Annotated in this window: 27 protein-coding genes and 1 pseudogene; 7 read left to right on the plus strand and 21 right to left on the minus strand. The window is 42.2% G+C overall.

Annotation, left to right across the window (positions count from 1 at the left end; translation table 11 throughout):
* Window positions 1–316: 316 nt before the first annotated feature.
* The 5 genes from V7K45_RS04290 to V7K45_RS04310 all read right to left on the minus strand — a co-directional run bounded on the left by V7K45_RS04290 (window position 317) and on the right by V7K45_RS04310 (window position 10,967).
* Window positions 317–6,673 carry an ATP-binding sensor histidine kinase gene (locus tag V7K45_RS04290; RefSeq protein WP_335000721.1) on the minus strand — a complete coding sequence of 2,119 codons (6,357 nt, stop codon included), beginning with the start codon at window positions 6,671–6,673 and terminating at the stop codon, window positions 317–319.
* Window positions 6,674–7,366: 693 nt separating this feature from the next.
* Window positions 7,367–8,248 carry a ribosome biogenesis GTPase YlqF gene (ylqF, locus tag V7K45_RS04295; protein WP_194042602.1) on the minus strand — a complete coding sequence of 294 codons (882 nt, stop codon included), beginning with the start codon at window positions 8,246–8,248 and terminating at the stop codon, window positions 7,367–7,369.
* A gap of 66 nt (window positions 8,249–8,314) precedes the next feature.
* Window positions 8,315–8,698, minus strand: a complete 384-nt coding sequence (locus tag V7K45_RS04300) for a VOC family protein (protein ID WP_335000724.1) — start codon at window positions 8,696–8,698, stop codon at window positions 8,315–8,317.
* Window positions 8,699–8,760: 62 nt separating this feature from the next.
* The gene (locus V7K45_RS04305; RefSeq protein ID WP_335000726.1) at window positions 8,761–10,179 is read right to left on the minus strand and encodes a DUF3370 domain-containing protein; all 1,419 of its coding nucleotides are present in this window, start codon (window positions 10,177–10,179) and stop codon (window positions 8,761–8,763) included.
* 209 nt (window positions 10,180–10,388) lie between these two features.
* On the minus strand, window positions 10,389–10,967 hold the full coding sequence (locus V7K45_RS04310; protein WP_335000728.1) for a Uma2 family endonuclease: 579 nt from the start codon (window positions 10,965–10,967) through the stop codon (window positions 10,389–10,391).
* A 407-nt stretch (window positions 10,968–11,374) separates the two neighbouring features.
* On the opposite strand from V7K45_RS04310, the gene V7K45_RS04315 reads away from it, so the two are divergent.
* Window positions 11,375–11,716 carry a winged helix-turn-helix transcriptional regulator gene (locus V7K45_RS04315; RefSeq protein ID WP_335000730.1) on the plus strand — a complete coding sequence of 114 codons (342 nt, stop codon included), beginning with the start codon at window positions 11,375–11,377 and terminating at the stop codon, window positions 11,714–11,716.
* Between the two features lie 304 nt (window positions 11,717–12,020).
* Here the strand turns inward: V7K45_RS04315 and V7K45_RS04320 are convergent, their stop codons facing one another.
* The 4 genes and pseudogenes from V7K45_RS04320 to V7K45_RS04335 form a co-directional block, all read right to left on the minus strand.
* A complete protein-coding gene (locus V7K45_RS04320; protein ID WP_335000732.1) occupies window positions 12,021–12,413 on the minus strand; it encodes a salt stress protein, Slr1339 family in 393 nt (130 codons plus the stop codon).
* A gap of 27 nt (window positions 12,414–12,440) precedes the next feature.
* Window positions 12,441–13,046, minus strand: a complete 606-nt coding sequence (locus tag V7K45_RS04325; protein ID WP_292869171.1) for a vWA domain-containing protein — start codon at window positions 13,044–13,046, stop codon at window positions 12,441–12,443.
* Window positions 13,047–13,195: 149 nt separating this feature from the next.
* Window positions 13,196–13,801, minus strand: a complete 606-nt coding sequence (locus V7K45_RS04330; protein ID WP_104910068.1) for a vWA domain-containing protein — start codon at window positions 13,799–13,801, stop codon at window positions 13,196–13,198.
* A gap of 237 nt (window positions 13,802–14,038) precedes the next feature.
* Window positions 14,039–14,350 (minus strand): annotated as a pseudogene (locus V7K45_RS04335) (tryptophan-rich sensory protein); the annotation flags it as partial.
* A 136-nt stretch (window positions 14,351–14,486) separates the two neighbouring features.
* Here V7K45_RS04335 and hisD point away from each other — a divergent pair.
* Entirely contained in the window at window positions 14,487–15,767 is a 1,281-nt protein-coding gene (hisD, locus tag V7K45_RS04340) for a histidinol dehydrogenase (RefSeq protein WP_335000734.1), read from the plus strand.
* 93 nt (window positions 15,768–15,860) lie between these two features.
* On the opposite strand, the gene V7K45_RS04345 is transcribed toward hisD, so the two are convergent.
* Entirely contained in the window at window positions 15,861–17,234 is a 1,374-nt protein-coding gene (locus V7K45_RS04345; protein ID WP_335000736.1) for an alpha-amylase family glycosyl hydrolase, read from the minus strand.
* 288 nt (window positions 17,235–17,522) lie between these two features.
* On the opposite strand from V7K45_RS04345, the gene V7K45_RS04350 reads away from it, so the two are divergent.
* Window positions 17,523–18,116, plus strand: coding sequence for a glutathione S-transferase family protein (locus V7K45_RS04350; RefSeq protein WP_335000766.1), 594 nt, complete (start codon window positions 17,523–17,525; stop codon window positions 18,114–18,116).
* A gap of 20 nt (window positions 18,117–18,136) precedes the next feature.
* Here the strand turns inward: V7K45_RS04350 and V7K45_RS04355 are convergent, their stop codons facing one another.
* The 11 genes from V7K45_RS04355 to V7K45_RS04405 form a co-directional block, all read right to left on the minus strand.
* Window positions 18,137–19,039, minus strand: a complete 903-nt coding sequence (locus tag V7K45_RS04355) for an FkbM family methyltransferase (protein WP_335000738.1) — start codon at window positions 19,037–19,039, stop codon at window positions 18,137–18,139.
* Between the two features lie 85 nt (window positions 19,040–19,124).
* A complete protein-coding gene (locus V7K45_RS04360; protein WP_335000768.1) occupies window positions 19,125–21,686 on the minus strand; it encodes a CHAT domain-containing protein in 2,562 nt (853 codons plus the stop codon).
* 649 nt (window positions 21,687–22,335) lie between these two features.
* Entirely contained in the window at window positions 22,336–23,436 is a 1,101-nt protein-coding gene (locus V7K45_RS04365; RefSeq protein WP_335000740.1) for a calcium-binding protein, read from the minus strand.
* 581 nt (window positions 23,437–24,017) lie between these two features.
* Window positions 24,018–27,359, minus strand: coding sequence for an S-layer family protein (locus V7K45_RS04370; RefSeq protein WP_335000742.1), 3,342 nt, complete (start codon window positions 27,357–27,359; stop codon window positions 24,018–24,020).
* A 124-nt stretch (window positions 27,360–27,483) separates the two neighbouring features.
* Window positions 27,484–31,230, minus strand: coding sequence for a two-partner secretion domain-containing protein (locus V7K45_RS04375; RefSeq protein ID WP_335000744.1), 3,747 nt, complete (start codon window positions 31,228–31,230; stop codon window positions 27,484–27,486).
* 249 nt (window positions 31,231–31,479) lie between these two features.
* Window positions 31,480–35,772, minus strand: coding sequence for a two-partner secretion domain-containing protein (locus tag V7K45_RS04380; protein WP_335000746.1), 4,293 nt, complete (start codon window positions 35,770–35,772; stop codon window positions 31,480–31,482).
* Window positions 35,773–36,250: 478 nt separating this feature from the next.
* On the minus strand, window positions 36,251–36,403 hold the full coding sequence (locus V7K45_RS04385; RefSeq protein WP_335000748.1) for a hypothetical protein: 153 nt from the start codon (window positions 36,401–36,403) through the stop codon (window positions 36,251–36,253).
* Window positions 36,404–36,431: 28 nt separating this feature from the next.
* On the minus strand, window positions 36,432–37,934 hold the full coding sequence (locus V7K45_RS04390; protein WP_335000750.1) for an HlyD family efflux transporter periplasmic adaptor subunit: 1,503 nt from the start codon (window positions 37,932–37,934) through the stop codon (window positions 36,432–36,434).
* A 55-nt stretch (window positions 37,935–37,989) separates the two neighbouring features.
* A complete protein-coding gene (locus V7K45_RS04395; protein ID WP_335000752.1) occupies window positions 37,990–40,209 on the minus strand; it encodes a peptidase domain-containing ABC transporter in 2,220 nt (739 codons plus the stop codon).
* Between the two features lie 166 nt (window positions 40,210–40,375).
* A complete protein-coding gene (locus V7K45_RS04400; RefSeq protein ID WP_335000754.1) occupies window positions 40,376–40,930 on the minus strand; it encodes a hypothetical protein in 555 nt (184 codons plus the stop codon).
* Between the two features lie 339 nt (window positions 40,931–41,269).
* Window positions 41,270–41,617, minus strand: a complete 348-nt coding sequence (locus V7K45_RS04405) for a hypothetical protein (RefSeq protein ID WP_335000756.1) — start codon at window positions 41,615–41,617, stop codon at window positions 41,270–41,272.
* Window positions 41,618–41,950: 333 nt separating this feature from the next.
* On the opposite strand from V7K45_RS04405, the gene V7K45_RS04410 reads away from it, so the two are divergent.
* From V7K45_RS04410 to V7K45_RS04425, 4 genes are all read left to right on the plus strand, one after another.
* A complete protein-coding gene (locus tag V7K45_RS04410; protein WP_335000758.1) occupies window positions 41,951–43,135 on the plus strand; it encodes a sigma-70 family RNA polymerase sigma factor in 1,185 nt (394 codons plus the stop codon).
* A 251-nt stretch (window positions 43,136–43,386) separates the two neighbouring features.
* On the plus strand, window positions 43,387–44,538 hold the full coding sequence (locus V7K45_RS04415; protein ID WP_335000760.1) for a DUF1822 family protein: 1,152 nt from the start codon (window positions 43,387–43,389) through the stop codon (window positions 44,536–44,538).
* Window positions 44,539–45,050: 512 nt separating this feature from the next.
* The gene (locus V7K45_RS04420; protein ID WP_335000762.1) at window positions 45,051–47,408 is read left to right on the plus strand and encodes a CHASE2 domain-containing protein; all 2,358 of its coding nucleotides are present in this window, start codon (window positions 45,051–45,053) and stop codon (window positions 47,406–47,408) included.
* A 60-nt stretch (window positions 47,409–47,468) separates the two neighbouring features.
* Window positions 47,469–48,281 (plus strand): DUF928 domain-containing protein, encoded by an 813-nt coding sequence (locus V7K45_RS04425; RefSeq protein ID WP_335000764.1) that lies wholly within the window; start codon window positions 47,469–47,471, stop codon window positions 48,279–48,281.
* Window positions 48,282–48,566 lie beyond the last annotated feature (285 nt).

Raw genomic sequence — 48,566 nt, forward strand, 5'->3', positions numbered from 1 at the left:
TCTGCTTAATATTAAAGATTTCCATGTTTAAAGCTTGTATTTTATCAACTCAGTGCTGCTGGGTCATTTTTTCCTACTTAGTCTAAACTCCAGTTTTAACACATCACTAGACCTCTTGCAAAAAGCACTTTTGCAAGAGGGGGAAAAGGTTTTGGTTAAAGGGGAAAGGGACAATACAGAACCTTTTCCCCTTTTCCCGACTTATGCAAGAAGTCTAATGATGTGATATCCGGGAATCTTGACAAGAGTGCTAACCATATTCCTAATTCTTAGTATTCCCAGATATCTGAAGTTGTTTACCAACAAAATCCCAAAATTACACTGGAATTTCAATATTAAATTCTGTACCATTACCCACTATTGAGTTAAAACTCAATTTTCCGCCGTGGGTTTCTTCGACAATTTGACGAGCGATCGCCAATCCTAATCCTGTGCCTTTACCGACAGCTTTTGTCGTAAATAAATGGTCAAATATTTTTTGTTTTACTTCTTCCTCGATACCCTTACCATTATCAGCGATTGTAATTTTAACTAAATTATTTTCTACTGTAGTGGTAATTGTAATGCAGTTTGGATTGGCTTTAATTTCGTCAAAAGTTCGACCACTATTCGATTCCTCCAAGGCATCAATAGCATTTGCTAGTAGATTCATAAATACTTGATTTAATTGTCCAGGAAAACACTCAACTTGAGGTAAATTGCTGTAGTCAGTTATCACTTCAATTGCTGGACGTTGCTCGTTAGCCTTGAGACGATGTTTCAAAATTAAAATCGTGCTGTCGATGCCTTGGTGAATATTAAACGGTACTTTATAATCTTTATCGGCACGCGAGAAAGTTCGTAAACTGGTGCTGATGTTTTTCAGGCGATCGCAGGCCATCGACATGGAATCAATCATCTTAGGCAAGTCTTCTAAGCTATAATCCAAGTCAATTTCTTCGGCATGGTCTTTGATTAGATCGTTTTTGTCGGGTAAACTTTCTTGATAGAGTTTTAAGTGTTCAACAAGATCAGTGATAGTAGGTTTAGCTTGTTTGAGACTGGCAGCAATAAAACCGAGAGGATTATTCATTTCATGAGCGACACCAGCAACTAAGTTGCCTAGTGCAGACATTTTCTCACTTTGCACCATTTGTAATTGGGTGTTTTGCAAATCGGTTAGCGCTTGTTCTAAATCTTGTGATTTTTGCTGCAAGGCAAGTTCTGATTGTTTGCGATCGCTAATATCTCGCATCACAACTACTGCACCGAGTTTGTTACCCGAAGCATCGAAGATTGCTTGTCCACTAGCTAACAAAATTCTCCTAGAACCATGCTTCGGCGCAATTACCATTTCGGCATTTTCGACGATTTCTCCTTGCAAGGCGCGAAATAAAGGAATTTCCGTGGTTGATAGAGGTGTTTGGCCATCAGGTTGATAGAGATCGAAGTGTTCTGCCCATTTTTCTGCTGGTAATGATTCTACTGGTAGACCATGAAATTCACGAGTTGCTTTATTAAATAGAGTTAATTTGCCAGTGCTATCACAAACAACAATCCCATCGGTAATATTGTGAATAATGGCATTCAAAAACTCTCGTTCTTTGGCTAGAGATAGTTCAGCCTCTTTGCCATTGCTAATATCAATCACCACCCCATCCCAGATGATTGCCCCATCGGCTTGTAGCTCTGGGCGAGCCGCAGATTGAATCCATTTCACGGTTCCTGAAGGCAGGATAATCCGCCATTCTTCCTCAAATGGTGTGAGATTTTCAGCTGAGTAGGCGATCGCTTGGGCAATAGCCGGGCGATCGTCAGGATGATTCATGGTATAAAGGCTATGCGTCCCTGCCATCACCAATTCTGGCTCTAACTCATACAAGTCAAGACAGCCAGAACTAACGTAGGGTGTTGAAGTTGAACCATCCACCTCCAGACGGAATTGGTACACCATCCCAGGAATATTATTTGCCAAATTTTGGAAGCGGGTTTCACTAGCCTGCAATTTTGCTAGAGATTGTGCCAACTGTTGCGCATAGTTCTGAGAATTTTGGTAAATTCGGGCATTTTCCAGAGAAATTGCGGCTTGGGCACAAAGTAAGTTCAGCAGTTCGACGCGATCGCTTGTAAAGGCTCCGGTTGCTAAGTTATTTTCCAGGTACAATATGCCCAACAACTTACCCTGATGCAAAATCGGGCTGCACAAGATACTCTTGGGTTGCTGTTGCTGAATATACGGGTCATTGATTAACTGTGGATGCCCTGTAGCATCAGTAATTACTGCTGGTTGTAAGTTGCGTTTGACGTTATTAATTAAGCCAACTGGTACATCAACTGAGTCTTCAACAGGCTGTGGGTTGAATAACATCGAGTAAAAATCAACTTTGGCAGCCTGGTTCTGTACACTGCTCAGGGAAAGTTGTGCTAAAGCCTGAACTAGCAACCGATCTGACTCCAAAAGCATGAATACACATTTATCGGCTCCAGCATTTTCAATGACGATATGCAGCAAAGTTGAAAGCAGTTTTTCGAGTTCGATTTCCCCAGAAAGGGTTTGGGAAGCTTTGAGAATGGTGGCTAAATCTAAAGCAACAGAGACGCTGCTACTATTGGAAGTGGCGGAACTGGTGGAGGTAACACTCTCCAATGTGAAGATAGTTTCGTTAGTTGAGAGGGGAAAACGGGTTTGCTCTAAGATAGGGGCGAGGAGTTGGGGGTAGCGTCGTTCCAAGTCGGCGACTTTGGCTTTAGCGCCCCAACGAGCATAGCCATAGTAGGCTTGGGTCATATATGACTGAGCAATGCGCTCTTTGTGCCAATTGAGGTAGAATTTAGCGGCCAGTTCATTGGCAAGGCTCTCTTCTTGGGTATAACCGTGTTCTTTAGCTAGAGTTATGGCGCGATCGTACAAATCTATTGCCTCTGATTTCTGCCCTAAGACTCGATATCGGTCGGCTTCAACTAGATAAAATTTGTGCAGGTAATTTTCTGGAGCATAGTCAGCCCACTTTTTCATTTTTTCCTGATTTTTAGCCACCCGTTGCAGAATGTTTTGCTGTTGTGCCTCACCAACCTGAGAATAGATTGCCAGATGGGCTAAAGAATCATAAGTGTAGCAGAGCGGAACTATGAATAAGCCTGTAGCACCACCCGTATAGTTTTCAGCGGCGATCGCCGCTGACACCGCCAACTCAAACTTGCCAAACATGTAACACAGACCAAGTTGGTTGGCATAGAAATAATACAGCGCAGTCTGATCGCCCGATCGCTGGAGGGCTGGCACAATTTCCTCGCGATTAAAGGCATTTCCAGTCAGCTGCCAAGGTTCAGCAGAATCGCCAAGCATATTCAAAATTGGTTGCTGAAAAACGGTCAGATGGCTGGTAAGACCTTCTTGGTTGAGCTGCCCAAGCTGATCTCGGAAGGCAGCGCTCTCTCGGTTGAGATCGCTTAATTCTTTGCCCATAAACCAACAGTATGAGATGTAAATGAATCCGCAAATAGCAGCCGATTCTAAATCTCCCGTTTCCAATCCAACTTCGTAGCCTTCCCGGAGAAACGGTAAGGAGTTCCTGAGTGGCTCTTTCCAATGCCACACGCAACAGTAAATTCCGACATAGACTCTGGATTTCAATTCTTTGGCATTGAAATGTTCCAGCAACAAGTGTGCTAGTTGTGCAAACTCATACCCAAAGTCAATCTCTCCTGTCATCCCACAAAGTATCATTCCATAGTAGCCATAGCCAATTGCCGAAAATGAGCTATTGCCATATTGAACGGATAAATTGACCTGTTCGACGACAATAAACGGTAACAGCGCTGGACTGACAACAAAAGCAGCAGAAGTGACAGCGGCGAGAATCCGTACAACTGCTAACTTGTTAGGATCTGTCATTTGGGGCAAATTGATTAAATCCAGCGGTTGCCTTCCAGCCAAAATGGATTTAGTCGTCTCGAATGCTTTAGCAATATCTGATTGACTGGGTTGCTTTGGAAGTCTGTTTCCTAAACGCTCCACACTCTTGAGGGCAATCTCTACTGCTTCTATAAATTGATGTTGGGCTTGAGCTGCTTGAATTTGAACTTCATAGACCTTAATCGTATCCAACAAGTTTCTAGAGTGTTCTATTATGACTGCGGCCAATTGTGTCATCTGTTCAAAGTTGCCGCTCAGGTAAGCGGCTTCAGTGGCAGCTTCATAGAGGGCTAAGGTTAACTCATACTGCGTTTGCCACATATCTTCAGCTAACAAGGCGATGCCTGTAGTGCAATACTCAGATGCGGCCGTATAGGCAGTTGTGGCTCTGGCTTTTTGTCCAGCTTTCAGATTGAGTTGGGCGAGTTCTATTTGCTTAGATAGATCGACAATTAGGGATTTGCCGATATTAAGTTGGTTAACGATTTCAAATAATTTTTCGTCTTGTTTGGCAACAGGCGTATGAGTCAGTAATAGTTGCCCAATTTTTAGGTGAGCTATCTGTTTTTGTTCGTCTGGAATCAGGAAGTAAGCCGCTTGCTGGACGCGATCGTGCAAGAATTTGTAAACCGTCATTTGTCCTCTCTTACAAAGTTCTGAGCGGAGGTTTTCTCCGCTCAGACTTTGCGCTTTGTCACTTGTCATTTGCAAATGACCGATCGCCAATGAGGAATCCTGATAAAACTTGTAAATTTCATTGGTAGGAATGATAAATCCTTCTTGCAATGCTTTCCACAAGTCTGAAGCGGTTTCTGCCTGCGACTTTTCATAAACGATCGCTAACGTCGCCAAATCGAACTGATTGCCGATACAGGCTGCTAGTTTCAGAACATCTTGAGTGATGTCGGGCAATTTTTGAAGTTGTTGTGCCATAAATTCCACGACATCATCAGTCAGAGCAAGCGATCGCACTTGTGCTACATCACACTGCCAAAAACCTGCCTCCCAATTAAAGCTAATCAGCCCATCCTCATGTAGCGCTTTCAAAAACTGAGTTGTGAAAAAGGGATTGCCTTTGGCTTTTTGATAAACCAACTCTGTCAACGGCAGTGCCTGTTTTGTTGCACAACTGAGCGAGTCGGCGATTAAATGGTTCACATCTGCTTGACTCAAGGGAGCTAGGTTCAAGGTTTTGATGGCAGAAGAAGTTTTTTCAATTTCATCTAGCGTCAACATCAGTGGATGAGCCGCAAACACTTCGTTATTGCGGTATGCGCCAATAATGAATAGATGGCTGCAATCGCTCTGAGCCATCAACAACTTCAGCAAATTCAGCGATGCCGAATCTGCCCACTGCAAATCATCGAGAAACATCACCAACGGATGCTCTCTTGTCGCGAATACCTGAATGAACTTTTGGAATAGCAGATTGAAACGGTGTTGTGCTGCACCGCCCGATAGTTCAGCGATCGCAGGCTGTTTGCCGATCAGCTGCTCCAGTTCAGGAATCACCTCGATCAGGACTTGCCCATTCTCTCCAACTGCCGCTAAAATCTTGCTCTGCCATTGCTCCAGTTGAGTATCGCTTTCCCTAAGCAACTGTCCCATCAAATCGCGAAAGGCTTGTACAAAAGCAGACAGAGGAATGTTGCGGTTGAACTGGTCGTATTTTCCTTTGATGAAGTAGCCGTTCCACCGCACAATCGGTTTATGTACTTCATTGACGACTGCGGTTTTGCCAATACCAGAAAAACCTGCCACTAGCATCAGTTGAGAGCCACCATTGGCCACATAACCAAATGCTTCTAATAAGGTCTTTACTTCCGATTCCCGTCCGTAGAGTTTTTCGGGTATAAGAAAGCGATCGCTAATATCTCGCTGTCCTAAATCAAACCAGGTGTGTTTGCCTGTTTCTCGCCACTGTTCTAAGCAGGTAACAAGGTCATGTTTAAGTCCTAGCGCACTTTGATAGCGGTCTTCGGCGTTCTTCGCCATCAGTTTGCGGACAATTTCGCCCAGCATCAAGGGCAATTTGGGGTTGAAATCGCAGAGGGAGGGTGGAAGTTTCGCAATATGGTAATGCACCAACTCCATTGGCTCACGGGACTCAAAGGGCAATTTTCCACTCAGTAGCTCAAAGAAAGTTACACCTAAAGAATAGAAATCACTGCGATAGTCAATGCCTCTGTTCATCCGTCCGGTTTGCTCTGGCGACAGATAGGCTAGCGTTCCCTCCAATCCATTGAGGCTCTGGATTTCTTGGGTTTCTCGTGGTAAGAGTGAGGCAATACTAAAGTCAATCAGCTTGATTTGTTTTGTGTCAGGGTGAATCAAGATGTTGGCTGGCTTGATGTCTTTGTGAATGACGCGCTGTTGATGTAACTGGTGTAAAGTGTCAAACAGTTGCAGAGCAATGGGTAGAAATTGCTCTAATGTCAGTGTTTTTCCTTGAGTAAATTGCCGCAGGGAAACACCACCAAAGTCTTCCATGACTAGGGCATAGCCATTATGATGGGCTTCCAGGCTGTAGGGTTTGATAATGCCGGGAATATCTAGGTTTTTAGCGATCGCATATTGGTTGCGAAACTGGACTAATTCGGTAAAAGTTGGGTATTCTCGTTTTAAGAGCTTGATGACAACTGGTAGGCGTTGGCGAAGCCCACCGAAGGTATCGCATTCTCGAATTGCCCGATACACTTGAGTACGAGAACCTGAATAAAGTTGCTCAATAATTTGGTAGCCAGCAATCCTTAAAGTTCCATCAACTTTTGCGCTCATAAATTTTTACGAAAATCTCTTTATACTAGTGTTATAATTCCCACTACCATAAATTGGGTAACAACCATTAGAAAAGTTACATTGGGTATGGGGCACTGGAGGCAAAGCGTAGGAATGCAAAGCACCTTCATGTAGATATGGCCATCGCTTTTTGATTATTTACCCAAGTAGCATTAGAACTCCTTCAAAGAGTTCGTTAGTTGCTGTTGCTTTTGTAGTAATACGTCGTTCCAAGTGGCTCTGGGATCTAGCGCGATCGCATTTTCCAGTAACTATGTGCTACTCCAATAAATCATATTGACTGCGCTTTTTTAGTCTGGTTCAAGCTCAAATATTTAGCTTATAAACTGGTCAACCAATTTTAGATTTTGGATTTTAGATTTGAGATTAACTGCACCCATGAAGGGATGCAGCTTGGGGATTTTAGATTTTAGATTGATTTCACCCACCCACGAGGGGATGGGACATGAACCCAAAATTTTTTAATCCAAAATCCAAAATTTAAAATCTAAAATTCGGAGGGTCAAACATTTTATCTAATCAAGCATAGATTGTTGTCAAATTATTTATCTCCGTAATTAAAAGTCAAGACGTTACCATGTTTATCGCCTAGTTGTTTGGCGCGCAGGACGGTATAGTAAGTCCTGTTAAAAATCAAATAGGTTTCCTAATTTTTACTATTTGAATTTAGATTTAATTGGGTGGTAATTCTAAACTCATTTCACCCAACAACCCCTTACGAAAATCTGTTAAAAGTTGCCTTGCTGCTCGCTCTACATCACCTTTGTAACGATGCTCTGCCAAGGCGTGTAAATAGGTATCTCCGGTGTCTGATGTGGAATCGAGTTGGTAGCGAGACTGTAATGGTTTTTTTGGTAATAAATCTCCTGCTACAGCTTCTAAATAGTTGAGTAAATCCACTAAGGCTGCTGCTACTAGCTGGTTATCGTAAGATGCTTCACCAATATCATCACAAATAGCTAATTTCAAGGCTGCGTCTTGGTCTTCTAATCTTAAAGGGATGACACCAGGAGCATCTAGCAATTCTAAATGTTCGGAAATTCGCACCCAGCGTAGTTGGCGAGTTACCCCAGGACGAGCTGCACTTTCCACAACTCGCTTTCCCAACAGGCGGTTAATTAAAGCTGATTTACCGACATTGGGAAAACCAATCACCACAGCCCGCACTGGACGGGGTAACATCCCGCGATCGCTTCTTCTTTGATTGAGTTCTACCCCAGCGGCTTGCGCTGCCCGCGCTACTTCTGCTATACCTTTACCATGTTGAGCGTTGGTAAAATAAGGGACTTCTCCTTGACGTTTAAACCAATCGATCCACAGCGATCGCATTTGTGGTGTAATCATATCTACTCGGTTAAGTATCAACACCCGTTTTTTACCTTCTACCCACTCACCTATTTGGGGATGGTGAGTTGCTAAGGGAATCCGAGCATCTCGTACCTCAAACACCACATCTACGCGCTTTAGCTGTTCTTTGAGCTTCTTTTCAGCTTTCGCAATGTGACCTGGATACCATTGAATCAGGTTTAATCTATAGTTTTGAGTTATAGCCATTTGTCCTTTGTCCTTTATTATTTGTCTTTTGTTATTTGTCTTTTGTCCTTTGCAAATGACAAATGACTAATGACTCCCTCTAGCAGCTTGATGTAAAATCAGACGATTGCCATCAGGGTCGTAGGCATAAATTTCTCTGCCGTGGGAAGCAATGGAAATGTCTCCTGGTGGAGGATAGCCCAAAGCAGCTAGGTGAGCGATCGCATCTTCTAAGTTACTTACTTCTAAACACAAACTTATCTTACTTTTGGCGTTCGCTTCAAATTCCGATTCGTTTGTGTTCTTTGGTTTAAAAATACCTAATCGCATACTAACTAAATTAAACTCAGCATAGAGATTCGGAATCAAAGGAACTGGCTTTTGCTCCAGCAATTTGGTATAGAAATTCACTAACTTCTCAAAATTAATCGATGCTATGGTGACAAATGCGTTAGTGTACTGAAAAACCATATTGGCTTTAAGTTAGTTGATTTTTTTGCTGAAGAAGTGCGATCGCCAATCAAGAAAGACTCTCACTTTTCTAAAGTTCTTACACTCAGCACTTGCGGCGGTGTCGAATCTGGTGGATAAATCACATCTACCTGTACTATTCGCTGAGTCGAAGGTGGAAGCACAAGCTGCACTAATGGTTCTAACACCTGACCAGTTCTGTGCCATAGATGTATGTAGCGCGTCTTTTGTTGATCTTGGTCATCAAAGTAGCGTAGCCGCACTGTACCACGAAAAAAAGGAAAATCTAGGGATGGTTTGCGAAAACGCAGGCCACCTTGGGATAATTTATCTTCCTTCAAAGGTGTTTCTAAAGTAACAGTCACGGTCTGGTTTTGATTGGTATTGTTGCTTAAAGGTAAGGTGAGTTTATATTCCACCCCATAATTGCCATGTGCTTCATAAGCTGTATCTGGATAACGTACCAGCATTTTGGCCGTTTGGATTTGTTGAGTGCCCAATCGACCACTAAGCAATGTATCTAAAGCATAAGAAATAGCTTTGCCACGTTGGGGAATAGTGAGATATTTAGTTTGGGGATTATCTACCAACTTTGCTTGCCATTGGGAACCACTAGACACACCAGCTACGCGCCCATAAATCAGTGCGCCACTGGTAGCATTTGGAGGAGTAGGGGTTTTATCTCGCGGCCCAGCGAAGTTGCCGATATTTAATAAAGATTGCCATTCTGCAAGAGTCGGTGGGCGTTCTGTATTATCAGAATTTTTCTTGGCAAACATTGCTAAACTTGCCGCATAAATTCGCTCGCTACTACGCAAGCGCATAAAGCTAGAGCGACCATTCACCGGTTTTTCTAGATTTCGTACAGGAATCGGATGATTTAACAACATCCGGCTTTGTCCTGGCGGAATTATCAGCTTTGCGGGAAAATCTGCTTGTCGAACACCTCGGAGTACATCACCAACAGCGCGATCGCCTGGGCCTGAGTAAGCTTTACCATCGTTATTTTCTATGTAGGGAGATAAGGTGACAAAGGGCGCATCCTGCATCAAATAACTCGCGGCTTGCAACACATCTACTGTTACAGGTTTTTTACCAGGGTTCTGCACAATTACGCCTAAATATAGCGTTTGTAAATCCTTGGGAGTGTGGCTGTAGTGGTGGGCGAATAAGTCAAAGCGTCCCTGAAAGGGAAAATTGAGGTGCGCTGCTGGAACTTTTTTACCGTTTGGAGGAAAGGTAGAAAGTAAAATACCCTCAGTTTTTATCCATTCTGGGCTATTGCTGTTAAAAACGGGTATTTTATCCAAATTGCCTGGTAAGGCTCGAACTTCTCCTGATTGCACAATTTCTTGAGGCGCTGGCTTCGGTGAAGTTTGAGCGATCGCAGAGTTATCTTTTTGAGTTGTGCATCCTAAGGTTTGAGTTATGGCAAGTCCTAATAGTATTGTAAATACAGGTGATGGAAATTTAGCCAGCATAAATTTGAGCGTCAAGAAAGCTGTGGTATCAAAGATCGGAAGTTATTACTACAAGTTCCTTGAAAGGTATTTCTGAGAATGCGCAGGCATCGCTATTAAATATTAAGTATATTTCCAGTAGCCCACATCAACAGGGCTTTTGATGTTTAAAGGGAGTGTCAATGGTTTAAGCGAATTTAAGTTGAAATAAAATCAAGATAATCAGTCATCTATGCAAAAATCTGCTGTAAATTTAAAACAAAACCAGGGAGAACATCTTCACCCGATAAACTTGTGGGAGATTGTAAAACTTCCGGCACAATATTTAGGCGATAAATTATTACTTGTTTATCTTTAGGATTAATTAACCAACCCAGTTGTAAGCCATTTGCTAAGTATTCCTCCATTTTGGCTTTAGTATCTTCCACATCATCAGTTTCAGAGACTAATTCCACCGCAAAATCAGGACACAAAGGGAGAAATTTCTTTCTTTGTTCTGGAGTTAGAGCATTCCATCTTTCTATCCTTATCCAAGAAGCATCAGGTGAACGAGTTGCCCCATTTGGCAATTTAAACCCAGTAGAAGAATCAAAAGCTTTTCCCAAGTTATTTTGATTGCTCCAAAACCATATCTGACCTAATAAATCAAAATTACGGTTTCCCGTTTCTCCCCCAGTAGGTGACATGATAATTAATTCCCCTTCAGCAGTTAACTCTAGTCGTAATTCTTTATTCACAGCGACAATCTGTGCAAATTCCTCATCAGTAAATTGCAGATTAGGAGGTAATTGTAAGGTTAAAGCAGTCATAATTAATTGCGCTCCACAAAAATCCTAGTTGCATCAAACCCTTTTGCTGCTGTCGATTGCCAAATTAAACGATCGCTTGAAAAATTAATGTCCTTAAAAATATTTAACTTAAAACCCTTATTTAGCAAGGGTTTTACTATTTTAGCTTCAAAATAGCTGACTAGAGACTTATTGTTAAAATACCTGTCCTCTTTTGAAATTTTGACAAAACATCTGTCCTATATTTAAAAATGCTCTGAGCCAAAATTTTTACTCAAATTGACAAAATAAGTGTTCCCTAATTTAGTACAATACAAACATAGTTGTATTGCACATTTGTGTAAATATGCTGAACAATTATCCTAATAGCAAGATAACTAGCGGTACTACCGAGCAAACCTGAGTCAGGTTATTCCTACAAAAAAACTATGAAAGCTGAAGCAGAAAACCATTTCAGGCTGACTTGTGAAGTAGAAACTACCCTAAAAGTGATTGGCGGACGCTGGAAAGTTTTAATTATTAGAGAATTAATGACTGGCGTCAAACGCTTTGGTGAGTTGCAACGAGCTTTACCTGGAGTTACGCAAAAGATGCTAACCCAGCAACTCAGAGAAATGGAGGAAGACGGCATTATTCATCGGGAAGTTTATCCTCAAATTCCACCCAAGGTAGAATATTCATTGACGCCTTTAGGAGAAACTTTGCAACCAATTCTCTATGCTATGCACGAATGGGCTGTTCAACATTTAGATCGAACAAATCACCATTAATATTGATTATAGTGAATAAATAATAATTCGTAACTCACCATTTGAGGTTTTTGGTGCGTTACGCTAATGCGGTAATACACTCAGCACATTTTCTAATACCAATTCAATTAATGATTGCAACATATTGTTGGTTAAAGACGCGATTCATCGCGTCTCTACAAATGGTCTACAAATGGTCTATTTGTCGCATTCGTTTTTCAAATTGGTAGAATTATTCGCGCTGATTTCAATTAAATAATAATTGCTAATTTTCAATTTTAGCGAGCAGATTTATCTATGGGGTCTTAAATTTTGAATTTTAAGTTTATTCATTGCTTTTTAAATATTCAATCGCTGCCTCTAATTTTGAAGGGTAACTTTCAGCAAACCTTTCAAACCAAAGTCCTTCGGATGAAAGTGGATCTACTTTGGCTAACCATTCTTTTGCTTGCACTTTCAAAGCCTCTAGTTGTTTGGCTTTGAGTTGTTCTTGTCGAATCCTTTCTTGTTCTAGTTGTTGCTGTCTTTTTAATTCAATAGCAGCATCCTCTTCGGCAAAATCAGCCTGAACTTCTGCTAAAAGCTTATCCATAAAAGATGCCGACTTGGGCAATGGTGGAATAAACGATTTGGCTGTGGCTGATTTTGATTGCTGTTGTGGTTGTACTTCTTTGTATTCAGTTTCGAGTTGGGCTAACAGCTTATCAAGGGAATCCATTTTTGTAATTCCTAAAAAATAGTATAGCTAGTCATTAATAGCATTGAGTAGTACTTCCGATAGACTCAAATCTTCCATGTCTTCCATAGTAATGGTGTCACAGATATCAAACTTAGCACCAGCACTTTGGAGTTCATCATCTAAGACTTTGAGAAAGCGGGTAGCTTGTTGATCTGTGCCAACTTGAATAAAAGAAATGGCTAATTCTTCGTCTCGATCGATGCGACGAGAAGCTTCAATAATTACCCTCATGACTGCTTTGCGATCGTCCGGCTCACCATCAGTAACTACTAAAATTGTTTCACCATTTGGTTTGGTTTGACCGGCTGCTTTGCGTTGAAGGTAATCATCAGTTGCATGTTTTAACACACTTGCCAAGTCAGTTGTACCAGAGGGATCGTTCTCTCGAAAAATTTGCGATACCTTGCTGGATGTGACATTTTCGTATCGCTTGAATTTGCCAGAAAATACATAGATAGTGATGCCATCTGGATCGAATTGCTCGCACTTACTAGCTAAAGCTAAAGTTGATTCTTGGGCTGCAACCCACCTAGTTCTACCACCCTTTTGATCTTGGGTTGCCATGCTACCACTTTTGTCAATAATCAAGGTATAATCACGATTTTCTAGCATTATTCAATTCTCCAATTAAGAATTAACAGTTACTGAACTATGGGCGATCGCCAAACATACAGCAGAGTTTAAGTTGGCAAGGTACACAAGCGAAGTCTGTTACCCAAGTATAAAGCGTGTTTTACTTCTAAATTCTGAATTCTGCTATATTAGTCAGTTATGGCGTTCGTTAATACATCTACAAGACTCATTTCTTCTAAGTCGTCTAAAGTGACGGTATCGCAAATATCAAATTTAGCGCCAACACTTTGTAACTGGTCATCCAAGGCTTTAAGGAATTTAGTTGCTTGGGCATCTGAACCTACTTGAATAATCGAAATTCCTAATTCTTCATCACGTTCCATTTGGCGAGTAGCATGAATGATGACTTCAAACACAGCCTTGCGATCGTCTGGTTCACCATCGGTGATAACTAAAATTGTCTCTCCGTTTGGCTTGGTTTTACCGGCTGCTTTGCGTTGAAAGTAGTTATTGAGGGCATCCTGAAGTACACCTGCTAAGTTTGTTGTGCCAGAAGGGTCATTTTCGAGAAATATCTGGGCGACTTTAGCTGAGGTGACATCATCGTAGCGTTTAAATCTACCAGAAAACACGTAAACGGTGATGCCATCGGGGTCAAACTGTTCGGCCTTTCTGGCCAAAGCAAGAGTAGACTCTTGAGCGATTTCCCATCTACTTCTACCACCCACTTGGTCGGGTGTAGACATACTACCGCTTTTATCAATGATTAAGGTATAGTCGCGATCGCTCATCATAATCTTCCTTTGATTGTTACCCTGTGGTTCTAGTCTAGTCCAGGATTCTAACGACACCGCAAGCATTTTAAGGTTTCGTATCAATTATGCTACTTAAATGCTACTCAAAATAGGTATGCTTACCCTGGTTTTTCGCGATCGCGCTACTCAAATGCTACTCAATTAGTAAAACTTTGGGCGAACAGTAGTAAAGCTTTTGACCAACTTCTAACTAATGATTAATACCTATTTAGACATTTGAGCAACACAGGCGATCGCCAACAGATAACCTGTTTTACGTAAATCAGGCTCATATCGTTGATTAGGTAGAGCTTGGTATACCCCAAAAGCAAACAACCCAAGGTAAATCAGCCCCCAGATGGCAAAGGCGTAATTGGCGGGGATAATCAAGACATTTTTAAACAAAGTATTGGAAATTTCGCCGATGCTAAGTCCATTCAGCGGAAAAATGTTCGATACTACGTTGATAACAAAAGCGCCAAAGATTGCAGCCAATGTAACAAGCTGCCGCCAAAGATCCTGGTAATTGCCTCTTGTAGACTGCTGCATAGGATGTTAACTCATAATCTTTTGTGCTTTTAGCTTACATCTGAAAAAGAGTGATGGATATAAACCACAGTCATATCTAGCAAGTTAATCAGGGGTTAAACTAATTATTGACCTCACTGCTTTTAAGGTACTGTCCATGCAGCTGCTTCAAACTACCGACAAGGATTTTTCTGTCAAATTCAAAACTCTTGTAAGCGATCGCCGGGAAGTTACAGTTGATGTTAGTGGGACAGTACGCGAGATTCTAGCTGATGTCAAAGTGCGTGGTGATGCCGCAGTCAAGGACTATACTAGCCGCTTTGATCGCAACAATCTCCAGTCTTTGCATCTTAGCGAAACCTTTATTGCCGAACACGCAGCACAATGTCCTGTTGATGTCTTGGCGGCGCTGGAATTTGCTGCTGAAAGGATTGTGGCTTTCCATCAAAAACAACTACCGCAAGATATTGGTTACACCGATGCAGTGGGGGTGAAACTGGGGTTGAATTGGGTAGCGCTGTCGCAAGTGGGAATTTATGTACCAGGGGGACGGGCTAGCTATCCGAGTTCTTTGTTGATGAATGCCTTACCAGCTAAAATTGCTGGTGTTGAAAGAATTGTCATGACAGTACCGATGCCTGGTGGTGAGATTAATCCTGTCGTATTGGCTGCTGCTCAAGTTGCTGGTGTGACAGAAATATATGGCATTGGTGGGGCGCAAGCGATCGCAGCATTAGCTTATGGTACAGAAAGCATTGCCCCGGTGGATAAAATTGTTGGCCCTGGTAATGCTTATGTTGCTGAAGCCAAGCGTCAAGTCTTTGGCACTGTTGGCATTGATAGCATTGCTGGGCCTTCAGAAATTTTAGTAGTAGCCGACAGCCAGAACAACCCAGATTGGATTGCCTGGGATTTACTATCGCAAGCAGAACACGATCCTAATGCCCAATCAATCTTAATTACTGATTCCGAAGTCTTCGCGCAACAAGTAATCAAGGCTGTTGAGAAAATTCTCACCGATTTACCTACTAAAGAAGTCGCCAGTGCAAGTTGGCAAAATTATGCAGCCGTAATTCTGGTTAGCGATTTAGCCGAGAGTATACCACTGCTCAATCAACTAGCTCCAGAACATGTGGAATTGTGCGTGGATAACCCGCAACTCCTTGCCGATCAAATTAAGTGTGCTGGCAGCGTGTTTTTAGGACGCTATACTCCAGAAGCGATTGGCGATTATTTAGGAGGCCCCAACCATGTACTGCCAACTGCCCGTTCTGCTCGCTTTGCCTCTGGTTTGAGTGTCTACGACTTTCTCAAACGAATTACTTTTTTAGAATGTGACAAACAATCATTACAGACAATAGGCAAAGCGGCTGTCACCTTAGCAGAGGCAGAAGGTTTGCCAGCCCATGCAGGTAGTGTATCTGTACGCTTGCAATAAGCATAAATCATCACCAAGACGCAATAAATTGCCAGACTAATTATTGTAGAGACGGCGATTCATCGCGTCTTGCCTAAGAGCAGGAGGGAGCGTCTACACTTGACATTGATTAAAAGGTTCTCGAATAAAATAGAGTGCATCGCGTTTTTGAACTTCCATGCCGCCTCTATTCCAGTTTCCCCAACGAGTTATAAATTTTTTCTGGCGATCGCGACGTTCAATTGCAACAGTAAAATTATTACGGAGTTCCCGATAACATCCATCTAAATTCGTTAAGGTCAAATCCAGTGCTGGGATATTAAATTTATTCTCCCCTTTATTGACAACAAAAAATCCTTCACTACCTCGCTCCACTAGCAATACAGTCGGACTATCAATTGCTGCTAAAACATTTTCTTTGGTATTTTTTCCCTGAGTTTCTCGTTGATGCATAATTTGGCGGAATTTAACACCATATTTGATAAAAGCAGCATCTCTATTATCCCAGTTGAGTATTAGAGGAGTGCTACTTTCTCTCGCCAGGATATATGCTGTTGCGAGGAAAGAGTCAGAAGGATCGCTGTAAGGGTTAATGGCATTGGAATTAATCTCGCGGATATTATCGTGGTTTCTGCCAAAAGTGACACTACGCGGATCGTTTATGGCTGTGGGAACTCGCAGAGAACGCAAATCTCCACCAAAGCTGAAGGCATTTTTCACTGAATTGTAGAGAACAAAATCTGTGACAGCAGCAATCCAGTTATAATTTTCTGCACTGGTGTCGCTATCTGTGATTACCTCAAGATAATTCCATGCTTTTCCTTGACTTTGTTGATCCACATAGCTGATATACTCTTTAAGAACATCTGCTGGGATATGCTTGGCAGCATCAAACCGAAATCCATCAATTCCTAAATCTAGCAATTTTTTTAAATGAGCTTTTTGAATTGTTTTAACATTATTAGTAAATCTCAATTCAGGAAGTCCACCTAACCAACAATTAATTTCTGAATCTCTATTGCCATCATTATAATTAATGTTACAAGATTTTTTCCCTGGACGGTTTGAGTCCGAATTAAAGTCATTGATAGAAAGACCTGGAAATTTAGTTAAATCTTCAAAATCATCATTGCCATCTAAATTAGCCATGTGATTGAAAACAACATCAGCAATCACTTTGACATTACAACTGTGGGCTTTACTAATAAGGTTTTTTAAATTGAAGAGTGAACCTCTACCTTCGATAATACTGTAGTCTACAGGTTGATAGCGTGCCCACCATTCTGGAGCAGGATTAGATTTTTGGGCTGGAGAAATTTGAATGTGAGAATATCCTTGCTTCCCTATTTCACAGACAAACTTTTCGATATCAGTGTACTGCTGGTCAAATGCATGAAAAATCGCAGAAGGTTTTTCTCCTGCTAATGTCTTAATCGGGTAAATACAAGTTGTGCAGATTACAACTGCACAGATGAAGATATTTTTCATCAAAGTATATTACTCCTAAACCGTATCGTGTTTTACTATGCCATAAAGTCTCCTGGGAAAACCTCAAATTCTTCTTTATCGATTTCTAATGAAAGATTTTTTGTTTGCCATATTTCTTCACTTTTTAAGTCAAATATTTCTGTAATCATAGTTATTATGCATTTAATCTGGCTTAATCTCCCAATTCAATGACATCAGGTTGTATAATTTATATTTCAACATTATCTACTTATTACAAAGCTGAATTCAGGCAGATTATATTCTCAAACAGGAGTGAATTTTTTAACAATGCAGTTATATGCTCATGAGCTATCAGGAAATTGTTACAAGGTTGTACTCTTGTTATCCTTACTGGGGCTAGAATATGAAATAATCCCGGTTAATCTTATATTAGGGGAACAGAAGTCAACAGAGTTTTTGAAACTTAACCCTTTTGGGCAAGTTCCAGTTTTGATTGATGGTGATGTAGTTTTACGTGACTCACAAGCTATTTTAGTATATTTGGCTCGTCAGTATGGTGGAGAATCTTGGTTGCCCTTAGAACCGGAAGCAATGGGTAAAGTCTTGCAGTGGTTATCTACTGCTGCTAATGAGATTCAGAATAGTCTATCTACGGCTCGACGGTTTTTTCTATTAGGTACACCTGTCGATTTAGAAGGCGCACAGCAAAAGGCAAGGTATACGCTTGAGGTAATAGACAAGCATCTTCTCAATCGAGACTGGCTAGAAACAAATCACCCAACGATCGCGGATGTTGCTTGTTATCCCTATATTGAACTTGCCAGTGATGCCAAAATTGCTCTTAATGCGTATCCGCAAGTGAGCGCTTGGATTACTCGCATCAAGCAGCTTCCTCTTTACGTCGCAATGCCTGGATACTAAAAAAAGCAATTGTTGTTTTTTCAATTCGGGATACCGAACTCTCGCAAAGCATACATATTGCAGATATCAGTACCTTTCAGATATTTTTCTTGCTCTACTATAACTTTATTAAATCCCTTGTCTCTCAATAATACTGAAATTTTCTCTACTCTATTTTCTAGATCGTGTACTTCAAGAACAATCTGTTTAATCTTTGACCAATCCTGCTCTTCGATTCCCAAAAGTACATCTAATTCACTTTTTTCTACATCTATTTTTAGCAAGTCAATTTGCTGAACTTTGTACTCATATATAACTTCCGATAAAGTTCTTAACTGACAGGTAACTTGTTCTACAATGAAAGCTTTCTTGAATTTATAGTCAAGTATCAACGAAAGTAAAAGTCGAGGTATTTTAGTATACCAATATAAAGACGAAGATAAATCATTGCGATCGCGAATAGTATCGATTTTTTGAAAAGCAGCTTTTTTAAATTTATCTATTTCCTCTTTTGAACCATCTGGGTATGCAGTGGATATAGATGTAGTATTAGGATAGTAACCAAATGTCTCAACCTTGGATGTTTGTGAAATACCGCAAGCTATTGTCTTTATTTTTTCTGGATCGAGGGTTTTAACATTCTGTTCCAACACCTGATATGTTTGAGGAACAGGCTCAAAGGCATAAATGTTTATATTTTTATTACATAATTTGTATACCCATAAAGAGAACATACCAATATTAGCTCCTACATCAAATACTGTATCGCCTTCATTTAGTTCAATTCCATGTCTAAAATACTCTTGTACTTGCTCGTACATTAAAAATATTTCTTCATTTTTTTGCAGACAAAAAATCTCACTGTTGTTAGGAAGCGTTACCTTTGGTAAGCTAACTTTTTGATTGAATGACATAACTTTTAATTCTAAATTAAAAATACTCAAAATTCGTTTAGTTCATTACATAGCCCTCTTGTACCACACTCCAAAAGGGCAATCTGTAGAAACTTCAATAAGTGGATAGAATTTGTCAAAGCCAGTTACCAACTAAAACATAAGGTGCCCAGTAACCAGGACGACTGTAATTGGGATAATCTTTTAACAACTTTACTTGGGCACGACGCAAGGCTTCAGCCTTTGTCACCTTAGTTTTAACTAACTCACGATAAAATTCACCAATTAAGATAGCAGTAGATTTATCGCTGATATGCCATAGTGAAGCCAAGGTACTACGAGCGCCGGCTTTTACGGATGCTCCTGCTAGCCCTAGCGTGGCGCGATTGTCACCAGTAGCGGTTTGGCAAGCACTTAACACCAGCATTTCCAAGGCTTCTGAGCGAGTTTGATCCCGACGGCGCAACAGGCTATCAAATTGCGTGACGTTGATTGGCCCATCATCTGCAAGTATAAAAGTATTCTCAACATTGGAGCTAAATTGACCGTGGGTTGCCAGATGCAACACATTAAATGGCACAGTATTTACTTTACTCTCTAGGTTCTTGCTGTTGAAGTCTCGATCTAGTAACTCGGTGGTAGAGGCGATCGCTTGGGAAATAGAGTCGAATTCTGATTTAATTTCTGGTAGCGGTGGAAATTGCTGTTGAAAGCCTTGTGGTGGTTGCACTAACCCGGCAGCTAGCACATTGAGTTTTGTTTGTGTCAAGGGTTTGAGTGCGAGTAACTGGAGTCCTAAGCTAAGGGCTACAGCGTATTTTTCTACCAGATATTGCTGACCGTCATACAATATTGCCATTGGCACATTTCGCAATATACCATCCAGTACAAATACAAGGGTTTTGACTCCACTATCTTTTAAATCTGACTCAATTTCTTTGATTAACCACCCATAGACTTCTTGTGATAGCGCCTGCACTTCCTCATTCCGATCGGGTTCTAATAGATACTCTCTGAGTTGTTTTATAGTACCTTCTACCTCATGCTGGGACTTATTAACTGTATAATTACGTAGTGGTTGTTTAGGGATTTTGACTATCACTTGCAGTTGATCGGGCAGAATAATTGGATAAATAATTGCGGCTGTGGGATTATCTTTATCTACCACTGTGTCAAGCAAAACAGTTTTGGCATTAATGCAAGCTTCCCGGAAAAAGTCGTCTAATTCTGCTAGTTGCAGTGCTTCAATTCTCTGTCTAGCTTTGTCTAAGATTGGTTCGCTCGGATGAGTTTGCTGAAACTGCAACAATAATTCTACGGACTCTCGATATACAGGTTCTACACTTTCTTTAAAGGAAAACTGGACATCTCGATTCACAACTACTAAGTCACTACGGAGAGTCTGCAACTCACCGATCGCAGTATCATAGCTAGCAATAGCACCCTCAATTTCTTTCTGCTGTTTTAACAAGCGTCCCAACTGCCAATGCCAACGATAAGCGATATCTGGGGCGTTGATTGTTTGGGCTATATTCAGTGCCTGTTGGGTGAGGTTCTGGGCTATTGACCATTGTTTAGTTTGTTCGTATACACTACCCAGAGTCCCAAGGGCAAAGCTCTCGGCTCGTTTATCTGCCAAATTTTGAGCTTGTTGCAAAGCTCTTGCGCAGATTTGAGCGATCGCTTTGGGTGTAGTCCCAAATTTCATCAAGCTTTGAGCTAGATTAATCTGCGCATAAATAGTTGTCACAGAAGCAGGTAGTTGTGTCAGTTGAGTTTGGATTTGCGGCAATAGTGTCTGTACGGCGGCTGTTTGTCCCGCGTTCACTAGTAAGTTCAACTGATTAACTTGAGCCTGAACTTTGCTAATCGGGTTAGGAGCGATCGCAGCAGCTTGCTGATAGAACTCTATTGCCCCTTTAAAATCTCGCTGTACTTGTGCCGTGTTGCCTAAACTGAATAAAGCCGCGCTCACATCCTGGGGAGAATCCAGTTTTTGGGCAATTGACAAACTTTGCTGTAATACCTGACGAGATTGATTCAAATCTCCGGCTAATTGCAGAGCATTCCCGAAAGACCGTAATTCTACTGCTTTACTGACTGAATTAGGTTTTGATTGTAACTCCTGCTGCAATTGAGTCAAGATTGTCAAACCCCGACGGTAAAATCCCAAAACTTGCCATGCTTGAGCTTGATTGATGCGATCGCGGATAATGCCATTGCGATCGCCTAATTGCTTATGGCTGGCTTCCGCACGTTGCCAGGTGTTAAGTGCCTGTTCAGCTTGTCCTAAGTCTAGTTGAATGCTACCTTGAATATCTAGAACTGGAGCCAAAACCTGAAGATTTTCAGAATTAGAAGATTTTTCGAGCAACTTCAAACTATCTGTAATTGCCTGTTGCGCTGGTGGTAAATTACCCAGTTTTTGATATGCCAACGCCAAATTACTTAATGCCACAGCTTGCTGTAATTCATTGCCTTGACTGCCAAAACTTTTAACTGCTTGTTGCAAAACTCTAACCGCTTCTGCAAACTTTCCTGCCTCATATAGCACTTTACCCTGTTGTAGCAAGTCTTGTGTTTGTGCAGGAGGATTTTGGATTGAGACTCCAAGAGTTGCGATATGTTGTCTCTCTAAAGTTGCAGCAACAGGAAAAGCAGTAACGGACAAAAAAGCTGTCACCACAACCAAGAGCATGAAAACAGGCAACTTATGGATTTTAAAGTGATGAATCAACCATATCTTAAATCCGTCACATATCCGTTGCCACTGATTGTTTTTATGAATCTTGGGTTTCATCAGAATTCCTCCCTTGAATCTTGGAGTAACGAATTATTGACCACAAGACATGGCAGAGAGAATAAAAGAATTTTGCACAGATTGAGCCACGGTTAATTTAATTTCATCATAGATTATCGTCTAGATGGGAGTTAAATTTTATAAACTTAAAGCAACAAACGTAATATTGCTACTAATACCTTGTCTTAAAGGACACGCTACGCAAACACTAATCTACTTTGATATAGAAAAAACCTAAGAGGTTGTTATAAAAGTGTTTTGCTGTGCTTTTTATCACATTTTTACCCCCTTAATTCTCCCTTATAAAGGGAGGAAACAAGAAATCAAGTTCCCTCCCCTTTATAAGGGGAGGGTTAGGGTGGGGTAAGACCTTTAAGATTTGACACTACTATTTGATTTTTGGATCTTTGAAAAGATACGTAGGGGAGCCAGTAGTATGGATTTCCTATTTGAGCAGGGTACTGGCGTTGCGTTAGCGTTTCGCGCAACGCACCCTACAAATCTTAATTTTGTTCAAAAATCAAACCGGATTGATACAAGTCCCGTTTTAAACTAGAACGATGTCAACACTAGGAAGAAATCCGCTTCCTAAGTTGGTTTGGAGAGAGGCAAATTGAACCGATGCGATCGCATCAAATGGAGTGAAAGACAAAGCACCTGTGGCGTTGTTATAACTAAACTGACTGGTAGAACTCGCACCAAATCCAACTTTAGAAATCTGAATTTTATCTCCTTCAAAGTACTTAAAGTCTGCAATGTAATCAATTCCATCAGACAGAGAGTCGAAGACAAATTTATCGGCTCCACTTCCTCCCACAAGGTAATCGTAGTCTTTACGACCATTTAAAATATCATTGCCATCGCCTCCGTAGAGAGAGTCATTGCCTTCCCCGCCATTGAGAAAATCATTGCCACTGTTGCCGTCAAGAATATCGTTATCCTGCTGACCGAAGAGAAAATCATTGTCACTACCCCCATAGATGGTATCTTTGCCGTAGCCTCCCAAGAGAGAGTCATTACCACTGCCGCCATCAAGATAGTCATCGAAAGCCCCTGCATTCAACGTATCGTTGCCACCATTGCCGTATAGGGTGTCAGTGGTATTGTTGAAGGTAAAATTATCAACTCCGTTACTGCCATTGAAGGAAATTTTTTCGATGTTATTGAAGGAAAAGCTGTAGGGATCGCTGACATTAGAGTAGTCGACTACGAGTAAATCAACGCCCGTGCCGCCATCTATATAATCATTAACTCCAGACCCAGGATTAAGGGTATCGTTGCCATCGCCTCCGTAGAGAGAGTCACTCCCACTGCCGCCATTAAGATAATCATCGAAAGCCCCAGCATCCAAGATATCGTTGCCACCATTACCGTATAGGGTATCAGTGGTATTGTTAAAGGTAAAATTATCAACTCCGTTACTGCCATTGAAGGAAATTTTTTCGATATTATTGAAGGAAAAGCTGTAGGGACTGCTGACATTAGAGTAGTCGGCTACGAGTAAATCAACGCCCGTGCCGCCATCTATATAATCATTAAGTCCAGACCCAGGATTAAGGGTATCGTTTCCTCCAAATCCAAAGATACTATCAGTAAAAATACTACCGATAATATTGTCATTTCCGTTAGTTCCACTATAGGTGGGCATTTTAATTATTCCTCTGAGTAGTAAAAGTAAAAGGTTTTAGTTTTTTGGTTTCAGTAAGGTCTATCTGGGGTGATATTTCATCCCAATCAGACGCAATTGGAAGTCCGGTTTTAGCTCGACTTTATCGGTTTTGTTGGCAACAAGATATCTGCAACACACCGCTAAATAAGGTCTACGCTATCCCTGAAACCTTTAAGGGAAGGTAGTTTTACTTAAAAAGTATTTGCCTAAGAGCCAGGTTTTTTATTGAATAAAGTTGAGCTAAGTGAATCTCCCTGCTGAACTCATATACGATGAGTTCTATTTTTTATGCACCCCAGCAGAAATTTTCTATTATCGGTCGATAGACAATACTTCTCGCTTTGTGCATTTTTAACTCGGAATCGGGTTTGGGGTAAAGGGTAAGGGTTAAAGGTTTTTTCTTTTCCTTTTCCCTTTCCCCTTTTCCCCTTAACCGAGAAGTATTGGGTCGATAGATTTCTTGCAGAAGTTGCTTTTGCAAGATGTTGGAGAAAGGTTAAAGGTTACTGGGTTTGGGAAAATTCCATACCTTTACCCTTTACCCCACAATGCCAAGAAGTCTATTGACTACAAGACATGGCAGAGGGAATAAAAGAACTTTGCCCAGATTGAGCCACAAGCATAATATTACCGTTACCATCAACAATCCATCCTTGAGCCTCGACAATGGGATCGGTAGATTTGGTCATAGATGCAGTAGATGATTTATCCGTAATGGCTGTTGCTTGTGTGGGCAAATCTACCCAACCAGTAATCACTGCTCGTCCTCGCAACGGTTCATTAGGGCTTTGGGGTAATCCACCGCGTCCGGTGGCGATAAAGCTGCTACTGGCGTTTTTTCCTCTTCTAGGAGCGCAACCTTGGGCAATTTGTTGGGATGCATCTATGAGATTGGAGGGTAGTTGAGTTAAGCCGCGACTGGGGTCAGTATCAGGACTGTTTATAGTTACTTCGCCACTGACTCCCAATTCCGAACTTGCTGTAATGTCACTGTTTTCGGTTGGGCTTTTTTGCGGCAGAATACCGAAAATACCGTTTGTTGTAATATCAACTCTACCACCAGTTCCAGTGAATGCGTTAGCGCTGATATCGCTATTTTCTTTGGGAACTGCAACTATAAATCTTGAGTTGATCTTGATGTTACCGCCATTGCCACCTAATTTTTCTGTTCCTGCGTTGGTGGAGATTTGACTGTTGCGGCGGACTAAGAGTAAGTCGCTGTTGACGTTGATGTTACCACCGTTACCGGATGCAGATTCGGCGTTGAGTTTGCCTTGGTTATCTAAGGTAATTTTGGGTGAGTTGATTTCGATGTCGCCTGTAATTCCTGAACTTGTAGAACTGACAAATAAGCCACTCTTAGCACCGATATTTGCTACGCTGCCAGGAAATTTAGTAATCCTGTCATTGTAATTAAGGTCACTACCTCTAATAATCACTCTGTCAGTAGCATTGACTGTAATTTTACCTGCACGTCCATTGCTTGAGGTAGTAGTGAGTTGCCCACCACCTGTTGCTTCAAAGACATTTGCATTCACACTAATATCGCCACCCTTGCTATCATTGTAAGTGCGTGCATCTAATAAAGCACCATCTCGTAACTTCAACAAACCAGTATCAATGAGAATATTACCTCCATTGCCTACTGTACCTCTTTCCACATAGCTGAAAATCCCACTGGAAAAACTATTTTTCACACCAGCAATATCAACATTTTTCACACCAGCAATATCAACTTCCCCAGTAACTTTCACATTCACATTCCCTGCATCCCCTGTTCCTGCTGGTTGAGTATCAGATGCACCAGTAGTCACAGTTATCAGTTGAGCGCCATCTTGTACTGAGAGGGAAGCAGCATTGATGTCAATATTGCCACCTTTACCCATACCCCCTGCATCCACTTGGGTGAAGATGGCAGCATTACCTGCAAGGGAAACAGCATCTTTTGCAGTTACTGTCACATTCCCCGCATTCCCTTGTCCACGAGTTACGGCAGAAAGTTGAGCGCCATCTCGTAACTTCAACAAACCAGTATCAATGAAAATATTACCTCCATTGCCTACTGTACCTATTTCCACGTTGCTGTAAATTCCAGTAGCAGTGAAAATGTTAGCAATATTAACAATACCTCCAATATCCACTTCTTTGGTAACTTTCACATTCACATTCCCCGCATCCCCCCTACCTGCTGGTTGGGTTGCAGATGCACCACTAGTCGCAGTTACTACTTGAGCGCCATCTCGTAGTGTCAGTGTTGCAGCATTGATGTCGATATTACCACCCTTACCCACGCCCCCTACTGCTACTGCACTGAGGATGGCAGTTGGTATATCTGCAAGGTCAACAGCATTTTTTGCACCTATTGTCACATTCCCCCCATTCCCCTCTCCATAAGTTGAGGCAATAAGTTGAGCGCCATCTCGTAATGAGAAGTCACCAGAATCGATGGTAATATTACCCGCATTACCAACTGTTCCTGTATCCAGAAAACTGCCAATCGTACTGAAAAAACCGTTTTTCTCCCCAGTAATCTCAACTTTCCCAGTAACTTTGATATTGACATTACCTGCATCCCCTTTTGCTGCTGGTTGGGTATCAGATGCTTCGCGAGTAATGGTTAACAGTTGAACGCCATCTCGTAGTGTCAGTGTTGCAGCATTGATGTCGATATTGCCTCCTTTACCTACGCCTCCTGCTTCCACTGTACTGAAAATGCTAGCGTTAGCTAGGTCAACAGCATTTTTTGCACCTACTTTCACATTCCCTGCATTTCCCTGACCAGAAGTTGAGGTAACAAGTTGAGCGCCGTCTTGTAATGAGAAGTCACCAGAATCGATAGTTATGTTACCTCCATTGCCTTTTGATCCCAAACGCACTAAATTGCGAATTCTGCTCTCAGAACCTGCAATTTTGATTTTACCCGTAGCTTTGAGGGTAATATCCCCGGCAACACTTTCAGGTGTACCCAAACCTTGCCCGATACCAGCAGAAAGAAGACCTCCTCCTAATATTTCTAAATTACGGGCATTAACTGCAATATTACCGCTGCTAGCACCAGTCACAAATACACCCGCTTGATTATTAAGTAATACATCTGTACGAGTCACATTCTCAGGAAATTTCAAGCTGAGATTATCCTTATTAAAAAGAAGATTGACATTTCCAGGTGCTGCTAACCCTCCTAACTCAACTCTCCCACCAAAAGCATTTAACTGGCCGCCATCCATGCTGACATTACCGTCCACTAGCAGCAAACTTTGACCATCTGCTACACGTAGACCAAAGGCATCAAAGCCGGACTTATTTAATCCTGCTGGTGCGACTGAGTTATTTTGAATCGGCGCAGCAGTAATTTGATTGAATAGCAAAGCTGAAGGATTGACTGTCAATAATGCAGGACTATTTGGATTGTCAGCACTGAAAAAACCTTGATTGCTAAACTGTATTGCATTGGCAGTAGTCGCTACAAAAGAACCACCAATGTTCAGCGAGGCATTTTTACCAAAAATAATCCCCGAAGGATTAATCAGAAACAGGTTAGCTATACCATTAGTGCGAATTAACCCATCAATGTTAGAAACTGACTTACCCGTTACCCTGCTAATGATGTTCTGAATGTCTTGAGCATTATTAAAGAAAGCAGTGCTTGCAGTGGGAACGGAAAACTCACCAAAGCTGTGGAACAAATTGCCACCCGCTCTGGTTCCTCCTTCAATAATTCTGGTGTTCCCTTCTAGTGTGACGGTGGAATTATTCGGTAGAGTGCGATCGGGGGTAATCTGAGCAAAAGCGCAATTTGCCCAAAAAGCTGCGATCGCAATTCCCATCCCCACAGAAACAGCAATGATTGAATGAAGGTTAGTTTGTATAGTGGTGGTGATGGGTATTTTAGAACGTGTCATCGCTTTGGCGATTCGCTTTAATGCTTTGGCCTAATTTTATTTTGCTAAGAGTAGTGAAAAGTAATAACTTTTCTGAAGAAATACTTAGATAAATAGAAATTCCTCCCCCGATTGGAGTAACGAATTATTGACTACAAGACATGGCAGAGGGAATAAAAAAACTTTGCCCAGATTGAGCCACAAGCATAATATTACCGTTACCATCAACAATCCATCCTTGAGCCTCGACAATGGGATCGGTAGATTTGGTCATAGATGCAGTAGATGATTTATCCGTAATGGCTGTTGCTTGTGTGGGCAAATCTACCCAACCAGTAATCACTGCTCGTCCTCGCAACGGTTCATTAGGGCTTTGGGGTAATCCACCGCGTCCGGTGGCGATAAAGCTGCTACTGGCGTTTTTTCCTCTTCTAGGAGCGCAACCTTGGGCAATTTGTTGGGATGCATCTATGAGATTGGAGGGTAGTTGAGTTAAGCCGCGACTGGGGTCAGTATCAGGACTGTTTATAGTTACTTCGCCACTGACTCCCAATTCCGAACTTGCTGTAATGTCACTGTTTTCGGTTGGGCTTTTTTGCGGCAGAATACCGAAAATACCGTTTGTTGTAATGTCAACTCTACCACCAATCCCTGTAAAGGCGTTAGCAGTGATATCGCTATTTTCTTTGGGAACGGCGACAATGAAAGGGCTATTAATGTTAATGTTACCGCCATCCCCACCGAATTCGCTACTGCCAGCAGTGGTAGAAATTTGACTATGATTGCGTAGTAATAATAAGTCTTGCAACTTCAGGGCAATATTACCACCATTCCCCAATCTGGTTATGGCGGCAATCGCTCCTTGGTTATCCAGACTCAAAGAACGAGCTTGGATCTCAAGATCGCCTGCCGTCCCCGCTCCAGTACTACTGACAGTGACTTCACCTCCATCCCGAATACTCATCTGTTCAGTCTCAATCTTTAAACTTCCCCCGCTACCAGTACCTTCTGGCGTTACCGCAGCGCTGATTTGGCTGTTAAAGTTACCATTTGGTGATTTCCCAACGACTTCTACAGATTTCGACGCATGAATTCGTAATTTACCTGCATTGCCCTCTCCAGCAGTCCCAACCGATACTGTTGCACCACCTCTTACACTTAAGCGATCGGTTTCGATTGTTAAATCGCCACCGTTGCCTCTAGGTGGAATCACTTGTTCATCTGCGTCTATTTCAACACCTGCATTGATCCCTGTAGCAAAGAGGTTATCAACAGGTGTATCAAATACCTCTACCTCAGAGGCATGAATTGTGAGATTACCAGCGTCGCCTTGACCAAAAGTAGCGACTTGCACTTTGCCTCCATGACTGACACTCAAGCGTTTTGTCTCAATAGTCAAGTTGCCACCGCGACCCTCACCTTCAGTGTTTACCTGAGCGAATAAGCCAGCAGGATTTTCAATATTAGAACTCGATTTGATTTTTCCGCTTACTTCCACTGAATCGGTAGCGCGAATAGTCAAATTTCCTGCAAACCCTTTACCGAAAACACTGCTTCCCACTTGACTATCAAGGACAGTCATGGTGTCAGTGTCAATGGTTATGTTGCCTGCATTTCCTGTGCCAAGAGTGTTTGCTGCGATCGCACTTCCATTCTTGACATTCATTATCCCAGATGCAATAGTTATGTTGCCTGCATCTCCTGTGCCAAAAGTGTTAGCTGCGATCGCACTTTCATTTTCAGTAAGTAAGCGATCGCTGCTAATATTTATATTTCCTGCTTTTCCTGCACCAAAAGTTCTAGCCGCCAATTGTCCGCCATTGGTCAGCAAAAGAGAACCAGTGGTGATATCAATACTACCCCCTTTAGCAAAAGCATCTTTCCCTTGGTCGGAGGCATCTCCGACATCGCTCAAAACAACACTGTCATCAAAGGAGACGCTATCGGTGGCATTAATCATCACACTGCCAGCATCTCCCAGCCCTAAAGTACTGGCAGATAGCTGTCCTTCTTGGACAATCAACTGATTGGTATTAATTGCCAAATCTCCTGCTTTTCCTGTACCCCATGTTTGAGTCAACAAGCTGCTGGGAAAAGGAAATACACTATTACTATTAGTAGCAGTGCCAATCATTTGAACTGATTGGGAGGCATTTATATTCACATTTCCTCCAGCCCCACTACCGTTAGTTACAGCTGAAATAACTCCTCCATCTTGGATTAACAACTGATTGGTGTTAATCGTAATCTTTCCTGCGGGCCCTGTGCCGTATGCATCAGAACTGATATTGCTAGGATACCATCCATCAGGAAACTGTGGAAGAATCGCAGTACCAACTAGCTGCACTGATTCGGCAGCATTTACTGTTATATTCCCTCCAACCCCCCTACCTTCGTTGTCAGTTGTGATTCCGGCTCCATTTTGGATGAGTAACTGTCTAGTATTAATCGTGATGTCTCCAGCATCTCCGGCTCCATTAGATGCGGCAAATATACCAGTAGAGCCTAAATAGGGATTATCTGGAATACCGATTACTTGCACTGATTCCGAGGCATTCACGGTCAAATTTCCTGCCACACCTTCACCGGAGGTAGAAACCGATACTTGCCCTCCATCTTCGACGAGTAACCTAGAAGTTTGAATTGTTAGCTTTCCTCCTTTTCCTGTCGCGCCAGAACTACTCTGAGTATACAAGTCGCTGCCAAACTGGCCGCTAACTGTCAGACCTGCCACTTGTACAGACTCTGAGGCATTTACTGTTAAATCTCCCGCCGCTCCTGCATTGTATGTACCAGATGAAATCTTTCCTCCTGCTAAGAGTTGTAACTGTTTGGTGTTAATTGTCAGGCTTCCTGCATCTCCTGTCCCAAAAGTTTCAGCAAATAAACCACTGCGAATTCCATCAGGTGATTCTCCAACGACTTGCACTGAGGAAGCATTTACACTCAATCCTTTTCCAGGTAGTGCTCCAAAAGTGCTGGCTTCAATCTTGGAACCTCCACTAACTGTAACTCCTTTACCCCACACCTGAATAGCACCGCCACCTTCGCCACTGGTACTGACCAAGGCTTGATTACTGAGTGAGATATCGGCTTTAGCTACATTATCAGGAACAGTCAAACTCAAATTATTACCATCCACATTCAGCCCGACTGTCCCTTGACTTGCAATTCCTGCCAATTCCACTCGCCCACTCGGAGCATTCAATTGACCTTCATTGATGGCAATTTCTCCACCCACTAATAGCAAACTCCGATCGTCTGGTACTCGTAGACCAAAGATATTATCTCCTGCTGGTGCAATTGAACTGTTTTCAATTCTGCCAGCCTGAAGTTGATTGAATAGCAAAGCAGAAGGATTAACTGTTAATAATGAAGAAGGAGTTTGAGGATTAGTTGCACTAAATTCTAAGCCATTGCCGAACACAAAAGAATTCGCCGTACTTGCTACAAAGGAACCCGCTACATCTAGTCGTGCATTGTTCCCAAATAAAATACCATTGGGATTGATAAAAAACAAATTTGCACCACCATCTACCCCTAAAGTGCCGAGAATATTGGATAAGTTACTTCCCGTCACCCGTGTGAGAATATTGGAGATTCCTGTGGGATTGGCAAAATAAACACGCTGCAACTCACCCACATTGAATTCCTGGAAACTATGGAACAGGTTTGCACCGCGAGTTGCTCCACCATCAATCCGGTCAGCAGCACTACCTTTAATATTGACATTGGGAGTGATTTTTGAAGAGTTATTACCCAATGTTCCATCAGGGATAATCTGGGCTAAAGCGTGATTTTCACCATAAAATATGCCATGAGCAAGCACTCCAATAATGCTAATAGCTTCTAATAAATTTGAGTGCCAATTCCTATGTTTACAGGTTGTCATATCAGAACCAGCCTCGCTTGCTCATTGCCTACCTGTGAATATCCAATTTTCTTACGTCACGGCTTCGAACCACATATTCAAGGGTTTTCTGCTAGCCGTATTGATAAATTTTTCTACAATTAATTTCAGCAGATATTTTAACTAGATCGAAGTAAAGTTTTAAAAACTTAAAATTAGGTAATGCATCTGATTGTTTTGATCGCTCTTGAGTTTCATCGTAATTCCTCCCCCGATTCATGGAGTAATGAATTATTGACTACAAGACATGGCAGAGGGAATAAAAAAACTTTGAGGAGATTGAGCCACGAGCATAATATTGCCATTAGCATCGACAATCCATCCTTGAGCCTCGACAATTGGATCGGTAGATTTGGTCATAGATGCAGTAGATGATTTATCCGTAATGGCTGTTGCTTGTGCGGGCAAATCTACCCAACTAGTAATTACTGATCGTCCCCGCAACGGTTCATTAGGACTTTGGGGTAATCCACCGCGTCCGGTGGCGATAAAACGACTGGTGTTTTGTCCTCCTTTGGGAGTGCAACCTTGGGCAATTTGTTGGGATACATCGACGAGGTTAGAGGGTAGTTGAATTAAGCCGCGACTGGGGTCAGTATCTGGACTGTTGATGGTTACTTCGCCACTGACTCCCAATTCCGAACTTGCTGTAATGTCGCTTTTTTCGGTTGGGCGTTTTTGCGAGAGAATACCGAAAATACCGTTTGTTGTAATGTCAACTCTACCACCAACCCCTGTAAAGGCGTTAGCGCTGATATCGCTATTTTCATTTGGAACAGCAACGATAAATTTTGAGTTGATATTGATATTACCGCCATTACCACCTAATTTTTCTGTACCTGCGTTGGTGGAGATTTGACTATTGCGACGGAGTAAGAGTAAATCGCTTTTGAGGTTGATATTACCACCGTTACCGGATGCAGATTCGGCATTGAGTTTACTTTGGTTGTCTAGGGTAATTTTGGGTGAGTTGATTTCGATGTCGCCTGTGATTCCTGAACCTGTGGAACTGACAAATAAGCCACTGTTAGGGCTAATATTTACTACGTTGTCAGGAAAGTTAGTAACTCGGTCATCATAACTAAAGTCACTACCACTAATTATTACTTTATCAGTAGCGTTGACAGTTATTTTACCTGCACGTCCATTGCTTGAGGTAGCGGTAATGAGTTGTCCACCGTTGAGTGCTTCAAAAATATTTGCATTTACCGTAATATAGCCACCCTTTTGATTATTTCTAGTGCGTGCATCCAGTAACGCCTCGTCGGAGATGCGAAATATATTGGTGTTTATGGTAATATCGCCACCAATGCCAGTGGAATTAAAATCAGTAAATGTGAATAAACCACTAGAAAATTTGCTCTGTTGATTACTTCTAGAAACAGTTATTGTATTTTTTGCATTGATGCGAATATTCCCTGCATTCCCCACTCCTGAAGTTGAGGCAATAAGTTGAGTGCCATCTCGTAATGAGAAGTCACCAGAATCGATGGTAATGCTACCGCCATTCCCAACAGTCCCCGTTTCCACATTGCTGCGAATCCCACTGGGAAAACCGTTTTTTTCCCCAACAATATCAACAGCACCTGTTACAAAAACATTGACATTGCCTGCATCCCCCCGTCCTGCTGGCTGGGTAGCAGATGCACCACGAGTAATAGTTACCAGTTGAGCGCCATCAGTCAGTGACAGTGTTGTAGCATTGATGTTGATATTGCCTCCTTTACCTACGCCTCCTGCATCCACGGTGCTTAAAATGTCACCATTTGCAAGGTCAACAGCATTTTTTACACTCACTGTTACATTCCCCGCATTTCCCACTCCTGAAGTTGAGGCAGAAAGTTGAGCGCCATCACTTAGAGAGAAGTCACCAGAATCAATGGTAATGTTACCTCCATTGCCAATTGTTCCTGTGTCCACGAAACTGCGAATCCCACTGGACAAACCGTTTTTCTCCCTAGCAATATCAACAGCACCTGTTACCAAAAGATTGACATTGCCTGCATTCCCTCTTCCGGCTGGTTGGGTAGCAGATGCTCGACGAGTAATAGTTACCAGTTGAGCGCCATCAGTGAGTGACAGTGTTGTAGCATTGATGTTGATATTGCCTCCTTTACCTACGCCTCCTGCTGACACGGTGCTGAAAATGCTACCATTTGCAAGGTCAACAGCATTTTTTGCACTCACTGTTATATTCCCCGCATTTCCCACTCCTGAAGTTGAGGCAGAAAGTTGAGCGCCGTCTCGTAATGAGAAGTCACCAGAATCGATAAAAATGTTACCCCCATTCCCAACAGTCCCCGTTTCCAAAAAGCTGCCAATCCCACTGGAAAAACCGTTTTTCTCCCCAGCAATATCAACAGTACCTGTTACTTTAACATTGACATTGCCTGCATCCCCCCGTCCTGCTGGTTGGGTGGCAGATGCTTCACGAGTACCGGTTAGCAGTTGAGCGCTATCAGTGAGTGACAGTGTTGTAGCATTGATGTTGATATTGCCTCCTTTACCTATGCCTCCTGCTTCTACGGTGCTGAAGATGGCAGCGTTATCTGCAAGGTCAACAGCATTTTTTGCACCCACTGTCACATTCCCTGCATTCCCCACTCCTGAAGTTGAGGCTTGAAGTTGAGCGCCGTCTCGTAATGAGAAGTTACCAGAATCGATGAAAATGTTACCCCCATTCCCAACAGTCCCCGTTCCCACATTGCTGAGAATCCCACTGGGAAAACCGTTTTTCTCCCCAGCAATATCAACAGTACCTGTTACTTTAACATTGACATTGCCTGCATCCCCCCGTCCTGCTGGTTGGGTGGCAGATGCTTCACGAGTACCGGTTAGCAGTTGAGCGCTATCAGTGAGTGACAGTGTTGTAGCATTGATGTTGATATTGCCTCCTTTACCTATGCCTCCTGCTTCTACGGTGCTGAAGATGGCAGCGTTATCTGCAAGGTCAACAGCATTTTTTGCACCCACTGTCACATTCCCTGCATTCCCCACTCCTGAAGTTGAGGCTTGAAGTTGAGCGCCGTCTCGTAATGAGAAGTTACCAGAATCGATGAAAATGTTACCCCCATTCCCAACAGTCCCCGTTCCCACATTGCTGAGAATCCCACTGGGAAAACCGTTTTTCTCCCCAGCAATATCAACAGTACCTGTTACTTTAACATTGACATTGCCTGCATCCCCCCGTCCTGCTGGTTGGGTGGCAGATGCTTCACGAGTACCGGTTAGCAGTTGAGCGCTATCAGTGAGTGACAGTGTTGTAGCATTGATGTTGATATTGCCTCCTTTACCTACGCCTCCTGCTTCTACGGTGCTGAAAATGTCAGCGTTACCTGCAAGGTCAACAGCATTTTTTGCACCCACTGTCACATTCCCTGCATTCCCCACTCCATAAGTTGAAGCTGCAAGGTAAGCGCCGTCTCGTAATGAGAAGTCACCAGAATCGATAGTAATGTTACCGCCATTGCCTTTTGAATCCTGACTCACAAGATTGAGAATCCTACTCCCGGAGTCAGCAACTTTGATTTCCCCCGTAGCATTAAGCGTAATATCCCCCGCAGTCGCCTCTGGTTGACCCAAACCAGAGGCGATACCAGCAGAAAGCTGGCTCCCTGCCAAAATATCCATATTGCGGGTATTAATTGCAATATCACCGCCGCCAGCAGCTTCTACATACACACTCGCTTGATTGGTAAGTGACACATCTGCACGAGTTACATTAAGAGGAAATTTCAAGCTAAGATTATCGCCATTAAAAAGAAGATTGACATTTCCAGGTGCTGCTAACCCCCCTAATTCAACTCTCCCACCATAAGCATTTAACTGACCGCCATCCATGATGACATTACCACCCACTAGCAGCAAACTTTTATCATCTCCCACTCGTAAACCAAATGCATCAAAACCTGCGAGGTCTGTTCCTGCTGGTGCAATTGACCTGTTTTCAATTCTGCCAGCCGGAAGTTGATTAAACAACAATGCCGAAGGATTAACTGTTAGTAATGAGGAAGGAGTCTGAGGATTTGTTGCACTAAATTCCAACCCATTGCCAAACACAAAAGAATTCGCCGTAGTCCCTACAAAGGAACCTGCTACATCCAAACGTGCGTTGTTCCCAAATAAAATGCCATTGGGATTGATAAAAAACAAATTTGCACCACCATTCACCCCCAAAGTGCCGAGAATATTCGAGATATTACTTCCCGTCACCCTTGTGAGAATATTTTTAATTCCCGTAGGATTGGCAAAATAAACACGTTGGGATTCTCCGACATTGAATTCCTGGAAACTATGGAACAGGTTTGCACCGCGAATTGCTCCGCCATCAATTCGGTCAGCCGTCAGTCCTTTAATATTAACATTGGGAGTGATTATTGAAGAGTTATTACCCAATGTTCCATCAGGGGTAATCTGGGCTAAGGCGTGATTTTCACAACAAAATATGACATGAGCAAGCGCTCCAGTAATACTAAAAACTCTTAATAAACCTGAGAGCCAATTCCTATTTCTACAGATTGCCATATCATAACCAGCCTCACCCGCTCATTTCTTATCTGTGAATATGCAACCAATTTATTGATAAATTTTTATACAATTAATTTCAGCAGATATTTGAACTAGATAAGAGTAAAGTTTTAAAAACTTAAAATACTGAGTAACATAATGTTCTGTTAGTTCCATCAGAGACTTTTCGGCTTCTAAGGCTCCCTGAGTCAGATTAGTTTATTTATTACAAAAATCTTGAATGGCTTTATGTAAATTCTTGGGGTTTGCCTGAATTCAATCAACGACTGCCCGAATTCAATTAACGACTGCCCAAATTCAATCAAAGACTGCCCAAATTCAATCAAAGACTACCCGAATTCAATCAAAGACTACCCAAATTCAATCAACGACTGCCCGAATTCAATAAACGACTACCCGAATTCAATAAACGACTACCCGAATTCAATAAACGACTGCCCGAATTCAATATAGGAATTTAGCAAACTTGCTTTTATTAAACACAAAAGCGATGGCTTTGCTTTGCCATCGCCTGCCGTAGAATGCCCGTACCCCTACGGGGAAGCAAGCTACGCGTAGCGTCTCCTTTAGGAGAAAGGCTGTAGGGCGATCGCAAGAATTGAACTGATGCAAAGCGTAGACGCTGCATCGGTGAGGGAGTCTCCCAAAAGAAAAAGTTACAAATCACTAATCAACCTTGCCTTACGGAGGAAAAATTGCAGCACAGTTTCTTCACGGGAAATAATATCAACCCTACCCTCCATACCCAATTGAATGTGACATTGGTTTTTCCCTTTACCTAAAACCAGAGTTTCCGGTTCAATTGTGACTTCATAGAAAGCACCAGGCGCAGTAGCTTTTGGGCTAGTAGTCCCATTCATTGATGTATTTGTGCCATTCTTTTGAGGAGCGATCGCATCTGGAGAAATCGTCTGCACTTGACCATTCAAAGTACCATAATCTGGGTAAGGACAAGCGCTGACTCGCATTTGGACTTTTTGACCAATTTTTAACTTACTTTGCTCATCTGATGCCACCGCAGCCTTCAAAACTTGAGGTGCATCAGTGGGGACAATTTGCAATATTTCCTCGCCAGCACGCACAGTTTGACCTGGGTTTCGCAGATTGAGTTGGGAAATGATACCATCGGCGGTAGCTGCGATCGCGGTTTGAGCTAAATCTATTTTGGCTTGTTTGAGTTCGCTAATATCATGCTCTAACTGCTTTTCAATTTCAATCCGTTGGTTAACTAAGGTTTGGCGTTCTTTTTCTAATGTTGCTTTGTTGCTTTCCCCTCCGGCTTTTTCTTGAGCGATTCTCTCAGTAGCAACAGTTACTGCTGCATTACTTGGATTTACAGCAACTTGGGCGCGTTGTCTTCTCGCAATCACAGCAGATACCGCTTGTTGTAACCGTTCAATTGTCTGTTTTTGCGCCTCCACTGCTGCTTGTTGCGCCTTTACCGCTTGCTCTTGCTGTCTGGCAGATAATTGTGCTTCTTCCAATTGATCTTGAGATAGCGCCCCTTGGTTAGCTACACTCTCATATCGCTTCTGTTTTGACTGGGCTACACCTAAAGCAGCTTCAGCAGCATGGAGATTTGCTTGTGTTGTTTTTAACTGTGCTTCCCCAGCTAGCAATTCTTTTTCAGCAATTTTGACGTTAGCATCAGCTTCTTGGAGTTCGGAAACAGTGGTGAGATTTTTATCTTGATATTCCCGACGGCGACCGCTCAATTCGGCTTGAGCGCCAGTAATAATCCGGTTAAGGCGGTCAGTTTCGGCTCGAATCTGACTATTAAGGGAGCTAATCTGGGCATTAATTTGCACTAGTTGTAACTTAGATTGTTGAATACTCGTTTGCAATTGGCTTTTTTTAGTTTGCAGACGGGAGTCATCAATAGTTGCGATCGCATCTCCTTTTTTGATAATTTGATTTTCTTTGACATAAATGTGCATAACCTGACCTTCTGTCGCCGCTTGCACAATTCGCAATTCACCCGCCGGACGCACAACCGCCTGTCCTTGGACTGTAACCTTATACTTACTAATAGCAGCAAGTGGCACAGCTAATCCGAGAACGCAGAGAATAAACATTCCGCCCCATGTTGTCCAACGAGTAATTGGTGGGAGAAATTCGTTTGTTTGAATTGGGGGGAGAAAATTTGTGTTGCTAACCATAATGTTTTACGAATTACGAATTAGGTTGCCGAGTAAAGCCAAGGTACGAATTATCTTAATTAATGATGGCAGTCTTGCCGTTATGATGAGCCGGGGAAGATATCAACGCCAACCCATTATGAGAAGGGAAAATATCATCTAAGAAATCTAAATGTTCGCCAGGTAAAGAGCGCAATTCTTCTGGTGTCCCTTGGATTTTTAAGCGTCCTTGTTCTAAAAATACAATTAAATCTGCTCTCTGTATTACCTTGGGACGGTGACTAATTAAAATAGTCGTTTGATTGTGGCGATGGGCTAAAAGTCTATCTAATACTTGTCTTTCGCTTACTGGGTCGAGTGCGCCCGTGGATTCATCTAAAATTAAGATCGGTGGCTGAGTAACTATGGCTCTGGCTATAGCTAATCTTTGGCGTTGTCCACCGGAAAGATTTGCCCCAAATTCTCCTAAAACAGTTTGATATTTATCAGGGAGTTTGCTAATAAATTCATCTGCACCTGCAATTTGACAAGCTTTAACAATTTCTTCAAAACTAATATGGGGATAGCTAAAGTTGAAGTTATCAATAATCGAACGACTCCAAAAGTGGGGTTCTTGAGGAACTAATACCACTTGTTGACGCAAACATTCTAAGGATAAATCTTGCTGATTATAAAAACCATAACGAATATTGCCAGACTCGATTTTATATAAGCCTGTGAGCAATTTTGCCAGGGTACTTTTACCACAGCCAGATTTGCCAATTAAAGCAATAACTTTACCGCCAGGAATAGTTAAGGAAAAATCTTGTAGGAGGTCAACTCTACCTGCGTGATGAAAGTTAAGTTCACTGCAAGTTATATCTGCATTGCCAGGAATTTGTGCCCAAGGCTTTTTAAAATCATTGTCGGATTCTGGGGTAGCGTCAATCACTTCTGTCATCCGTTGCAGGACTATCTGGGCTGTGATAAACTCATCTACTAAACCGATCGCAGCACCTAAGAAGCCAAGAAAGTTGCCACTCATGCCGTTATATGCCATTAATTGACCGATTGTTAAGGTGTGATTAATGACTAAATAGCTACCCATCCAAAGGATACCAATACTAATGAAGGTAGAAAGAATGCCAGTAACTGTACTGCTATACAGTCCCAGTTTCATCGTACTCCAGCCCAAATTGGCAAGGCGACCATAATTCCCTTGGTATTCAGACCAAGCTTGGGGAGTGGCTTGGGTAGTTTTTAATACTTGGATGCCGCGAAATGTTTCTACCAAAAAGCCTTGGTTTTCTGTACCAGAAACAATCAGACTTCGGGTTTTCTGGCGCATCGCGGGTAAAAAAAGCAGGTTAACACCCGTGACAACTATAAATGCAACTATGGAAGCGAGAGTTAGTTCCCAACTGTAAAAGAGCATAAAACCCAAGGAAATTACCGCAATAAAGAATTGACTGGGTAATCCTAGGACAATTTGGGACACTAAGTTATTGATGGCTTTGACATCGGCAATGCGGCTGACGACTTCTCCACTGCGTCGGCCTTCAAAGTAGGATAGGGGTAAATGTAAGAGTTTGCGTCCGTATTCTAAAATTAGTCCTAATTGCAATTTTTGACCGAAGTGACCGATAAGGTGAGATTGGACTAAACTAATGGCGCTTCTAATTAAGTTCATGGCGATAACGCCAATGGCGACAGTGGTTAGTAGTTGGGTATCACCTCGTACTAAGACATCATCGGTGAGCAGTTGCATCATAAAGGGAGATGCCAAAGAAAGCAGTCCAATAGCGATGTTAATGGCGATCGCTTGAGCGAGAATAGAACGATAGGGCCAAACCCGTTGCAGATATCTTCCCAATCCGCCAATTTTATCTGATTCTTGTTGATAAAAGCGACTGTCGTCTGGGGTTAGCAGTAACATGACGCCATTACCCCAACCCGCCATTAACTCTTGACGGGTAAGATGACGAATACCAACACCAGGGTCGGCGATGACGTATTTTTTGCCTTTCTGCCCGTATAATACGACCCAGTGGTAGCCTTTCCAATGGATAACTGCTGGTAAGGGAGCTTGATGTAATTGGTCGATTAATTGGGGACTGGCTTTAACTTGGCGGGCGTTAAATCCTAATACTTCTGCACCCCGTTTCAATCCTAGCAAGGATGTTCCTCTAGAACCTGTGCCTACGGCTTCTCGGACGCGGTTGAGGGTAAATGTGCGTCCGTAATGTTTGGCAATGGTTGCAAGACTTGCTGCACCGCAGTCTTCTTCGCTGTGTTGAAGGACTATTTGGTATTTCATCTTCTGCTGCAATTATGAGGGAGAAAATAAAGTCGGGTAATTTGATATCATGTCCGACTTAAGGGACTTCCAAGAAATAAATTATCCAAATAAACGCAGACGCATTTGCGCAGCGTCTCGTAGAGAAGTGGCTTGCCGCAAGCTAACACTCCAGACATAATTCTGGCTAAATAGGGTTGAGGATTACGTCATTGCAAGATTGGAACCACTTAGAGCCGCCAAAACCCCCAGTAACGTAGTTTCTGCTAAATTCTGGGACACTTCCGTTCCAGCCTGGTGGAACACTCAAATTAAGAATTCCTCCAGAGCGGATTCCACCTCTAGGGACATCAGCCCATTGCCCGATAACCGTATCGCCAATTCTTGTTCCCTTGTATACATTAGTCCAGGTTCTGCCATCATCAGCGCTCATTCCCAGCCACCAAATTTCATTGCCAATTTGCCTAACGTAATAAGTGCCTCCGTCATCTGAATGCCAAATTCCATTGAAGTCTCCAGAGGCAATACATAGAGCTTGCACTGGCTGGTTTAGCACTAACGGCATGGTTACAACTGAACTCGGAATCACTGACAGGGCTACAAGTGTTGATAATCCAAAACCAAATTTTTTAACTTTCTCTTTTTTTGGCGAAGGTATTTTTGCCCCATCACTGTTGGTGTCTATATTGTTAGATATTACATCGCCATTGGCATCGTAAGTATAAGTTGTAGTTGAGGTCATAAATTTGTGTTCCTTGATAACTAACCTCGGAAATCCAAATCAGTAAATCCACTTGAGAATTGCACATTAGCCTAAGCATTTTTTGTGGTATTTACTCGTTCAATCTTTTTGCACATCACTCTTTACGACTCCTTTGAGTTTTTATGCACTTAGAGCAGAACTATTTTGAAAAATCGGGTAAATCCTTATGCATAAAAAAATCGGGGCACTTGCCCCGACGTTATATTGGATTCAGTTTTTTATCCCAGATTTTTGAGTAGTTAGCTTTTTGATCTGAACTGAGATAAGACAATCTAACCTCAAAAATTCAAATCAGTAAATCAACTTGAGAATTGCAGATTAGGCTACTCTATAGAGTTCGATATCATATGGATTGCCAGGAGTATTTAGGTTATCTTGAAACTCATACACTCCTCCATCGGCCAAATTATATTTTTTGTATAGCTCGTAGCCATCTCGACCGTCAGAGTCAAACTCAATGATTCCTCCACTGTAAGCAGTCCATATACGATCGGAGCCAGGTTCTGGATACTGTGTTCGTGTACCATCGACAGCGTAGGGGATATTGTATCCTGTTTTGTTTTTAACTTCAAAAACTTCGTAACCGCCACTAATTGTTTCAGCAGCTTGTTCGTCAAGTTCTTTAATTAAACCAAAAGATTCTAGGCAGCTTTGATTAGTTAACATGGTTTTTCTCTCTTTGTTAATTAGGTGATGCAGAGATAATTAGGTAACTTTTAAGAAGTTGCATATTTGTGGGATGAATTTGTGCTTGTAACCATCGAAATTTTGTTTTGTATTTGACGAACTTATTCAATGATTCCGCTAGTTCCCAAAGAAAGCATCTTTTTAAATGACCTTCTCTGCATATCACTCTCTACGATGACTTTTAGTCTTTATGCACTGAGATCGGAAAAATTTTGAAAAATCTGTAAAGTCCTTACGCAGCAAGGATTTAGCTTTTGTCCCTATGGCTGTATAATTAAAATCAGCTATGTTTCAAACAGTGGCGAGTGTTCCATGCAACCCCGACAGGGCATTGTTGAAATCTTTTCTACCTTTGTGCAATTTGATGTAGACCAGTTTAGTGGTTGGGCAACAGATGCCAAACTGCGACGCAGTATGAAAGTTTGCCTGGAGTCGTCAACTGAGAAATCAGATACCTTTTGGGCGCTTTACTGGTATAGAGTTTGGCAGACTCAATCTAGTGCTGTGGCACTGGCACATATTTCTGCTTATTTACAAGAGGTGTGCTACTGGACTGCCAGAAAATTCGCCCTCAACTTTCCTACGCAGTCGTCTGTAGCAGACTGTTTTCAGATGGCGATCGCTAATACTAACAAAATACTCAAAAATTTCAATCCTCAATATAGTTCGCATTTAAAATCCTATGCACAATTAACTTTTGAATCGATTATCAAAGATGCAGTGCGCTTACAGCGGGAAGCAGACATTTGCTCAGACTGGGCTTTATTGCATAAACTCAGCCGCAAACGACTAGTGCAGTCATTAGAAAATGCCGGATTTAACACTCAAAACATCGAGAGTTATGTTTTAGCCTGGGAATGCTTTAAGGAACTCTACACAGGTGATAATACAAAAATTCGTCAGCTGACCAAACCAGATGCTCAGACTTGGCAGGCTATTAGTAATCTTTATAATGCAGAACGTTTGGGCCGATTGAGTTCGCCCACAGCCGCAGTCAATCAGCAAACTATAGAAACCTGGGTATTATCTGCTGCTAAAGCTGTCCGTACTTTCCATTATCCTAAGTTTGTTTCCACAGACGCTCCCCTCAAAGAAGATGAGGGTAATTTATTAGATATATTGCCTGTAGATTTGCAAACATCTTTACTAACGGAAATTATTGAGCAGGAAGAAACTGCGAATATGCGATCGCAGCAAGCTCAGTTAAACCAAGTTTTGTCCGAAGCGATCGCTGCACTCGATGCTGAGTCCCAAAAAGTACTACAAGCTTACTACGTTCAACAATTGACTCAACAAGAAATTGCTGCCCAGCTAGAAATGAAGCAATATACTGTTTCGCGTCGCCTGAGCAGCATTAAAAAGTCATTGCTCCTGACTCTCACGCAATGGAGTCAAAACACCTTGCATATTTCCCCTAAATCTGACGTAGTAGATGCCATAAACACAAGTTTAGAGGAATGGCTTAAAGTCCAATATAGCCATACTCAGATTCAGTAGACATCTTGCAAAAATAACTTTTGCCAAGATGTTGGGGTGCATGTTAAAGGTTACTGAGTAAGGGAAAATTCTATACCTTTACCCTTTACCCTTTTCCCTTTACCCCACAATGCCTGCCAAGATGTTGGGGTGCATGTTAAAGGTTACTGAGTAAGGGAAAATTCTATACCTTTACCCTTTACCCTTGACCCTTTACCCCACAATGCCTCTTCCTAACATGGTCTTTATATAGAGCCATTCTAGAATTATTTATGTTGAACCCACCTGCTCCATTCACTATTGACTCACAGCATTTATACTTGGAAATTATCCAATTTCCAGAGGTGCAAGAACAACCATACTCAACAGCTGGTGCTTGTCAACGTGGCTGGATAAATCAAAAATGCTTGCAAGCATTTTTGCCTTGGTTCCAGGAGGAAATTGCTCCCACCGCCAGGGTTTATCCTAACAATGCGGCATTGCCGAGTTTTTGGGAAGTAGTCAATGGCACAGCTATCACTTTCGATCGCGATCGCCTTATCTTAATTCCTACCCTGGCGATGGATGATGATGAGTTACGCGTACCCCAAGAATGGGTAGATATTCCAGAGTGGGTTGCTGACTATTACGTAGCAGTACAAGTTAACCCTGATGATGGCTGGATGAAAATTTTTGGCTACACAACCCATCAAATTCTGAAAACAAAAGGAGTTTATGATGGTGGCGATCGCACTTACAGCTTGGAAAAAGAAGATTTAATTCCAGATATTAATGTGCTGTACGTTACACGCCAACTCGATCGGTCAGAAGCCTTACGTGCTGAGATTGCACCTTTAGATCCGATTGGCAAAACCCAGGCAGAAAATCTTTTAGAAAGATTGGGCGATCGCGATGTGAAATTTCCACGTTTAGCAGTTCCATTTTCGCTCTGGGGTGCGCTCTTAGCACATAGCGGTTGGCGAAAAAAGTTGTATGAACTGCGTCAGGGTTTACTCATACAGCGCTCAATTCCGCAATGGTTGCAGACAGGTGTAGCCAATTTAGCTCAACAGTGGGGATGGGAAAAAAGAGAATTCGTTGTGGTACCTGCGGGAATGCGGAGTGCAGAACCAGTTCTCGGCTTGTCTCGGCAAATAAAAGTTGCACAGCAAACATACGAGTTACGCATTTTCCCAAAAAGCGCTTCTGAGGATTATGTTTGGCGTTTTGAATTGCGAAGTACAACTCTTAATGGTCAAATTCCGGCTGGATTTAAGCTTCGACTACTAACGGAAGATTTACAAGCTTTTGAAAATAATCAAGATACGGCAACAACTGCTGTAGATATGTTGTATTTGGAAGTAATTTTGGAACTAGGAGAAGGATTGGTTTGGGAAATAGAACCCACTCCTGAAGATTATGACCGAGAAATTTTGCGGTTTTAAGTGTTACCTTCAAAAATCTTCACGCTCAACCTCTATTATTTGCTCTTAAACTGAATTTCACTACACACAACAACCTATTTAGCAACCAAGATATATATAGCAGGGTGTAAGGGCACCGCAGTGCCCATAGGTGTTAATTTAACGTGAAACCCTTGTCAAGACGTGATATTGAGTTCATTTACTTATGGTTACTCACAGCGTCACCTCACCCCGGTGTTTAAACCCAAAACCACCCCTCCCCGATGCCTTAGGGCTACGGTATAAACACAAGTCGAATTACCCCCCTCAATCCCCCCTTGTAAAGGGGGGAAGCCGGAAATCGAGTTCCCTCCCCTTTACAAGGGCAGGGTTAGGTAATGGGAAAAGCCGGAAATCGAGTTCCCTCCCCAATACATACGGGGAGGGTTAGGGTGGGGTAAAGCCTATATGCTACAAGGATTTGATCTTAAGTTGACACCAATAAGCGCTGCCGTGCCCCTACGGGCATACTCAACATCTAGGGAGAACTAGCTGTGGACAAGTTAATCATCTTAAAGTTAGGGGAGGGAAACTTTGAACAAGGGTTTACCGTGACTCTACAGATTGGCGATGAAAATGTCCGCCCGACTGTGGAAATCACAGGTGAGCTTCCTCCCAACCCGGAAATTCTCCGCGATTATCACCGTTGGCAATCTATTTATCGTAATTTAAAGTTGCCATCTCGTCCGATTGGCTTACCTAAAGAACTTAACCAAGCCCCCAGCCTAGAATACTGCCAGCAGGTGAGTGAGGAATTTAAAGTCAGTTTTAATGCTTGGCTGGCTTCCGATTCCTTTCGTTCTATCCGCGAGAAATTGTTAGAAAAACTCGTGTTTGCGGATAATATTCGGATGCTTGTACAAACCAAAGACCTGCGATTACAGAAATTTCCCTGGCATCTTTGGGATTTACTAGAACGCTATCCCCAAGCGGAAATCGCCTTGAGCGCTCCTACCTACGAACAAGTCAACCTTAACCGCATAGCAACTACATCCGACAAAGTAAAAATCTTAGCAATTTTGGGTAACAGTCAAGGTATTGATACCAAAGCAGACCAGGCGCTACTTAATTTATTACCCAATACAGACATCACTTTTTTAGTTGAACCACAATGCCTTGATCTTACCGATCAGCTATGGGAGCAGAATTGGCAGATTCTATTTTTCGCCGGACATAGTTCCACTCAGGAAACGAATCAAACAGGAAAAATCTACATCAATCAAACTGAAAGTCTAACAATTAGCCAGTTAAAGTATGCCTTGAAAAAGGCAGTAGAACGAGGTCTAAAACTAGCGATTTTCAATTCTTGTGATGGTTTGGGATTGGCATGGGAGTTTGCAGATTTACATATTCCCCAAATTATCGTGATGCGAGAACCTGTACCCGATCGCGTGGCGCAACAGTTTTTAAAGTATTTTTTAGAAGCCTTTGCGCGGGGAGGTTCGTTGTATTTAGCCGTCAGGGAAGCACGAGAAAGGTTACAGGGACTCGAAAACCAATTTCCCTGCGCGACATGGTTGCCTGCGATCTTTCAAAATCCGGCTGAGATGCCGTTGAATTGGGGGGAATTGTTTAGAAATCCACCCAATCTTCCTGTATCTTTGTCTCAAACTACGCCTGTTAGAGGAACCACAAATCGGCTTGGCTTCTCATCGATCTTACTGGCAAGCATGGTAGTAACTGGAATATTAATCGGGGTAAGGTATTTGGGCGTGCTGCAAACATTAGAGTTAAGTGCATTTGACCAACTGGTACGCTTGCGCCCTCCTGAAAAACCAGACTCACGCCTACTGGTTGTCACTGTGACTGAAAAAGATGTGCAAGCGCAAAAACCGGAAAAACCTCAAGGTTCGCTGTCAGACAAATCACTTGCCAAACTGTTAGAAAAATTAGAGGCATATCAAGCACAAGTTATTGGTTTGGATATATACCGAGATTATCCAGTGGATAAGGATTATCCAGCATTGGCAGCAAGGATGCGAAAAAGCGATCGCTTTGTCGGGGTGTGTCAACTCAGCGATTCTCAAGCCGGAAAACCAGGTGTAAAACCACCCCCAGAAGTTTCTTCACATAATCTCGGTTTTAGCGATATTGCCATCGATTCAGATAATGTTGTGCGTCGCCAGCTGTTAGCGTTAACTCCTGCGCCCTCATCTCCTTGTACTGCGCCCTATGCCTTGAATGTTCAACTGGCGCTGCGTTACCTGTATACGAAAGGAATTCGGTTGCAATTTACCCCTGATGGCGCATGGCAATTAGGGAAGGTGACATTTAAACCAATAGAAGCTCATACCGGAGGTTATCAAGGCGTTGATGCTTTTGGACACCAAATTTTATTAAATTATCGTTCTTCTCCTTCACCAGAAGCAATCGCACCAAGTATGACCTTACAACAAGTGCTAACGGGTAAGCTCAATGCCGATGCAGTCAAAGACAAAATAGTAATTATTGGCACAACAGCAGAAACTTTTGGTGATTACTGGTTAACTCCCTACATCACTCCTCAAGGAAAATTACAGGCAATACCAGGAGTATTTTTACAAGCCCAGATGGTAAGTCAACTGCTCAGTGCTGCTTTGGACGGAAAACCTCTGTTGTGGACTTGGCCGCTTTGGGGTGAGGTAATTTGGGTTTGGGGTTGGTCTTTTTTAGGCGGTTTATTTACTGCTTATCTGCACCGATTCATTTACTTAAGCTTGGCAGGAGGAATAGCCATTATTAGTTTATACGTTAGCTGTTTTATATTTTTAATTGTATATAGTTGTTGGGTTCCGCTAATTCCTGCTATGTTGGCTTTAGTAGTTAATAGTTTAATAGCTACAACTTACTTAAACATAAAATTTAAAAATTAATAATAACGCCAATTTGAAGCATGAAAATCGCCGTTCAGTAAGTAAGTGTTAGGAGGTTTTATGAAAAGCTATTGGCAAATGCAATTAATTGCGGCAGTGGGAATGACTTTATTGGGAATTCTCGGTTACTCTCCCATGATTTCGATGACACCAGCTGCTCCCACTCCTAATAAATTTTCGCCTCCTCCGCCTCCTCCAGACAGGGGTGCAACAGGCGATCGCGGCGGGGCTGCAAGTCGTGGTTGTGGTGTTGGGAATCAGTCTGTAGTTGCACTTGTACCTATATACAAACAGACATTTAATCAAGGGAAAACGGAAGCTATTGCTGTTACTAAAGTTTGGGGCTTGACGAATGAGGAATATCCAACTTTTTGGTTTTTTGTCCCCTATCAAAAATCTTTAATTGATTCGATTGAGTTTGTTGTCAAAGATGAGTCAAGTAAACAAAGTCAAACTCTTTACCGAACAATAGTAACAATACCAGAAGTACCAGGAATTGTTAGCATTCGCTTAAACGCAAATACTTCCCCATTGCAAGTAGACAAGATGTATCACTGGTTTTTTAAGATAAAAGTCATTTGCAATCCCCAACAACCTCCAGAACGAGAGTATGTGGAAGGATGGGTGCAACGAGTCAATCCAAATCCTCAATTAGTAGATAGCTTGAAGCAAGCAACTCCTCAGCAACGGGTAAACCTTTATGCCGAGAATGGTATGTGGTACGATACTTTGACTACTTTGGCTGAATTACGTCTTAGCAAACCTGAAGATTCAACTTTAGCGGTGGAGTGGATGAATTTGCTTAAATCCATAGATTTAGAGAATTTAGCTAAACAACCTTTGATAAAGTGTTGCCAAGGCAATGCAAAGTAGCACAGCAAATGTACAATATGGAATTATTCAACAGTTGGGTGACGACAGATACCCTTAACAAATAGAATATCAAAGTTTTCATCAGCAAGCAGTTTTAACATGCTTCCAAATCTGTAACGATTTCAACTACAACCAGAGCGATTAGAGTTTTTGTCCACAAATATTCTAAAGCAGTTTAACTCATTTACAGATCAATACGGTTCAGTTAAGGCTGAAAGACTGATTAGTGATATGAAATTTAGGAGCTTCAACTCGTTGTCCAGTACCTCTATGTTTTGGCTTTTT

Source organism: Nostoc sp. (assembly GCF_036917375.1).
In the GTDB taxonomy this organism is placed as follows: Bacteria; Cyanobacteriota; Cyanobacteriia; order Cyanobacteriales; family Nostocaceae; genus Nostoc.

Excerpts from the sequence above, each read along its gene's own strand:
- V7K45_RS04290 (WP_335000721.1), bottom strand. The coding sequence starts at position 6,673 with ATGAGCGCAAAAGTTGATGGAACTTTAAGGATTGCTGGCTACCAAATT.
- ylqF (WP_194042602.1), bottom strand. The coding sequence starts at position 8,248 with ATGGCTATAACTCAAAACTATAGATTAAACCTGATTCAATGGTATCCA.
- V7K45_RS04300 (WP_335000724.1), bottom strand. The coding sequence starts at position 8,698 with ATGGTTTTTCAGTACACTAACGCATTTGTCACCATAGCATCGATTAAT.
- V7K45_RS04305 (WP_335000726.1), bottom strand. The coding sequence starts at position 10,179 with ATGCTGGCTAAATTTCCATCACCTGTATTTACAATACTATTAGGACTT.
- V7K45_RS04310 (WP_335000728.1), bottom strand. The coding sequence starts at position 10,967 with ATGACTGCTTTAACCTTACAATTACCTCCTAATCTGCAATTTACTGAT.
- V7K45_RS04315 (WP_335000730.1), top strand. The coding sequence starts at position 11,375 with ATGAAAGCTGAAGCAGAAAACCATTTCAGGCTGACTTGTGAAGTAGAA.
- V7K45_RS04320 (WP_335000732.1), bottom strand. The coding sequence starts at position 12,413 with ATGGATTCCCTTGATAAGCTGTTAGCCCAACTCGAAACTGAATACAAA.
- V7K45_RS04325 (WP_292869171.1), bottom strand. The coding sequence starts at position 13,046 with ATGCTAGAAAATCGTGATTATACCTTGATTATTGACAAAAGTGGTAGC.
- V7K45_RS04330 (WP_104910068.1), bottom strand. The coding sequence starts at position 13,801 with ATGATGAGCGATCGCGACTATACCTTAATCATTGATAAAAGCGGTAGT.
- hisD (WP_335000734.1), top strand. The coding sequence starts at position 14,487 with ATGCAGCTGCTTCAAACTACCGACAAGGATTTTTCTGTCAAATTCAAA.
- V7K45_RS04345 (WP_335000736.1), bottom strand. The coding sequence starts at position 17,234 with ATGAAAAATATCTTCATCTGTGCAGTTGTAATCTGCACAACTTGTATT.
- V7K45_RS04350 (WP_335000766.1), top strand. The coding sequence starts at position 17,523 with ATGCAGTTATATGCTCATGAGCTATCAGGAAATTGTTACAAGGTTGTA.
- V7K45_RS04360 (WP_335000768.1), bottom strand. The coding sequence starts at position 21,686 with ATGCTCTTGGTTGTGGTGACAGCTTTTTTGTCCGTTACTGCTTTTCCT.
- V7K45_RS04365 (WP_335000740.1), bottom strand. The coding sequence starts at position 23,436 with ATGCCCACCTATAGTGGAACTAACGGAAATGACAATATTATCGGTAGT.
- V7K45_RS04370 (WP_335000742.1), bottom strand. The coding sequence starts at position 27,359 with ATGACACGTTCTAAAATACCCATCACCACCACTATACAAACTAACCTT.
- V7K45_RS04375 (WP_335000744.1), bottom strand. The coding sequence starts at position 31,230 with ATGACAACCTGTAAACATAGGAATTGGCACTCAAATTTATTAGAAGCT.
- V7K45_RS04380 (WP_335000746.1), bottom strand. The coding sequence starts at position 35,772 with ATGGCAATCTGTAGAAATAGGAATTGGCTCTCAGGTTTATTAAGAGTT.
- V7K45_RS04385 (WP_335000748.1), bottom strand. The coding sequence starts at position 36,403 with ATGCAGCGTCTACGCTTTGCATCAGTTCAATTCTTGCGATCGCCCTAC.
- V7K45_RS04390 (WP_335000750.1), bottom strand. The coding sequence starts at position 37,934 with ATGGTTAGCAACACAAATTTTCTCCCCCCAATTCAAACAAACGAATTT.
- V7K45_RS04395 (WP_335000752.1), bottom strand. The coding sequence starts at position 40,209 with ATGAAATACCAAATAGTCCTTCAACACAGCGAAGAAGACTGCGGTGCA.
- V7K45_RS04400 (WP_335000754.1), bottom strand. The coding sequence starts at position 40,930 with ATGACCTCAACTACAACTTATACTTACGATGCCAATGGCGATGTAATA.
- V7K45_RS04405 (WP_335000756.1), bottom strand. The coding sequence starts at position 41,617 with ATGTTAACTAATCAAAGCTGCCTAGAATCTTTTGGTTTAATTAAAGAA.
- V7K45_RS04410 (WP_335000758.1), top strand. The coding sequence starts at position 41,951 with ATGCAACCCCGACAGGGCATTGTTGAAATCTTTTCTACCTTTGTGCAA.
- V7K45_RS04415 (WP_335000760.1), top strand. The coding sequence starts at position 43,387 with ATGTTGAACCCACCTGCTCCATTCACTATTGACTCACAGCATTTATAC.
- V7K45_RS04425 (WP_335000764.1), top strand. The coding sequence starts at position 47,469 with ATGAAAAGCTATTGGCAAATGCAATTAATTGCGGCAGTGGGAATGACT.